The sequence below is a fragment of the Mesorhizobium tamadayense genome, from assembly GCF_003863365.1.
GTDB classification, from domain to species: Bacteria; Pseudomonadota; Alphaproteobacteria; order Rhizobiales; family Rhizobiaceae; genus Mesorhizobium; species Mesorhizobium tamadayense.
In genome coordinates, this window is sequence record NZ_RQXT01000046.1 from 1 (window position 1) to 56,385 (window position 56,385).

General features: G+C 60.8%; 54 protein-coding genes and 6 pseudogenes. 37 read left to right on the forward strand and 23 right to left on the reverse strand.

Annotated features, from left to right (window positions below; translation table 11 throughout):
• Positions 1-55 precede the first annotated feature (55 nt).
• From EH240_RS28055 to EH240_RS28075, 5 genes are all read left to right on the forward strand, one after another.
• Positions 56-1,030, forward strand: a complete 975-nt coding sequence (locus tag EH240_RS28055; RefSeq protein ID WP_125004679.1) for an amino acid ABC transporter permease — start codon at positions 56-58, stop codon at positions 1,028-1,030.
• On the forward strand, positions 1,027-1,770 hold the full coding sequence (locus EH240_RS28060) for an amino acid ABC transporter ATP-binding protein (protein WP_125004681.1): 744 nt from the start codon (positions 1,027-1,029) through the stop codon (positions 1,768-1,770). Before EH240_RS28055 ends, EH240_RS28060 begins: the two co-directional genes overlap by 4 nt.
• Positions 1,771-2,698: 928 nt before the next feature.
• On the forward strand, positions 2,699-3,550 hold the full coding sequence (locus EH240_RS28065; protein ID WP_125004682.1) for a sulfurtransferase: 852 nt from the start codon (positions 2,699-2,701) through the stop codon (positions 3,548-3,550).
• 21 nt (positions 3,551-3,571) lie between these two features.
• Positions 3,572-3,814 carry a hypothetical protein gene (locus tag EH240_RS28070; protein WP_206075339.1) on the forward strand — a complete coding sequence of 81 codons (243 nt, stop codon included), beginning with the start codon at positions 3,572-3,574 and terminating at the stop codon, positions 3,812-3,814.
• Between the two features lie 219 nt (positions 3,815-4,033).
• The gene (locus EH240_RS28075; protein ID WP_125004684.1) at positions 4,034-6,346 is read left to right on the forward strand and encodes an adenylate/guanylate cyclase domain-containing protein; all 2,313 of its coding nucleotides are present in this window, start codon (positions 4,034-4,036) and stop codon (positions 6,344-6,346) included.
• A gap of 138 nt (positions 6,347-6,484) precedes the next feature.
• On the opposite strand, the gene EH240_RS28080 is transcribed toward EH240_RS28075, so the two are convergent.
• Positions 6,485-7,396 carry a LysR family transcriptional regulator gene (locus tag EH240_RS28080; protein ID WP_125004686.1) on the reverse strand — a complete coding sequence of 304 codons (912 nt, stop codon included), beginning with the start codon at positions 7,394-7,396 and terminating at the stop codon, positions 6,485-6,487.
• Between the two features lie 99 nt (positions 7,397-7,495).
• On the opposite strand from EH240_RS28080, the gene EH240_RS28085 reads away from it, so the two are divergent.
• On the forward strand, positions 7,496-8,863 hold the full coding sequence (locus EH240_RS28085; RefSeq protein WP_125004688.1) for an amidohydrolase family protein: 1,368 nt from the start codon (positions 7,496-7,498) through the stop codon (positions 8,861-8,863).
• A 184-nt stretch (positions 8,864-9,047) separates the two neighbouring features.
• Positions 9,048-9,239, forward strand: coding sequence for an IS3 family transposase (locus EH240_RS28090; RefSeq protein WP_125004690.1), 192 nt, complete (start codon positions 9,048-9,050; stop codon positions 9,237-9,239).
• Here the strand turns inward: EH240_RS28090 and EH240_RS40190 are convergent.
• A pseudogene (locus EH240_RS40190) lies at positions 9,194-9,379 on the reverse strand (hypothetical protein); the annotation flags it as partial. The gene EH240_RS28090 and the pseudogene EH240_RS40190 sit on opposite strands and share 46 nt — an antisense overlap.
• A 545-nt stretch (positions 9,380-9,924) precedes the next feature.
• On the opposite strand from EH240_RS40190, the gene EH240_RS28100 reads away from it, so the two are divergent.
• Positions 9,925-10,224 carry a hypothetical protein gene (locus EH240_RS28100; RefSeq protein WP_125004692.1) on the forward strand — a complete coding sequence of 100 codons (300 nt, stop codon included), beginning with the start codon at positions 9,925-9,927 and terminating at the stop codon, positions 10,222-10,224.
• Between the two features lie 103 nt (positions 10,225-10,327).
• Here EH240_RS28100 and EH240_RS28105 read toward each other — a convergent pair whose 3' ends face one another.
• Positions 10,328-10,537: a cold-shock protein gene (locus tag EH240_RS28105; protein ID WP_125004694.1), complete on the reverse strand. Its 210-nt coding sequence runs from the start codon at positions 10,535-10,537 to the stop codon at positions 10,328-10,330.
• A 784-nt stretch (positions 10,538-11,321) separates the two neighbouring features.
• Between EH240_RS28105 and EH240_RS28110 the strand changes: the two genes are divergently transcribed.
• The 6 genes and pseudogenes from EH240_RS28110 to scpB all read left to right on the forward strand — a co-directional run.
• On the forward strand, positions 11,322-11,651 hold the full coding sequence (locus EH240_RS28110) for a hypothetical protein (RefSeq protein WP_125004696.1): 330 nt from the start codon (positions 11,322-11,324) through the stop codon (positions 11,649-11,651).
• 272 nt (positions 11,652-11,923) lie between these two features.
• Positions 11,924-12,142, forward strand: coding sequence for a molybdopterin-binding protein (locus tag EH240_RS28115; RefSeq protein ID WP_245436434.1), 219 nt, complete (start codon positions 11,924-11,926; stop codon positions 12,140-12,142).
• A 656-nt stretch (positions 12,143-12,798) separates the two neighbouring features.
• Positions 12,799-13,095, forward strand: a complete 297-nt coding sequence (locus tag EH240_RS28120) for a hypothetical protein (protein WP_125004698.1) — start codon at positions 12,799-12,801, stop codon at positions 13,093-13,095.
• Positions 13,085-13,678, forward strand: a complete 594-nt coding sequence (locus tag EH240_RS28125) for a type II toxin-antitoxin system VapC family toxin (RefSeq protein WP_125004700.1) — start codon at positions 13,085-13,087, stop codon at positions 13,676-13,678. Before EH240_RS28120 ends, EH240_RS28125 begins: the two co-directional genes overlap by 11 nt.
• A gap of 368 nt (positions 13,679-14,046) precedes the next feature.
• Positions 14,047-14,223, forward strand: a pseudogene (locus EH240_RS38570) (DUF1403 family protein); the annotation flags it as partial.
• Between the two features lie 39 nt (positions 14,224-14,262).
• Positions 14,263-14,743: pseudogene (gene scpB, locus EH240_RS28130) on the forward strand (SMC-Scp complex subunit ScpB); the annotation flags it as partial.
• 41 nt (positions 14,744-14,784) lie between these two features.
• Here the strand turns inward: scpB and EH240_RS39730 are convergent.
• The 3 genes from EH240_RS39730 to EH240_RS28140 are packed head-to-tail and all read right to left on the reverse strand — an operon-like array spanning position 14,785 to position 15,693.
• The gene (locus EH240_RS39730; RefSeq protein ID WP_281035166.1) at positions 14,785-15,009 is read right to left on the reverse strand and encodes an RES family NAD+ phosphorylase; all 225 of its coding nucleotides are present in this window, start codon (positions 15,007-15,009) and stop codon (positions 14,785-14,787) included.
• Positions 15,010-15,019: 10 nt separating this feature from the next.
• Entirely contained in the window at positions 15,020-15,310 is a 291-nt protein-coding gene (locus EH240_RS39735; RefSeq protein WP_281035167.1) for an RES family NAD+ phosphorylase, read from the reverse strand.
• Entirely contained in the window at positions 15,307-15,693 is a 387-nt protein-coding gene (locus tag EH240_RS28140; protein WP_125004702.1) for a hypothetical protein, read from the reverse strand. The genes EH240_RS39735 and EH240_RS28140 overlap by 4 nt, the downstream gene beginning before the upstream one ends.
• Before the next feature lie 215 nt (positions 15,694-15,908).
• On the opposite strand from EH240_RS28140, the pseudogene EH240_RS39270 reads away from it, so the two are divergent.
• Positions 15,909-16,049: pseudogene (locus EH240_RS39270) on the forward strand (LacI family transcriptional regulator); the annotation flags it as partial.
• Between the two features lie 141 nt (positions 16,050-16,190).
• Here EH240_RS39270 and EH240_RS28150 read toward each other — a convergent pair.
• Positions 16,191-17,051: a sugar phosphate isomerase/epimerase family protein gene (locus EH240_RS28150; protein ID WP_206075340.1), complete on the reverse strand. Its 861-nt coding sequence runs from the start codon at positions 17,049-17,051 to the stop codon at positions 16,191-16,193.
• Positions 17,052-17,363: 312 nt separating this feature from the next.
• On the opposite strand from EH240_RS28150, the gene EH240_RS28155 reads away from it, so the two are divergent.
• The 9 genes from EH240_RS28155 to pcaF all read left to right on the forward strand — a co-directional run bounded on the left by EH240_RS28155 (position 17,364) and on the right by pcaF (position 25,745).
• Complete coding sequence (locus EH240_RS28155) at positions 17,364-18,377, forward strand: sugar ABC transporter substrate-binding protein (RefSeq protein ID WP_125004706.1); 1,014 nt, start codon at positions 17,364-17,366, stop codon at positions 18,375-18,377.
• A gap of 2 nt (positions 18,378-18,379) precedes the next feature.
• Positions 18,380-19,933 (forward strand): sugar ABC transporter ATP-binding protein, encoded by a 1,554-nt coding sequence (locus EH240_RS28160; RefSeq protein ID WP_125004708.1) that lies wholly within the window; start codon positions 18,380-18,382, stop codon positions 19,931-19,933.
• Positions 19,930-20,937, forward strand: coding sequence for an ABC transporter permease (locus tag EH240_RS28165; RefSeq protein WP_125004710.1), 1,008 nt, complete (start codon positions 19,930-19,932; stop codon positions 20,935-20,937). Before EH240_RS28160 ends, EH240_RS28165 begins: the two co-directional genes overlap by 4 nt.
• A 33-nt stretch (positions 20,938-20,970) precedes the next feature.
• The gene (locus EH240_RS28170; protein WP_125004712.1) at positions 20,971-21,693 is read left to right on the forward strand and encodes an SDR family NAD(P)-dependent oxidoreductase; all 723 of its coding nucleotides are present in this window, start codon (positions 20,971-20,973) and stop codon (positions 21,691-21,693) included.
• Positions 21,694-21,720: 27 nt separating this feature from the next.
• Positions 21,721-22,008: a YciI family protein gene (locus EH240_RS28175; protein ID WP_125004714.1), complete on the forward strand. Its 288-nt coding sequence runs from the start codon at positions 21,721-21,723 to the stop codon at positions 22,006-22,008.
• Positions 22,009-22,024: 16 nt separating this feature from the next.
• Positions 22,025-23,083, forward strand: a complete 1,059-nt coding sequence (locus EH240_RS28180) for a maleylacetate reductase (protein WP_125004715.1) — start codon at positions 22,025-22,027, stop codon at positions 23,081-23,083.
• 61 nt (positions 23,084-23,144) lie between these two features.
• On the forward strand, positions 23,145-23,879 hold the full coding sequence (locus EH240_RS28185) for a 3-oxoacid CoA-transferase subunit A (protein ID WP_125004717.1): 735 nt from the start codon (positions 23,145-23,147) through the stop codon (positions 23,877-23,879).
• Positions 23,876-24,544 (forward strand): 3-oxoacid CoA-transferase subunit B, encoded by a 669-nt coding sequence (locus tag EH240_RS28190; protein WP_125004719.1) that lies wholly within the window; start codon positions 23,876-23,878, stop codon positions 24,542-24,544. Before EH240_RS28185 ends, EH240_RS28190 begins: the two co-directional genes overlap by 4 nt.
• A gap of 1 nt (position 24,545) precedes the next feature.
• Positions 24,546-25,745, forward strand: coding sequence for a 3-oxoadipyl-CoA thiolase (pcaF, locus tag EH240_RS28195; protein WP_125004722.1), 1,200 nt, complete (start codon positions 24,546-24,548; stop codon positions 25,743-25,745).
• A 29-nt stretch (positions 25,746-25,774) separates the two neighbouring features.
• Here pcaF and EH240_RS28200 read toward each other — a convergent pair whose 3' ends face one another.
• Positions 25,775-26,689: a LysR family transcriptional regulator gene (locus tag EH240_RS28200; RefSeq protein WP_125004724.1), complete on the reverse strand. Its 915-nt coding sequence runs from the start codon at positions 26,687-26,689 to the stop codon at positions 25,775-25,777.
• A gap of 30 nt (positions 26,690-26,719) precedes the next feature.
• On the opposite strand from EH240_RS28200, the gene EH240_RS28205 reads away from it, so the two are divergent.
• The 9 genes from EH240_RS28205 to EH240_RS28240 all read left to right on the forward strand — a co-directional run bounded on the left by EH240_RS28205 (position 26,720) and on the right by EH240_RS28240 (position 34,211).
• Positions 26,720-27,187, forward strand: a complete 468-nt coding sequence (locus EH240_RS28205) for a Dabb family protein (protein ID WP_245436435.1) — start codon at positions 26,720-26,722, stop codon at positions 27,185-27,187.
• 75 nt (positions 27,188-27,262) lie between these two features.
• A complete protein-coding gene (locus tag EH240_RS28210; RefSeq protein WP_125004726.1) occupies positions 27,263-28,045 on the forward strand; it encodes an SDR family NAD(P)-dependent oxidoreductase in 783 nt (260 codons plus the stop codon).
• A 24-nt stretch (positions 28,046-28,069) separates the two neighbouring features.
• On the forward strand, positions 28,070-28,870 hold the full coding sequence (locus tag EH240_RS28215) for an SDR family NAD(P)-dependent oxidoreductase (RefSeq protein WP_125004728.1): 801 nt from the start codon (positions 28,070-28,072) through the stop codon (positions 28,868-28,870).
• A gap of 98 nt (positions 28,871-28,968) precedes the next feature.
• Complete coding sequence (locus EH240_RS39275) at positions 28,969-29,580, forward strand: alcohol dehydrogenase catalytic domain-containing protein (protein WP_245436437.1); 612 nt, start codon at positions 28,969-28,971, stop codon at positions 29,578-29,580.
• Complete coding sequence (locus tag EH240_RS39280; RefSeq protein ID WP_245436439.1) at positions 29,507-30,040, forward strand: zinc-binding dehydrogenase; 534 nt, start codon at positions 29,507-29,509, stop codon at positions 30,038-30,040. Before EH240_RS39275 ends, EH240_RS39280 begins: the two co-directional genes overlap by 74 nt.
• 309 nt (positions 30,041-30,349) lie before the next feature.
• Positions 30,350-31,342: a sugar ABC transporter substrate-binding protein gene (locus EH240_RS28225; RefSeq protein ID WP_245436441.1), complete on the forward strand. Its 993-nt coding sequence runs from the start codon at positions 30,350-30,352 to the stop codon at positions 31,340-31,342.
• Between the two features lie 68 nt (positions 31,343-31,410).
• The gene (locus EH240_RS28230; RefSeq protein WP_125004730.1) at positions 31,411-32,550 is read left to right on the forward strand and encodes an ABC transporter permease; all 1,140 of its coding nucleotides are present in this window, start codon (positions 31,411-31,413) and stop codon (positions 32,548-32,550) included.
• Positions 32,550-33,329 (forward strand): ATP-binding cassette domain-containing protein, encoded by a 780-nt coding sequence (locus EH240_RS28235; protein WP_125004732.1) that lies wholly within the window; start codon positions 32,550-32,552, stop codon positions 33,327-33,329. The genes EH240_RS28230 and EH240_RS28235 overlap by 1 nt, the downstream gene beginning before the upstream one ends.
• Before the next feature lie 42 nt (positions 33,330-33,371).
• Complete coding sequence (locus EH240_RS28240; protein ID WP_125004734.1) at positions 33,372-34,211, forward strand: intradiol ring-cleavage dioxygenase; 840 nt, start codon at positions 33,372-33,374, stop codon at positions 34,209-34,211.
• A 716-nt stretch (positions 34,212-34,927) separates the two neighbouring features.
• Here EH240_RS28240 and EH240_RS28245 read toward each other — a convergent pair.
• Positions 34,928-35,140 carry an RNA-binding protein gene (locus EH240_RS28245; protein WP_167484192.1) on the reverse strand — a complete coding sequence of 71 codons (213 nt, stop codon included), beginning with the start codon at positions 35,138-35,140 and terminating at the stop codon, positions 34,928-34,930.
• A gap of 562 nt (positions 35,141-35,702) precedes the next feature.
• Here EH240_RS28245 and EH240_RS40195 point away from each other — a divergent pair.
• Positions 35,703-35,963, forward strand: a pseudogene (locus EH240_RS40195) (transposase); the annotation flags it as partial.
• Positions 35,964-36,253: 290 nt separating this feature from the next.
• Here the strand turns inward: EH240_RS40195 and EH240_RS28255 are convergent.
• The 14 genes and pseudogenes from EH240_RS28255 to EH240_RS28320 form a co-directional block, all read right to left on the reverse strand.
• Positions 36,254-37,576: an NAD(P)/FAD-dependent oxidoreductase gene (locus tag EH240_RS28255; RefSeq protein ID WP_125004737.1), complete on the reverse strand. Its 1,323-nt coding sequence runs from the start codon at positions 37,574-37,576 to the stop codon at positions 36,254-36,256.
• Positions 37,577-37,587: 11 nt separating this feature from the next.
• Positions 37,588-38,475 carry an ABC transporter permease gene (locus EH240_RS28260; protein ID WP_125004739.1) on the reverse strand — a complete coding sequence of 296 codons (888 nt, stop codon included), beginning with the start codon at positions 38,473-38,475 and terminating at the stop codon, positions 37,588-37,590.
• 11 nt (positions 38,476-38,486) lie between these two features.
• Positions 38,487-39,437 (reverse strand): ABC transporter permease, encoded by a 951-nt coding sequence (locus tag EH240_RS28265; protein ID WP_125004741.1) that lies wholly within the window; start codon positions 39,435-39,437, stop codon positions 38,487-38,489.
• Between the two features lie 108 nt (positions 39,438-39,545).
• Positions 39,546-41,129: a peptide ABC transporter substrate-binding protein gene (locus EH240_RS28270; protein ID WP_425374841.1), complete on the reverse strand. Its 1,584-nt coding sequence runs from the start codon at positions 41,127-41,129 to the stop codon at positions 39,546-39,548.
• Positions 41,130-41,275: 146 nt separating this feature from the next.
• Positions 41,276-42,606 (reverse strand): annotated as a pseudogene (locus EH240_RS28275) (NAD(P)/FAD-dependent oxidoreductase).
• Positions 42,607-42,608: 2 nt separating this feature from the next.
• Complete coding sequence (locus EH240_RS28280; RefSeq protein ID WP_167484193.1) at positions 42,609-43,328, reverse strand: SDR family NAD(P)-dependent oxidoreductase; 720 nt, start codon at positions 43,326-43,328, stop codon at positions 42,609-42,611.
• A complete protein-coding gene (locus tag EH240_RS28285) occupies positions 43,325-43,816 on the reverse strand; it encodes a MarR family winged helix-turn-helix transcriptional regulator (protein ID WP_125004745.1) in 492 nt (163 codons plus the stop codon). Before EH240_RS28285 ends, EH240_RS28280 begins: the two co-directional genes overlap by 4 nt.
• A gap of 258 nt (positions 43,817-44,074) precedes the next feature.
• Positions 44,075-45,721 (reverse strand): ABC transporter ATP-binding protein, encoded by a 1,647-nt coding sequence (locus EH240_RS28290; protein WP_125004747.1) that lies wholly within the window; start codon positions 45,719-45,721, stop codon positions 44,075-44,077.
• 276 nt (positions 45,722-45,997) lie between these two features.
• Entirely contained in the window at positions 45,998-46,726 is a 729-nt protein-coding gene (locus EH240_RS28295) for an SDR family oxidoreductase (protein ID WP_125004749.1), read from the reverse strand.
• Between the two features lie 46 nt (positions 46,727-46,772).
• Positions 46,773-47,903, reverse strand: coding sequence for an ABC transporter ATP-binding protein (locus EH240_RS28300; protein ID WP_125004751.1), 1,131 nt, complete (start codon positions 47,901-47,903; stop codon positions 46,773-46,775).
• A 4-nt stretch (positions 47,904-47,907) separates the two neighbouring features.
• On the reverse strand, positions 47,908-48,744 hold the full coding sequence (locus tag EH240_RS28305) for a carbohydrate ABC transporter permease (protein ID WP_245436442.1): 837 nt from the start codon (positions 48,742-48,744) through the stop codon (positions 47,908-47,910).
• Positions 48,741-49,682 carry a carbohydrate ABC transporter permease gene (locus tag EH240_RS28310; protein ID WP_125004753.1) on the reverse strand — a complete coding sequence of 314 codons (942 nt, stop codon included), beginning with the start codon at positions 49,680-49,682 and terminating at the stop codon, positions 48,741-48,743. Before EH240_RS28310 ends, EH240_RS28305 begins: the two co-directional genes overlap by 4 nt.
• Before the next feature lie 82 nt (positions 49,683-49,764).
• The gene (locus EH240_RS28315) at positions 49,765-51,051 is read right to left on the reverse strand and encodes an ABC transporter substrate-binding protein (protein WP_125004755.1); all 1,287 of its coding nucleotides are present in this window, start codon (positions 51,049-51,051) and stop codon (positions 49,765-49,767) included.
• Between the two features lie 124 nt (positions 51,052-51,175).
• Positions 51,176-52,192, reverse strand: a complete 1,017-nt coding sequence (locus tag EH240_RS28320; protein ID WP_125004756.1) for a hypothetical protein — start codon at positions 52,190-52,192, stop codon at positions 51,176-51,178.
• A 408-nt stretch (positions 52,193-52,600) separates the two neighbouring features.
• On the opposite strand from EH240_RS28320, the gene EH240_RS28325 reads away from it, so the two are divergent.
• From EH240_RS28325 to EH240_RS28335, 3 genes are read left to right on the forward strand one after another with little or no spacing between them, the layout of a single operon-like run.
• The gene (locus tag EH240_RS28325) at positions 52,601-53,890 is read left to right on the forward strand and encodes an ADP-dependent glucokinase/phosphofructokinase (RefSeq protein WP_125004758.1); all 1,290 of its coding nucleotides are present in this window, start codon (positions 52,601-52,603) and stop codon (positions 53,888-53,890) included.
• Entirely contained in the window at positions 53,880-54,653 is a 774-nt protein-coding gene (locus EH240_RS28330; RefSeq protein ID WP_125004760.1) for an SDR family NAD(P)-dependent oxidoreductase, read from the forward strand. The genes EH240_RS28325 and EH240_RS28330 overlap by 11 nt, the downstream gene beginning before the upstream one ends.
• A 50-nt stretch (positions 54,654-54,703) precedes the next feature.
• On the forward strand, positions 54,704-55,537 hold the full coding sequence (locus EH240_RS28335) for a DeoR/GlpR family DNA-binding transcription regulator (protein ID WP_125004762.1): 834 nt from the start codon (positions 54,704-54,706) through the stop codon (positions 55,535-55,537).
• Positions 55,538-56,385 lie beyond the last annotated feature (848 nt).

Here is a 56,385-nt window from a genome sequence, read left to right on the forward strand (position 1 = left end):
TCCCCTTCAACGGCGGCCTGCCACCAGCAGGCCGCCGAACCGCCGGTGCATAAAGATGCTCTATCAAGATACCGTCGAGGCCGAAATCCTCGTTCATAAGCCCTGGTTCGTGGCGACCATGTTCGGCGTCGTCCTGCTGGTCTTCATGGCGTTCAACATGTCGAGCACCGGCTTCGCCGAACTCATGCGGCCGGTGATCGGCGAGCCGTCGACGAGCGGCCTCTACGGCCGCTTTGCCATTGGCTTCGCCATAGCGGTGATCTTCACGCTGAACGTCGTGCTGATCGGCTTCGCGCCGCTGCGGCTGCAGATTGGCATCGTATGGCTGGAGCTGCTGCTCCTGTTCGTCGCCTTCTTCGAGACATTTCATCTCAGCCTGCCTTTCATCCGCGAGAAACTGCCGTTCCTGATCAGCCAGGGCGTCGTCACCACGCTTTATGTCTCGGCGATTTCCATCGTCATCGCTTCGGTCATCGCGGTGGCGGGCGCGGTCGCCAAGCTCTCCAACAATGGCTTCGCCTACGCGATCGCCAGCTTCTACACTTCCTTCTTTCGCGGCCTGCCGCTGCTGATGCAGGTCTATCTGATCTATCTCGGGCTGCCGCAACTCGGCTTCGTCATCAACGCAGTGCCCGCTGGCATCCTGGCGCTGTCGCTCTGCTACGGCGCCTACATGACGGAGATCTTCCGATCCGGCATCCAGAGCATCGATCGCGGTCAGTGGGAGGCTTCGCGCTCCATGGGTTTCGGCTTCGCTTTGACCATGCGCCGCATCATCCTGCCGCAGGCATTGCCGGTCATCATTCCGCCGACCGGCAACCAGTTCATCTCCATGCTGAAGGATTCCTCGCTGGTCTCCGTCATCGGCGTTTGGGAGCTAATGTTCCTGGCGCGCACGCTCGGCCAGAAGACCTTCCAGCACATGGAGATGCTGATCTCGGCAGCCATGATCTATTGGATGCTGTCGATCTGCCTCGAACTGATCCAGTCCCGCATCGAACGGCACTACGCCAGGAGCAAGGTGCGATGAGCACCCAGGCCATCATTGAAGCCAAGGCCGTATCCAAATGGTACGGCCAGTTCCACGCGCTGAAGGACATCAACCTGACGGTGCGCAAGGGCGAACGCATCGTGATCTGCGGCCCATCCGGCTCGGGCAAGTCGACACTGATCCGCTGCTTCAACCGCCTCGAGGCGCACCAGTCCGGCGATATCGTCGTCAACGGCGTTGCCCTACATGGCAAGATGAGCAACGTCGCCGCCGTACGCGCCAACGTCGGCATGGTCTTCCAGCACTTCAACCTGTTTCCACATATGACGGTGCTGATGAACTGCATGGCCGGACCGATGTGGGTCAAGGGTGTTTCGGCCGCCGAGGCGCGCAAGACCGCCCTCCAGTTCCTGGAGCGGGTCCGCATTCCCGAGCAGGCGAACAAGTTCCCCGTCCAGCTTTCCGGCGGCCAGCAGCAGCGCGTGGCGATCGCCCGGAGCCTGTGCATGAAACCCGCTGTCATGTTGTTCGACGAACCGACCTCAGCCCTCGACCCGGAAATGGTCTCGGAGGTGCTGGAGACGATGACCGGGCTGGCCCGCGACGGCATGACCATGGTGTGCGTGACGCATGAGATGGGCTTTGCCCGCGCGGTCGCCGACCGCGTCATCTTCATGGACGCCGGGCAGATCGTCGAGGAGGGCACGCCCGACGCGTTTTTCGGCAACCCGCGCCATGATCGAACGAAGTTGTTCCTCAGCCAGATACTGAAGCATTAGCCCTCCAGGAAAAGGCTGCTTTTCGACTCTGCTTGCGGAAAAACGGACGGTCCGTTTTCGTGAAGAGTTTCGGGCGCCGGCATCATCGCGAGGTGGTGTCTGAAGGAAGCGTGGAGCAAAACCGCGACCTGACGAACAGAAACCGGATATGAGGCATCCCTGGTCGGACGAGCGGGCAACGAGCCGCGAAGTCCATATCCATCAAGGGTCAGGGCTGTAGATCCGGCAGGGGATAGCGACTTCGCCGCATCCACGACCTATGACGGGAGCTGCGCTGCTCGTTTCCGATCGCGAGACCCTGCGGCGGAAACCACCCACCGCAGTCCTCGTTGCGCCAAGCGGATTGAATTCTGAGCTAAAGCTCCAGCCGCATCAGCGGCCGACCTGGCTTGCGCCTTATGGCCGGCCTGAAGCCGGCAGCGCACATCGATCATTGCCGTCGCCCGGCTAGGAAAGCAGGTCCAACCTGCCGCGCCGCCGAGTTGGGGGGTCTCGGACGCCTGCCGTCCCGAGCATTAGGCACCGCCCAGCGGCATGCGTCCAAGATCCCTTGACAACGGCCGCCCTTCATTAATCGCTGGACAAAAGCCGCAAAGCGCGATTCAATAGGTACCTTGTGCGGAGATGCATCGCAGCCCCCTATGCTGGAGTGTTAATCTCCTCTGCTACCAGCTTCTCGCGGAATAGTTTCGCTCCGTGCCAGATGCTGCAACCTTCTCAATCAAAGATTAGGTGGGCTGCTGCTCCTCGACGCAGCCACGCCCGCGGCGGCCGATGGTGCCGAGGAACCGTCCCCGATGGAAGCGCTCGTGGACGCGCTGATGCAAGGGCGGGAGCGCGTGGGCGGTCCATTCGCCGCTGTGATCGACCAAGCCTGCACCCGCCGCACGGAGGCCGACGTCCGTGGAAACGAAAGGGGAGGACTATCATGAGCCCGTACGCTCATCCCGAATTACTGGTTGACACCGCCTGGGTGGTTGCGCACCGGGGCGATCCGAACGTGCGTCTTGTCGAAGTTGACGTTGATACGGATGGTTACGAGCAAGGGCACATTCCGGGTGCGATCGCCTGGAATTGGACGACACAGCTCTGCGACACGCTGCAGCGCGATATTGTCCCGCCCGGTGACTTCCGTCGCCTGATGGAAGAGGCGGGTATTGCGAATGATACGACCGTGATCCTTTACGGCGACAACAACAACTGGTTCGCCGCCTGGGCGCTGTGGCAGATGAAGATATATGACCACGGGGACGTTCGCCTGATGAACGGCGGACGCCGAAAATGGCTTGAGGAAGGGCGCGAGCTAACCATGGACGTGCCGCAAATCGCCCGTGCCAGTTACACCATGCACGGCGAGCCTGATTTGTCGATCCGGGCCTTCCTTGACGATGCTCAAGCAGCCTCGACGCAACGGAACGCCGCGCTGGTGGACGTGCGCAGCCCCGACGAGTTCACAGGGCGGATCATGGCGCCGCCGGGCCTGCCAGAGACGTGCCAGAGGGGCGGACACGTCCCGGGTGCACGAAACATCCCCTGGGGCAAGGTCTGCAACGAGGACGGCACCTTCAAGTCGGTGGACGAACTTCGTGCTCTCTACGAGGGCGAAGGAGTCACCCCAGATCGTCCGGCGATCGCCTACTGCCGTATTGGCGAGCGCTCAAGCCACACTTGGTTCGTGCTCAAGTACCTCCTGGGCTACCCCGACGTGAGGAACTACGACGGCTCGTGGACCGAATGGGGCAACCTAGTCCGGGCACCAATCGAGCGTGCCGCCGTGTGATCCTCGAAGGAGGAAAGCGCCATGCAAAGCGAAAGGATCCTGCGCGCCGAGGACTATCGGCGCCGGCGAGAGCGCCTCGATGGCTGGGACATTGGCATCGCCTCGTACAAGCTCGGCGGTCGGTACTGCTGCGAGGTGGAGACCATTGGCGAGGGAGCACGACTTGCACGCGGCGAAGGGGCCACCCGTGACGAGGCGGAAGCCAAGGCGCTCAACAAGGCAAGAGAGATGTTGGCGCGAACGCGGGTATACCCGGCGCGCTGACATTTTGCGCAGGAATCCCGTTGTTGGCTGTGCTCGATTTGGGCGCGGCTTCAATTTTGTGGCAGCACCGTAGTCAGGCTCTGGCCCTCATCGGATCAAATCCCTAGGAGTTGTTTGGGTCGCGGCAAGTCAAATCTTCGGAAGGCCGCTGATGCACGGTCAAGGATTATCGTGCTACACTAAGAAGCAAATGATCCTCGCCGGATCAGGGAGCGGTGCATGGAATGTCCGAGCTGCCGGGCCGACATTCCGGAGGAGAGCAAGTTTTGCGACGTATGCGGGGCGGCTCTTCCGGGCCGGTGCCCGTCCTGTGGTGCGTCCGTTCGGTCAGGTGCAAAGTTCTGTCCGGCGTGTGGCAAGAGGCTGACGGCGAGTGACCGCGACCTGACTGCCGCCACGCCGATAGTTCCGACTCCGCATATAGTGTCGGCCGGAGCGTCCGCCGAGCGCCGGCAACTCACGGTGATGTTCTGCGATCTCGTCAATTCGACGGCGCTCTCGGCGCGGCTCGACCCGGAAGACATGCGGGATGTGATGCGCGCCTACCATGATGGCTGCGCCAGGGTTGTCGCCCGCTTCGAAGGCTTTGTCGCCAAATATATGGGTGACGGCGTCCTTATCTACTTTGGCTACCCGCACGCCCATGAGGACGACGCCGAGCGCGCGGTCCGCGCCGGCCTTGCCCTTGTGGAAACCATCGACACCATCGCGCTTCCGCCCCTCGGCGACCTCAAGCTGCAAATGCGCGTCGGCATCGCGACGGGTCTGGTGGTAGTCGGCGATCTCATCGGAAGTGGCGCGGCGCAGGAAACAGCGGTGGTCGGCGAAACACCAAACCTCGCAGCGCGGATGCAGGGTTTGGCGGCCCCGAACACGGTCGTTATCGCCGCCGACACCCAGCGCCTGACGGCTGGGCTGTTCGAGTATCGCGACCTCGGCGCCGTGACGCTCAAAGGCTTTGCCGCCCCGGTACGGGCGTGGCAGGTAGTCGGCCTGAGCGACATCGAGAGCCGCTTCGAAGCGCTTCGCGCCTCCAGTGCTAGCGCGCCGCTGATCGGCCGCGACGAAGAACTCGATCTGCTGATGCGCCGTTGGCAGCAGGCCAAGGGCGGCGAAGGCCGGGTCGTCCTGCTGTCCGGCGAGCCGGGTATCGGGAAGTCGAGCGTGACCCAGGCAATAAAGGAGCGGCTGAGCGGCGAACCGCATATTAGGCTGCGCTATTTCTGCTCCCCTCATCACAGGGACACACCGCTTCATCCCATCGTCAGCCAATTGGAACACGCGGCCGGATTTGAGCGAGACGATAACGCCGAACGCAGGCTCGACAAGCTCAGGGCGATGCTCGCCCTATCAACAAAGGACGTGAGGCAGACCACCGCGCTGTTGGCGGATCTGCTATCGATCGGTGGAGATCGCTACCCGCCGCTGGACCTAAATCCGCAGAGGCGCAAAGAGAGAACGTTGGAAGCGCTCCTCGAACAGCTCGCTGGGCTAGCAGCGGTTCGACCAGTGCTAATGGTCTTTGAGGACGTGCATTGGATCGATCCGATTTCGTTGGAACTGCTCGAGCTGACGGTGGAGCGGGTTCCTTCCTTGCCGGTGTTGCTTATGATCACGTTCCGCCCAGAATTCCAGTCGCCATGGACCGGCGACGCCCACGTGACGACATTGGCGCTCAACCGTCTGGACCGCCGACACGGGACCGAATTGGTGAACCACCTTACCGGCAACAAGGAGCTGCCGTCGGTGATCCTTGATCAGATCACCGCCCACGCAGATGGCGTGCCATTGTTCGTCGAGGAACTAACAAAGACCATCCTGGAAAGCGGCCTGCTGAGGGATGCGGGTGGCCGGTACGTTCTAACTGGTCCGGTGCCGCCGATGGCGATCCCAACGACGTTGCATGCCTCGTTGACGGCGCGACTCGATCGGTTGGCGCCCACCCGAGAGGTCGCGCAGATTGGCGCAGCGATCGGCCGCGAGTTTTCATACGAGCTGTTAGCCGCCCTAGTCCCTCTGCCAGAAGGCACGTTACAAGAGGCAGTGGAGCGCCTTGTCCATTCCGAATTGGTGTTCTGTCGCGGTATACCGCCGAGCGCGACTTACACTTTCAAGCATGCCTTGATCCAGGATGCGGCGTACGCGACCTTGCTGCGGAGCCGACGTCAGGAGCTTCACGCGAGGATTGCAAAAGTGCTGGAGGATCGGTTCCCGGAGACGGTGGAGATGCATCCCGAGATTCTCGCCCACCATTGGTCACAGGCGGGCCTGGTTGAGAAAGCGGCCTACTATGAAGAGAGGACTTGGCTGCGCACTGAGGGCTATCAGCGACGGAACGAACGCCTCGGTGGCTGGGAGATTGGGGTGATTTCGTACAAGCTGGGAAACAGATATCGCTGCGAGGTAGACAATATCAGCCCCGGAACACGCCTCGCGCGCGGTGAAGGCGCCACCCGGGCAGAGGCGGAAGCGCAGGCCCTGAAAGGGGCGCGAGAGATGTTGGCCGGAACGCGGGTCCGCCCCCTAAGTTGACGGCAACGCCGATAATCGGAACCGTCGGCCACGTGCACATAGCCAAGCTTACCCCGCCTTATCGGCCGCACGCCTTTGACCCAACCCCGCCCTTCCTGTTTCCCAGGGAGAAAGTCTGGAAAGAGGCGAGTTGCGACGTCACGGCTCGGGCTGACTGAGACTTTCCAGCGTCGAGCTGATGATATGCGCGAAGTCGCGGGTCGCAGGATTAAGTGCCTTGACGTCTCGCGCCGCAACAGACAGCAACTCGAACATGCGCCCACCTGCCAGCGGCCTGAAACAGAGGCTGCCGGAGCGAACCTCGCTGAAAACGTCGGCGGTGGTAAGTATGCTGATACCCGTACCCTGTGCGACCAGCGTCTTCAACATCGTCACCGAATTGGTCGTCACTGTCCTGATCGGAGGCTTTCGCGACCGCTCCAGCATTTCGTCCACGACTGGTCCGATCGTGAGTGAATTGTCGGCTATGATGAAAGGGTAATCGAAGAGATCGTCAATGCGCACCTCCTGCCGGCCCACGAGAGGATGGTCCGGTCGCATGACGGCACCCATTTCAAAGCGCGTCTCATGCATGATCTTGAGGCCCGCGTCGCGAGGCGCATTGAAGGTGACGGCGAGGTCGACTTCGCTGGCCATCAGCTGACGGGCGACCTCGGCGGTCCCGCCGACTGTTGCGTGCAGTGACGCGCCGGGATGACGAAGCTGCAGACTACCGAAGGCGTGGGGCAAGAACTCCGCAGCCAGGCACTCCATCAGGCCAATTTTGATGTGACCTCCGCTACGCCCGTTCAGGTTTCCAACCGAAGCCAGAATGCGCTGGTTCTCCAGCTGCCACGCTCTGACCTGCTCGACGATGATCTTTCCGGCTTCGGTCAGGCGCATGCCGCGGGGCAGCCGCTCGAAAAGCGCGGTGCCAAGTTCAGTCTCGAGGTTCAATATCTGTCGGTTGACGGCCGACGGAGCCGAGTTGACGCGTTCTGCGGCGCGTCGGATCGAGCCATAGCGTGCCACCATTTCAAGCACCCTGGCCGCCTGCGTGATCAAAGGCATCAGGCTGCATCCCGTGTCGAACGACTGTCCTGCTTTTGCGAACACTATGCCCGAATCTATGCGCTTGTCATCAACGGTCGGCCGTATAGCCTTCCCGCCATGACAAAAGAGCTTCTCCTCACCGCCGACACCGTCATCACCATGGACAGCGAAAATCGGGTCATCTCCGATGGAGCTGTCCTTGTTCGCGGCAACAGGATCGCCGCAATTGGTGAAAGGGCATCACTCGAAACGGCAAGTCCAGATGTCGAGGTTCGGCGACTGAAGAACCGGCTCCTGATGCCGGGCCTCATCAACGCGCACTGCCACTCAGGGATTCTGCGCGGGACTGCCGAGGGCCTGCCCGTCTGGGACTGGTTGAGGATGTTCATCGACCCGATGCACCGGGTGTTGAAGCCGCGCGAGGCGGAAGCCGCGTCGTGGCTGTGTTATGCCGAGGCTGTGCTGTCAGGCACCACGACGATCGTCGATATGTGGCGCTATATGGACGGCAGCGCGCGCGCCGCGGCGGCAATCGGCAACCGTTCAGTGCTCGTGCCTTACGTCGGCGAACACCCCGACTACAACTACTTCGAGACGCTGGAGACGAACGAGCGGCTGCTGGAAGAATGGCACGGCAAATGCGATGATCGGATCCACGTCTGGGTCGGCCTTGAGCACGCCTTCTACGCGACCGAGGACAAGTATGCCCGCGTGATCGATCTCGCCAGGAAGTTCGATACGGGCTTCCACACGCACAGCAATGAAGCCGAGATCGAACTGCGTGAAATGAACCGCCGTTACGGGTTGAGGCCCGTCGAAGCGCTTCGACGCTTCGGTCTGTTCGAGCCGAAGAAGGTATTGCTCGCTCATTGCGTCTGGCTCGACGACAGCGAAATTCAGATCATCGCTGAGCATGGCGTAGGGGTCGCCCACAATCCCGTCAGCAACATGAAGTTGGCGAGCGGCATTGCACCCGTCGAAAAGCTCCTGGCTGCCGGCGTCGCGGTCGGCATCGGCACTGACGGCGAGAAGGAGAACAACAATCTCGACATGTTCGACGACATGAAGTGCGCTTCGTTGCTCGCCAAGCTGAACAAGCTGGATGCGGCGGCGCTCGACGCCTGGGACGTGCTGCGCATGGGCACGATCACGGGGGCGCGCAGCATCGGCCTGGAGCATGACATCGGCTCGTTGGAGGTCGGCAAGAAGGCGGACATCATCGCTGTTCGCACGGACACGCCGCGCATGACGCCGCTGATGAGCCGGCGTGATTTCAACCTGCACCACAACCTCGTCCATGCGGTGCGTGGCGGCGACGTCGACATGACGATGGTGGACGGAAAGATCGTGGTCGACGGCGGGAATCTGCTAACCGCCGACATGCGCGAGTTGATCGCCGAGGTTCACGCCGTCGTGCCTGGTTTGTTCGCCCGACGGGCGGAGTATCTCGTGGTCAACACCAAGGGCGCGGTGAGCCCGGTCTGAGGTTCTCACCAATCAAGGAGGAAGCCGGGGGGCGAGACGGATTGCTATCGGAAGATCCGCACGGCCCTGGAAACTGTCGATATTGCGACACCTAGTAGCCGAACGGCTTTCTTCGGGCTGCGAGAAGATGTTCATCCGCGATCACCGGTCCCGAGGTCTCTTCGTCGCCGAAGGATGCCGGCTGATGGGGATCGCGCGTTCGACCTACTACGACCGCCCGCAGAAGACGGCCGACGGCACCGCGATCGTCGAAGCGATCGCAGCCAGGTTCGAGCACTATGGCTGGCGCCGTGTCCGTGCCGCGCTTCGGCAAAAAGGCATGATCATCAATCACAAGAAGATCCGCCGCCTGATGCGCGAGCATGCTTTCTTGTAGGGGCCGCGCACCATTGGCTTCTCGGCTTCTTTTGCCTCAATGGGCGCAACGATGTCGGAAACCTCCCAGAACTTGTCGGTGACGCCAGCGGCCATTGCAGGCGTGACGCGCAGCTTCTGATGGATACGGACGAAGTTGTAAGACCACTACCCGGCCGGGATATTTATCATGGACGAAGAATCGCTCCTCCCGGAGGCGGCGTCCAACGCATTTCATGAATCGATATGGCCGCACCGGTTCATGGCATTCATGAACCGCCATTCCGCCGGGTTTGGTGGGGTCCCGCCCATCTTCTTCGCCATGAGGGCTCTCGAAAAGGTATTGCGTTCGACAACAGCAGACCCGCCCACTGCCTCAAGCGTTAATATTTGCCTTCGTCCCTCAACCGATCTCGCTGCTGGTTCGCTATCATCCGTGCATCTTCACGTGATTTGAAGGGGCCAAGCGGGCGCCTATCACGACCGTCGACGCTCACTTTAATATACCAGCGACCGTCCTTCTCCTCGACGTCGATCGTTGTGCGCTGACGCTTCGGCAATGACATGGCCCCACTTCTGTTTGCTCACCGAAGAAAAGCATTTCGCGGCGCTTCGGGCAAATGCCCGATAGCAATGTTGCAGGCGGTGTTCGGGTGCCGAACGTAGTCCGAAGCGCTCGATCTTATACTTTAGTTGTAATCTCTCGCATGTTTGATATCGTGACGTCGGGAGGAATTCAGATGGCGGTGGAGTGCACATTTGCGCCCCATAGTGGCGTCTTTTCAGCCATTGAACTGGATCTCTTGAGAGGTGTGGTTCGGGAAATTTTGCGGTCCGGCGAAGCGGAGCTTGACAAAGAAGACTCTGAAATGATCGCGCGCGTAGTGATCGCAGCCTATAAGGGCGGCGCCTCGGGTCACGAGGAATTGCTTGAAGCCGCCCGGATTGCCGCCAGGCGCTGCGCTCTCGACCATTTTTACGATCGAGCAGTGGGCTTGTTCGCATAGGATTTGGCATCTGACGCAATGCAGGGCGGAGTTACTCGTTCTTGCGCCGCTGGCAATCCGCGCACCGGGTGCAGAGGCCTGTCAAATTGTGTCAGACCTCCGATCAGAGGGTCCGAAGCTCATCGGCCGATGATTTACCTGACCGATTGTCCTGCACCAGTTCGTAGCTGACCTTCTGACCGTCGTCGAGACCCCGCAGGCCGGCGCGCTCGACAGCGGAAGCATGCACGAATACATCGGTTCCGCCCTGATCAGGTTGAATGCAACCAAAGCCCTTTTGCGAATTGAACCATTTTACCGTTCCCGTAGGCATAGCGAACCCATCTCCTCCTGACAGTATTGACGCTGATCGAATTCGCCATTTCGGCGGAGGATCGTGAGCGTCACGAGCCCCCCATCTTGCCTGAGGGCTATACACTGGCGAGATTTGCCGCCTGATTTGCGAGGAGCGCAGGCGCATGGAGTGGGACGACCCTGATGCCAGTCATCAAGACAGTCATCAAGGCAGGCATAAAGCCAGCCGTGGGTACCAAGCGTTGGATTTTCACCACTAGCGTCCTTTGGGTTCGAATGTGTGAGCCAATCGCGTGTCGGAAAATTCGAATGTTCGCTACGTCAATTATGTTCACAGCGACCACAAGTATCGAATGGCAGGGTAGAGACGCGGAAAGCATCAATCTGTTGCCAAAGGTATAGAAATTTTACCGGAAACTCAAAGGTATGGGACTTCCATAGCCGGTGCGGCCACTGAGCCTTGCCGGTCAGGCCCGGCGCCCTGCTGGCGAGGCTCCCAGCACCCCAATGCCGGTCCCAACACCCGGCATTGCTGATCATGCAATCGCGTGCCAAGGCGTGTTGACCCATTACGGGACGTTCGTGTGCTCCGGCTAAGATTAGTTCAGGAGGAAATGTGCGCGGGCACGCGTGGCACGGTCCTTGCTCCCTTTGCTTCAGACACGCCGGGCGCAAAGACCCTGTTCCACATCGACACCGGCGTGTGAGGTTGGGACAATGATGTCGCGTAAGCTTCTGTTCGGCCTTCCCGCAGTGTTCTTGGCCACGGCCCTCGGAATAGCTCTCTTGTCGTCAGAGACCGCATGGGGATTTCTGACTGCGACCCAATCCGGTTCGATCTTCTGTTCAAGCGGCCCATCACCCGAAAACGCAACGACGTCGGCGTCGCGGACTTTGCCACCATGTCCGCCTGCCGTCACAAGGTCATAGGGAGCGCCTCGATGGCCGCGAGACTGTGGATGTGGTCGCATATCGCATTCCTGAAAGGGAAGAATTGGGTCATGGAACGTTGGGCTTTGATCACTCGGTTGGCATCAAGCTTTCGCGAATTCGTTGCACCGCGCTATCGACCAGAGCTCTACTATATGCGCGGCCCTGGGCCGGCCTCCGCGCGTCGCTTGAGTGCGCGCTGAGCCTGCGTTTCGGCTGGCCGCTGTGCGTCCTACGCCGCCGAAGCTCAGCCGGCAAGAGGAGCTCGGCGCGCCCTCATCGCTGCCGGTGCATCGAGCCTATCCAGTGTCAGCGCACGAGCATGGTCAGGCAAGGCAAAGGCCGCCAGCGCACTTATTTGCAGTCCTCTGTTCTACCCGCCGAATTGGCCGGCGTCGAGTTCATCCCGGAAAATGGCGGCGGCACCGGCGTGAGGCTGAGCAAGGTGTGAATCGGCGTGCAAAATTGACCCCAGATGCCGGCGACCGTGGACGGCACCGAAGAGGCGGAGTTTGCCTGGAAGATGTGGTCTCTGGACTGGCCCAGGCCGTCCGCCGGGGAGCACACCGTCACCTCGCGCGCGATCGATAAGAGCGGCAACATTCAGCCGGCAATGAGCGATCCGTGGATTGCCAAGAAACACACCTATTGGGAGAGCAACGGACAGGTGACCCGCCGTATTCAGGTCAGTTGACGGCTCGGCGCCGCGAGCGGAGCAGCCTGGAAAGCTGTGTGGCGACCGGATTGTGTGCGACCGTTACGCTGTGGGCATAGCCAATGTGCAGCAGGCGGTGCGGTCGCAGAAATGATTGATTAGGTCGATAGAGGTGGCGTACGGAACGCTGCGCACGGTTTTGCGCAGCAAGTGGCCATGGCTCGTTGGCGGCCTAGGCGCGAGTCTAAAGTCGCCGCGGTAGCCTTCGCCCTTGCAAAGCATGTGACATCATCAACGAGGCCTACGTGAAGGCCCGCTATTCGCGCCACTTCGAGATCACCCAGGAGGCCCTCAGCTGGCTCTCAGATCGAGTCGCAGACTTGATCGAGCGGATCGAGAAGGTTTGCCGATCACAGCTCGAGAAGCTGAACGACGTCGATTGCGTCGGTGGACACCATCAAATTACGAGCATTGCCCATCAAGCCTCGTCCATTTTAATGTCGGAGCACTGCGATTCTTGGGCGCCAAGGTGCTGCCAAAGCGCGGAATTGTCCACCGCGAGCTGCGTGACGGAATAGCTGCGAGATTTGCGTCCCGTCGGGTCCCTATCCAGTGATGGCCTCTTAGGGGGTGGTCTCTCCTTGCTTTCATGTTCAACATTCTTTATATTCCGTTCAACAGATGGAGATCCCAAAATGACCATACGTGGCGCAGCGGCAGCCGCAAGCGAGGAGCAGATCGCCCACAACCGCAACCGTCTGGTGCTTGAGCAGGCGAGGGCGGTCGGCCTGCTTGGCGCGGCCAAAAACACACGCCTTTCCGGCAGGGTGCCGTCGGATTTGATCGAGGCGGCAAAGAAGCGCGCCCATGTGACTTCCGACACCGAACTGCTTGAGCTCGCCTTGTCGCGGTTGGCCCTTGAGGATGATTTTGGCGCCCGGCTCGTCGGCCGCAAGGGCAGCATCTCCGCGGACATCGATCTTGGCATTTGACCTCGGGAGCGCACTGCGTTCCCTAAAACCACAGCGGCGTAGCGCGGGGCTGGAACGGCGACCAGATTCCGCCCTGTCCTGGGCAGGTGACCAGCCGCCTGTCGGCGGCGTATTGCTCCTCGACACCAGCGTCTATCTGGATGTCTTGCAGGGACGCACGCCCGAAGCGGTCGATAACCTTCTGACCTATCGGCTCTGTCACCACTCGGCCGTCTGCCTTGCCGAGCTCAGCCACGTGTTCGGCCGGCTCGACCCGGCGCACCCCACGATGAAGTCGGTCCTGAAAGCGGTTGCGGGTACGATCGAGGATATTCCGGCGCACCGGCTGCATGCACCCGACGCCACCGCCTGGGGACGCGCCGGCATGCTGGCCGGCCTGTTGTTCCGGCTGAGCCATCTGCCGAAAGGGGAGGGACACGAACGCCGCTTCCTCAACGATGCGCTGATCTTTCAGCAGGCCGGCCTTTTGGGAGCGACGGTCCTGACGGGCAATGTTGGAGATTTTGATTACCTCAGCCAGCTTGTTCCGTCGGTGCGGGTGATCTTCTACCGGCCCGTGACGGGTTTGCGCCCGCAGGGTTGAAGGCGTCGGTGGGGAGATATGCACCTAAATCGTCACCGTCGTCGCAGGAGAAGCCGTCGTGCTGTGTGACGGCCCGCAGCGACGATCAGCGCAATTTTTGGGCTTCTGCTCGACGAGAGAGCCTTTCCAGGCGGCGTCCGGGGCTTGGGCGCGAACCTGGTCCGCTCAATGCCCGCGAACTCTCGTCGATCTGACGGCGAAAGAGCGCCGTCCGGCGATGAGAAACGAGCCAGAGAGGCCATTTCAGGCACTCCATTTAAAAACGAACGATAAGGCAACATTATCGTTCGTTTTGTAGCTCCGACAGGCTGTGCGTTTCGGCGTGAAAATCACGGTGCAAAGCGCACGCTGGCTTTACCCTCGAAATCATGATTCGCCTCGATCCCGCGACCGCCAATCCCGCCCCGCCACCGACCGTGCCAGCTTGGGCGCTTGCCGCCGGCGGCGCGCCGAGTGGTGCCGACGCCGCTTTCCAGGCCGGCGCCGCCTTGGCTTCGCTCGACACGCTGGCCCGCGCGCAAGCCAGCTGGGCCGGGGCCTGGCGGCAGCGGCTGGCGCTTCGCTGTGCCGCCGCCAGCATGCGCCTCGCCGGCCGCCCCTATGAGCTGGTCTCGGTCGCCGGCGGCTGGCAGCACCGGACCAAAAAGGTTTTTGGCGACGCCATTCACGCAGCCTTCGGCACGGCAGCGGGCGAGGAGCCAAAAGAACTGTCGCAGGCGGAGGCGCTCGTTTTGATGTGCATTGCCTACTTCCAGCCGATTACCCGTGGCGAGCTTTCTTCTTTCTTCGGCAAGGAAGTGTCGCGCGATTTGATCGGCCTGCTGCGCGCAGGAGCTGATCGCCTCCGGACCGCGCAGCCCACAGGCAGGCGCGCCGTACACCTATGTGACGACCAAAAATTTTCTCTCGCGGTTCGGGCTCGACACGCTGCGCTAGCTGCCGGATTTCGAGGCGCTCGAGGACGCAGGGCTGCTGTCGAAGGAAACGCTGCTGGCCGGCGATATTCCAGTCGGTGTGGCGAGCGGGGAGGGCGAGGACGATGTCGTTGAGGACCAAGTGTCGTGAGCGAGCGTTGTCGCGTCGCGACCACAGAGACAGTCGATGACTCAGGACCAGGACGACTGGTCGTGCGGCAGCCGGTCATCGGGATCGTGAACCGCGACATGATCGCCGTCGACAAGATTGGCCGGAAAGATCACCAGATTGGTGCCGCCGGCGTGACGCAGCGACGGGAACAGGATGCCGCGAAGCCCGGCCGTGATGATCAGGTCCGCGAGCTTCCACGATGGCGGGATCTTCTTGTCAATGCGGAGCGACCTGGCGCCAGGCACAATCCCATTCCTACCAAGCGCCGTCCCAGATGTCCGGGTCGAATCCCTGCGAAAGGTCGGCTACCTCGGCGAGCGTGATCTTGTAAGCGGCAAGCGTTGCCGGCGGGACGATGCTGGCGCCCTGCTTGTATTCGTCAAGAGCCGTCTGGGGCGCGCGGGACAGGTAAAGTGCTTCGACGCCGGGCCGATTGAAGCGCCCGCCGTCGATCGCCGCGCCTGCGCCACTTGTGGGCAGGAAAGCCCATTTGGGTGTCAGATAGCGATGGAAGATCTTGTCTGGACCGACGCAGGTGATCCTCACCCACGCGCTCCATTCTCGAGATCCCGGATGAAGGCTAGGACCACCTCGACCTGGCCGTCCGCAACGAGTTCGGCCGCCGTGCGATGGCCATAGTCGGCAATCGGTTCATTGCGGTACCAGTAGATCGCCTTGTCGACGTCGCCGGTGAGTTCCGTCGCGGCCGAAATCACTTTTACCATCTCGCGCATTCGACCCTGCAGTCGCTCCGATGAGGGATTGCGGAGCGTGTTGCGGTGGACGCCGGTCAACTGCGCCAGGTTGGCCACCTTCACGCCGAGCGCCTGCGACAGGCGCTTCGGCGAGATATAGGGCGTGCGCGGCTCCTGCAGGCTGTCGACAAAGCCCGAGACCACTTTCGATTGTGCGAGCTGTGCGTGGGTCATGACAAATCTCCGACCTCTCTCATACGCACAATATATGCACATTCCTAGGCATAGCAAGTGAACGGAGCCTGGAGCCATTCCAGCGCACCGCTTGTCCTTCCTCATTCTCATAGCGGCAGCAATGCGCCCAATTCGGACGCTTGGACAACCGTTCACCGATCCTAAAAGCAGTCATTGGGCGTACCCAGTTGGGTCTCTTCTCATGGAGAAAGCAGGCCTATGTCGGCATGGACAACCGAGCGGCCGGCGAGACTGCGGCCAATCCCCTCGGCGAGTGGCTCGGGGGCGGGCCCGCGCACATCCTCGTCACCATCAGCAGTAGCCGGTTTCGCGGCGAGGAGGAACGCGAGATAGGGACATGCGAAACGCATGCCTGCATGTGATGCGCGCGCATGGATTGCTGCCGAAATCACCGGTCTCGGGCATGGCCATGTCCAGGTCATCACGCCCTTCAACGTGCCGCAGGTGGTGTAGCTTTAGTCCTGCGGGGTGGCGACCTACAGCTTCGCGAATTGTGCCATGGTGCTGTCGAAAACGCGCTTGGCCATTTCATCGAGCCCTAGTTTGCGGTGGCGTGCCGACAAGATTTCCGTTCCGTACACGCTTTTGTAACCAGCGGCTCGAATTTCTCGCAAGAACGCCGGTACATCGAGCTCTCCCTCACCGCAGAGTTCACGATGGTGGATAGTGTCTTCCCAGAGGTCGTCAACCGGCGGCACTTTCAGGGCGTCATCGACCTCTACCGCTTTGATGAAGCGAGTAGGGATCTTGCGGATGTCGCTGAACGGAATTCCGCCGCGTGCCAGGTGCCAGATGTCCACCAGGAGGCCGCCGTTCGGCTGATCGGCTTCGCTGACAATGGCCAGGCCGGTCTCGATCGTGCGAACATTCGACCACGGCATGATCTCCAAAACGATATCCGCGCCATAGACGGAGGCTTCTTGGCAGAGCTTTGCGAACTCAGCCGCCATAAGCGGAACATCCGCGGTCTGTTCATGAAAGCCGGGACCGATCTTGATATCCCGCATACCCAGCTCCGCGGCGACATCGAATAGCTGGCGGCGGAATTTGTCGGATTCCTTGCGCTTCTCGTCGTTGCGATACCAGTTCAGCAAGAACTCGATCTCGAGATATTTCATCCCGTTTGCCTTCAGGATGCGCTTCATTTCCGCAAAGCCAATCTTGCTCTGCGTGGCCATCGTGTCCTCGTAGTGAAGTCCGAAGCCCTTAAAGCCGGCCCGCGCTGCCGCCTCAACCCTGTCCTTGAATGGAAACGGGCTTATCTCGACTGAGCCAAGAGGGTAAACGTCACCTGAAAGGGCGAAATACGAGATCAAGAGTTCGACGTCTTCAGCCACGATCTTTGCTATCCTATCAGTTATCAGCCGCGCGCCCCGGCCAGTCTGACCAAGTCAATATCATGCCACTTGGCGAAAGAAAGTAAGCTGTTTAAGAAACACTTTTGCAGCCACCGCAATAAGGTCGCGCCTTTGGTGTCCCCGAAGAACCCGCGCCCGAAGAACCCGCGCTAAATCCGGCCACGTAGCCCCGAGACACAATCAGCCGCTTCAAGGCTTTTTGCGTCGGATGCAAGACTGTTTCCCTATGGCTCGCCTTTATCCCGTCCGGTGGGAATGGCATGAATCGAGAGCCATCAAGGGAGGTAGATTGTGAATAAGCTACTCAAATCAATGCTCGCCACGACGGTCTTCGTCTCAGCGGCCGCGTTTGCGTCGCAAGGTTATGCGGCCGAGAAAATGAAGCTCGGTCTCTCGATGCCTACGCTGAACACTCCGTTTTTCACCGTTCTGGTGAACGCAGCCACCGATGAGGCCAAAGCGGTCGGCGGAGAGGTCGTGCAAACGACGAACGCAAACAGGGACGCGAGCCAGCAGGTGACGGATTTCCGCAACCTGATCAGTGCTGGCGCAAACGTGATCCTTGCCGGCGTCGTGGATCGCGCGGCTATCAAGCCAGCGCTCGACTACGCAAAGAGCCGCAAGGTTCCGGTGGTCATCGTCGACGACAAGCCTGCCGCCGGCGAGGTCTACGCAGTTGTGCGTGCCGACAATCTCGAGATGGGAGCTCGCGCAGCAGAAGCTCTTACCGCTGCCATGGGCGACAAGAAGGGCACGGTCCTGCAAATCACCGGCGCGTTGACAACCACCAACGGCCGCAATCGCAAGGACGGCTTCGACAAGGCCTTCAAAAAAGACTCAGACGCAAAAATCATTGAACAGACCGCCAACTGGGACGGTCCGACAAGCGCGAACGTTGCGCTCACCGTCATGAGCGGCAATCCTGACGTCGCCGGCATCTATCTGGCGACGGACACTCTCTACTATGATCCGGTCTCTTCGGCATTGAAGTCCCGTAGCCGCCTCGTTCCGGCTGGCCAATCGGGTCACATCGCCATGGTCGCGATCGACGGTGGCTCGGGTGCCCTGAAGGCAATCCGCGAGGGCTTCCTGGACGCCACCATTTCTCAGCCTGTTGTGGACTACGCCAAGCACGGCGTCGACTATCTCAATGCTGCACTCGACGGAGAGTCGATGAAAGAAGGCCCAACCGATCACAGCAGCACGGTGGTGAAGGACGGCGCGTATTTCGTCGACGAACTGCCATCGCCGATTATCACCAAGGCGAATGTCGACGACAAAACCCTCTGGGGAAACGCGAAGTAGTCATGGCCGCTCGCCCCGAATATTCGAAGGCGTTGGCGATGTCCGAGCAGATCGTCAAGATCGACGGCGCCGTCAAACGCTTCGGCGGGACCACCGCTCTCAATGGGTTGTCCATCGAGATTAGACGGGGCGAGTCGCATGGCCTCATCGGCCGCAATGGCGCCGGGAAATCTACGCTCGTGTCAATCCTCACGGGCTTGAGGGCGATCGATTCCGGGACCTTCCTGCTGAACGGCTCAGCGCCGCCGGCGCTGAGCGATCGAAACGCGTGGCGTGAGGCGGTTGCCTGCGTCTATCAGCATCGAACTCTCGTTCCCGACCTCAGCGTCGCCGAAAACCTCTACCTTGGGCAATACCAAGGCAAACGGATGATTTCCTGGCGCGCTTTGAACCAGGAAGCCGCAGCGGCCCTGGAGAGTTGGAACATTCCCATCCTTCCCACTACTCAGGTCAGAGACCTCGGTGTCGGGGAAGCGCAAATGGTGGAGATAGCGCGCGCCCTCAACCAAGGGTCGCGGTTCGTTATCCTCGATGAACCGACTGCTCAGCTTATCGCAAGCGAGATCGATCAATTGATATCGCGGGTCAATGAGCTGCGAGAGCGAGGAGTGACCTTCCTTTTTATCTCGCATCACTTGGATGAGGTGCCGCGAGTGTGTGACGCCGTGACTGTACTCCGTAACGGTCGCGATGTTCTGCATGGAGACGCGCAAAAGCTCTCTACCGCGCAGATCGTGTCTGCCATGGTAGGTGATGAGGCGACAGGCATCGCTCTAACCGCCAGCGAACACGTAGCGCGGCCGGCGCTGGCCCCCGAAACGCCGGTTGTTCTCAAGGCGCGAGTTAAACTGGACGCTTGCCAGGATGCACTGGATTTCTCCCTCCGCGCCGGAGAGGTCGTCGGATTCGCCGGACATTCTGGCTCAGGTTCTCGCCATATGGCGCTCGCACTAGCGGGACACATTTCGAAGTGGTCGGGCGAGATAGTGCTGAACGGCAAAAGCGTGCCCAAGCCTTGGAATCCCAGGACAGCGGTCGAGCGGGGCATGGCGCTTTTGCCAGAGGATCGCATCAAAACCGGTCTCGTGGGGTCAATGTCCATTGAGGACAACATCACTCTACCGTCCCTCAAGGCATTTTCGAAACGCGTTCTTATCGACCGGCGGGCTCGCAGAAAATTTTCGGAAGACAATCGCGCAGATCTCGGAATTGTCTGTCATTCGGTGAAGCAAGGCGTCGGAGAATTGAGTGGTGGTAATCAGCAAAAGGTGTTGCTGGGCTCAGCTCTCAGCAGCAACCCATCCGTCCTTGTCCTCCTTCACCCAACCGCCGGCGTCGATATCGCCTCGAAGGCGACAATCCTCGACATTGTCGAACGACGCCGTCGGGATGGATTGGGCGTCATCCTCGTCAGCGATGAACCTGAGGAACTTGCATTCTGCGATCGTGTCCAAGTCTGGGTTCGCGGGAGGAAAGTTATCGAAAAAAGCGGGATGAGCGAGGAAGAACTCGTGTCCGCGATGGAAGGATTCCATCTATCTCCGGAGTTATCATGACCCACAGCCCAATCACCGCAGGCGCGGTGGCGCCAAAACGGGTTCTGAGCGATCTGCTCCAACCGGAGTGGGCTATCCTACCGGTCCTGGTCGTCGTCATGATCGTCGGCGCCGCGCTGAATTCGGCCTTCCTTTCTTACGACAATTTCTACGGAGTGGTGCAGCAGGCCAGCGAGCTTGGAATTCTCACTATGGGCCTGACCGTGGTTCTCATCGCCGGCAAGTTCGACCTGTCGCTTGAATCCACTTTTGGACTAGCGCCGATGGTCGGAGTCTATTGCCTTCTCGACGCAGGCGGTAGCGGCTTGAACCTCGCAGACTCCCCGTTCTTGGCGCTTGTCGCGATCTTCCTGACGGGCGCACTGATCGGTGCATTCAATGGCATTTTGGTGGTCTATCTCAAATTCAACGCGTTCATCGCCACCTTGGCCACTTTGATCCTGTTGCGCGGCATAAGCCTCGGGTTGACACGTGGCGAGACCCTTTCTGATTTGCCTTCGCTTCTGACCTATCCTGGAGAAGCGACTGTTCTGGGGGCGCCAGTCTCCTTTTTGGTCGCACTCGGCTTGCTGGTCATTCTCACTGTCTTCACGTCCCGCCACAGGATTGGCAGGATGCTCTACGCAGTTGGCGGCAACCCCCAGGCAGCTCGCGTCGCGGGTATCCCGGTGGAGCGGATTCTGATGGGCGTATTCGTGGTAGCCGGCATGCTCGCAGCGCTGGCAGGGTTGCTGCAGGCAGGACGAATTGCGTCAATCCCGTCGTCTCTCGGACAGAACCTGATCTTCAATGCGTTCGCAGCTGCCGTTTTGGGCGGAGTAAGTTTGAACGGTGGGCGCGGCACCATCGCTGGCGCGTGTGGAGGGGTGCTTCTGCTAGTTCTGATCCAGGACGTGTTGGTCCTGTCCCAAGTCCCCGCGTATTGGATCAATGCCACGACAGGCGGGATCATCCTCATTGCGCTCTTCATCAGCAAAATAAGCGGAGCCGACAAGGCAAATTGAAACGGCCAACGGCACGATACGGGAGAAAAGACGATGCGTCTGAGGGATAAGGTGGCACTCATAACCGGCGGAGCACGAGGTATAGGCAAGGCTACCGTGGAGCTGTTTGAGAGGGAAGGCGCGAAGGTCCACGCATGCGATCTCAGCTTCGATGACGAGCTCACCAGCAAGAACGTGGTTCGCCATAAGCTCGACGTCACGGATTTTGAGAATTGGACCGCCGTCGTGGAAGCCATCATCGGTGAGGACGGCAGGATCGATATCCTGTTCAACAATGCGGGGACGGTTCTGTCCTACGATGGGATCGCAGAGATCGCGATTGACGACTGGAACAAAGTCATTGCCATCAATCAGACTGGCCCATTCTACGGAATGAAAGTCGTCATTCCCCACATGAAGACAAATGGCGGCGGGTCAATTGTCAACACGTCGTCGATCTGGGGAATAGCCGGAGCGGCAGGCGTGTCCGCCTATACCGCATCCAAGGCCGCTGTCAGGTATATGAGTAAGAACGCTGCCCTGACCTATGTGGGCGACGGTATTCGCGTCAATTCTATCCACCCAGGGATTATCAGCACGCCGATGATCGACGCCCAGGATTCGAGCATCACGGCGGCCATCGTCAATATCACTCCCATGAAGCGGCTCGGGAGACCGGAAGAAATCGCCTACGGCGCGTTGTTCCTGGCCAGTGACGAATCCAGCTTCATGACTGGCGCCGAGCTCGTCATTGATGGCGGCTACACGGCGCCATAGGGCCGATCGAAAATCGGGAGATACGCGTTGCTTTTTGTCGTTCATTGCCTTGACCGTGCAGATGCACTTCCGCGGCGTCTCGCAAATTACGACGCGCACAAGGCCTACCTTGCAAGCGGTTCCATTGCGACCGTGATCTCTGGACCGCTGGTCGCGGAGGACGGTGTGACCATGATCGGGTCACTTTTCGTTTTCTCGGCCAACACAATCGAGGAGGTAAAGGCCTTCAACGCTGCAGATCCATTCGCCTCCGCCAATGTCTGGCAGAACGTGAACATCCATCCATTCCTGATGCGTGTGGACAATCGCCTCTGACGCGAAAGGAACGACAATGAAGACCTTCGTCTATAACGGCCAACCCGCCCGAGTGATCTTCGGCTCCGGGACGATCTCGACGCTGCCGGAAGAGGTCGAACGGATGGGTTTGCAACGTGTCCTCGTGCTAGCGACGCCGCCGCAGGAGGCCGATGCCTTTCGCCTTGCCAAGTCAATCGGGGAGCGGGCGGCTGGCGTCTATGCAAAGGCGACAATGCATACGCCTGTTTCGGTAACGGAAGACGCGATGCGCGTGGTGGCCGAGCTCAATGTCGACGGGCTGGTTGCAGTTGGAGGCGGTTCAACAACGGGGCTCGCCAAAGCAATCGCGCTGCGGACCGACTTACCGCAGATCGTAGCCCCAACAACCTATGCCGGCTCGGAGATGACGCCGATCCTGGGTGAAACCAAGGACGGCGCGAAGATTACTCAGACGAGCCCGAAGGTTCTGCCCGAGGTTGTCATCTATGACGTGGAACTCACGATGACACTTCCCGCCGCTATGTCCGGAACAAGCGGGATGAACGCGATCGCTCACGCGGTTGAGGCTCTTTATGCGCGGGAAAGCAACCCTGTAGTCAGCTTGATGGCGAAAGAAGCGATTGGTGCTCTTGCCGACTCTTTGCCGGTCATCGCTCTACGGCCGCAGGATCCGGAGGCGCGGTGGAAAGCGCTCTATGGCGCCTGGCTCTGTGGCATATGTCTCGGCTCAGTTGGAATGGCGCTGCATCACAAGCTCTGCCACACTCTGGGAGGCACCTTTGACCTGCCACATGCGGAGACCCACACGATCGTGTTGCCGCATGCGCTAGCCTACAACGCTCCTGCCATTCCGACAGTGATCGACAATTTGCGGGCCGTCCTGAAGGCCGATCCCGCGATGGCGCTCTATGACCTCGCCGGACAGATTGGGGCCAAACGTGCTCTTTCGGACATCGGTATGCCGCAAAGCGGGATCGACATCGCAACAGACCGTGCGCTCGCAAATCCGTATTGGAATCCCCGTGCCCTGGAGCGCGAGCCAATCAGGGAACTGATCGCCCGGGCTTATGCCGGAGAACCACCACAGGCTTGAAAATTGTGGGCGGATACTTCCTCGCCTTCGCGGGAGTAAGGCCGGTCCAAGAGGAGTTGGTATGGACAAGACTATCGCGACTCTTCGCGAAGCGGTGAGTGGTATTGACGACGGCATGACGGTGATGATCGGCGGCTTCGGAGGGTCCGGGGCACCAATCGAGCTGATCCACGCCTTGATCGACCGTTTCGTGCAAACCCGTCATCCGACGAACTTGACGGTTGTGAACAACAACGCTGGCAACGGCCATGTTGGGCTGGCGGCCCTAATCGAGCAGGGAATGGTTTCTAAACTGATCTGCTCGTTCCCGAGGTCGGCCGATCCGCGCGTTTTCACGGACCTCTATTTGGCTGGCAAGATCGAACTCGAACTCGTTCCGCAAGGGACACTCGCGGAACGCATTCGTGCGGGAGGTGCCGGCATCCCCGCATTCTATACGCCGACGGGATACGGAACGGACCTTGCGAAGGGCAAGCCGGTCGAGGAGTTTGAGGGCCGCCCCTATATCAGGGAGCGTTGGCTGAAGGCCGATTTCGCATTGGTAAAAGCGCATCTTGGCGACACGTTTGGCAACCTCACCTTCAACAAAGCCGCGCGCAATTTTAATCCACTGATGTGTATGGCGGCCCAGACGACGATAGTTCAGGTGTCCAGCATTGTTCGTCCGGGAGATATCGATCCGGAGACCGTCGTGACTCCCGGCATCTTTGTGCAAGGCCTCGTGGAGGTCGCGGAGCCGGCGCAAGAAGAGACGCTTAACCGGGCAAATGCCGTCTACCCGGAGGTTGTCCAATGAACAAATTGAACCCCACTCAGATTGCGTGGCGCGCTGCCCAGGACATAGCTGATGGCGCATACGTGAACCTCGGCATAGGGCTCCCTGAGCTCGTCGCTCGCTTCCAGCCGCCCGGACGACAAGCGATCTTTCATACCGAGAACGGAATCCTGGGTTTCGGCGAAGCTCCTGCAGCCGGACAAGAGGACTGGGACTTAATCAATGCTGGTAAGAAAGCCGTGACACTGAACCCAGGGACCGCCTTCTTCCATCATGCCGACAGCTTCGCAATGGTTCGTGGCGGTCATCTGGATGTCGCCATCCTCGGTGCCTACGAAGTGGCTGAAAATGGCGATCTAGCAAATTGGTCGACCGGGCCAAATGGCGTCCCCGCCGTCGGTGGGGCCATGGACCTGGTCCACGGCGCCAAACGGGTAGCAGTGATTACAGACCACATCACGAAGGACGGTAAGGCCAAACTCGTCAAGCGATGCACTCTGCCGCTCACCGGCGTCCAGTGCGTGACACGCATCTACACCAGCCTCGCATTGATCGATATCGTGGACGCGCACTTCGTGCTTCGTGAAAAACTGTCGTCCATTTCACTCGACGAATTGCAAGCGCTGACTGGCGCTGAATTGCACGTTGTCGGCGCGGTTGCCGACCTTATCGTTCCGGATGTTTGACATGAGCGAAGCGTTTATCTGCGACTACGTCCGCACGCCGATCGGCCGCTTCGGCGGCATGCTTTCATCGGTGCGAGCTGACGACCTCGGAGCCGTTCCGCTGAAGGAACTGATGAAGCGGCACGCGTCCCTCGACTGGCAAGCGGTGGATGAGGTGATATTCGGCTGCGCGAACCAAGCTGGCGAAGACAATCGCAACGTCGCCAGAATGTCGTTGCTGTTAGCCGGACTACCTGAAACGGTGCCCGGAACGACGATGAACCGGCTCTGCGGCTCAGGCATGGATGCTGTGATCACCGCGGCCCGCGCTATCAAGGCAAGGGAAGCAGACCTTGTGATCGCAGGGGGCGTCGAATCCATGTCGCGAGCGCCCTTCGTATTGCCCAAAGCAGAAACGGCATTCTCTCGACATGCAGAGGTCCACGACACGACTATCGGTTGGCGCTTCGTCAATCCAGCGATGGCGGCGCGCTACGGTGTCGATTCGATGCCGCAGACTGGCCAGAACGTTGCAGACGATTTCGGGGTCAGTCGGCAGGATCAAGACCTGTTTGCGCTCGCTTCCCAGAACAAGGCGGCAAACGCGCAGTCGAACGGGCGCCTGGCACGGGAAATCACACCTGTTGTCGTTTCTCAGCGCAAGGGCGATCCCCTGATCGTCGACCGTGACGAACATCCTCGCGCTACGACCTTCGAAACGCTTTCCAAGCTGAAGCCGCTCTTCAATGGTGGCAGCGTGACAGCTGGCAACTCGTCAGGAGTAAACGACGGCGCCGCGGCCTTGATCGTCGCAACCGAGACTGCCGCCAAGAAGAATGGTTTGACGCCGATTGCTCGCATCGTCGCCGGCGCTACCGCAGGCGTTGCGCCGCGGATCATGGGCATCGGGCCGGCACCCGCATCTCAGAAGTTGATGAGCCGTTTGGGCTTGGTAGCGGATGATTTCGACGTCATCGAACTCAACGAGGCTTTTGCCTCGCAAGGTCTGGCGACGCTTCGTGAGCTAGGGGTAGCTCTGAATGATGATCGGGTTAACCGCAATGGCGGTGCGATCGCACTGGGTCATCCCTTGGGCATGTCGGGCGCCCGCATTGCCGGCACGGCCGCAATCGAAATGTCTCTGTCGGGCGGCAGGCGTGCGCTCGCCACCATGTGCGTCGGTGTCGGACAAGGAATTGCCGTGGCATTGGAGAGAGCATAACCAGTCGTCACCAATGCCGCCTCGACTGCTCAGCTGGTCCAGATCTTTTCGTATTCGCCGACGCGGAAGCGTTCGACCAGGAAATCTATGAACAAGCGGGTTCGTGTTGGAAGCATGACCTTCGTAGGAAACGCGATATTCATGGTAAGGCGGGGCAAGTCCCAATCATCCAGAACCCTGACGAGCCGCCCGGCGTCAAGATCGGCCTGTATGATGTAGGCTGGCTGGGCCAGAATTCCCAACCCGTTTCGTGCAGCCACACAGATCAACTGGCCATCATTTGCATTGATGATGCCGTCCACGTCGATCCTGACCTGGTCATCGCCCTTGCGGAAATTGAATTGGTTCCAGTTATCGGCGAGTGTGTAGAGAATGAGATCGTGCTCGGCCAAATCACTGGGATGGCGGGGAGTGCCGCGACGCTCCAGGTAGGCTGGAGACGCAGCCAAAAGACGCCGCGTCTCGGCAAGGCGCCTGATTGTAATGGAACTGTCCGCTTCGACACGGCGCGTTCTGATTGCGAGATCGAGGCCATTCTCGACGATGTCATAATATCGGTTTGAGGACACGATATCGATAGTGACGTTGGGGTATCGATCGCGAAACTGTTGCACGACAGGCATCAGATGCAGCAGGGAAAATGAAAGAGAGGCTCCGACCCGCAGTCGACCATTCGGGCTAGCCGCTTTTGCTGACACATTTGCTTCGGCGTCGAGAAGGCTGTGCATGATTTCCCGTGCCTGCCCGTAGAACTGCTCACCTTCGCTCGTGAGACTCAATTGGCGGGTGGATCGGTGCACCAGGCGAACGCCAAGGCGTGTCTCTAAGTTCATCAGGTAGCGGCTTACGCTCGAAATAGACATTCCGAGCGTCTCTCCTGCTCGAGTTAGGCTCGCTTCCTCCGCGATCCTTACGAACACGTCCAATTCGGTCCAGCGATCCATTTTTGCGCCCAGCGGGAAGGTGTTTTCTCGTTGGCAGTCTTTATCGTCTCTACGGCAAATGCAATTCCTGCTGACGATAATCAGTTGTCACACGCCTGCGAGGATCGGATGGGTCTCCCCAGCATTGAAAACCGAACTGTTGGCGACTGTATAAAGCACATCGTCATGTGGAGCGTTGCCGGCGCAAATGAGACCGAGAAAGATCAGGCTGCCGCTGCAATAAAATTGAGGTTCGAGGGCCTCAGGGGCCTCATTCCCGGGCTCCTCCACCTGGAGATCGGTGTGGATTTCAGCCGGGTATCCTACGCGTGCGATGTGGTCCTATATTCCGAGTTCAGCAGCAAGGAAGCACTTGCTGCTTACGCCACACACCCGGCTCATTTGAAAGTCCGAGATGAGTTGGAGGGTATGCGCATCGCGAGGCACCAAGTTGACTACGTCCAGGACGGAGAAGCAGTCGCCTCGTCGTCTGGGCGCGCGCTCTCGAGCGCTGTGTGATCGCATACTGCCGTCGGATAGGCCTGAATTGCGTTGCCTAGTCGATCGCCGTTTAAGATTGGAGGATATACCTAAATGCCAACGGTCACTTTCGGATTGCCCGACATAGTCGTCGTTACTGGCACCGGGTCCGGCCTTGGAAGCGAGATCGCGACTTTGCTGCTGGATTGTGGGTCGAAGGTCGTCGGAGTGGATCTGACGACGTCCGCTTTGTCTGAACGTGAAGGCTATTCTCAGGTTCTAGGTTCTGTTTCCGACCGGAGCACCTGGACAAAGGTGCAAGACGCCATCAATTCCGCCGGCTCCGGGAAGCTGGGTCTAGTTACCTCGGCAGCGATCCTCGACACGGGTTTCATACCGGACACGACCCCAGAGGTCATTGCGCGTGCGATGGACGTGAACGTCACGGGCACTGCGCTTGCAATGGCCACATTGATCCCGCTGATGGAGACGAGAGGGGGCTCAGTCGTGGCGGTGGCATCGGTAAATGCGGGATTGGCCGAGCAGCAATTGGCTGTCTACAACGCAACCAAAGCTGCGGTAAGGCAACTTGCTCGAACTGCAGCCCTGGACCATGCCCGCGCCGGCGTTCGCATCAACGTTCTCAGCCCCGGTCCTATGATGGCTGGACTGTTCAAGCGCCACCTCGAATCCGCCACCGACGGCGACAAATTCCTGGCGACGCGCTCCAACAGGCAGCCGGAGGGGAAGATTCTGGAGGCGGTCGAAGTCGCTCGGGCAGCGCTGTTCCTTTTGTCTGACGGCGCCCACGCAATCTTGGGTGCAGACCTCGTCGCAGACGGCGGCCTGACTGCTGGCTTTGATTTTCGCACGGGAGCCGAAGGGGCTTCAGTCTGAGCGGAACTACAGGGAGAAAGAGCAATGGAAACTGGTCTCAAAGGTAAAGTCGCCTTTATCACTGGCGGTGCGAACGGAATTGGTCGGTCCACGGCTATAGCGTTCGCGAAGGAGGGTGCGCACGTCGGCATCCTGGATATCGATGAGGCCGAAATGCAGAAGGTAGCCGAGGCTGCCAAGGCTCTCGGGGTCACGGTGCACACCGCGGCTGGAGACCTCTCGACCGCGCGCGGCGTATCCGACGGCATGGACAAGTTACTCGCCGCCTTTGGCAATCGCATCGATATTCTGGTGAACAATGTCGGGTCGGGCGCGATCCGCTCCTTCGACGACGTCGATGATGCCGCCTGGGATGCCACCTTGGCCCTGAATTTCATGAGCTACGTGCGCGCCATCCGCAAAGTGTTGCCAATCCTTCGCGAGAAGGGCGGTGTGATCGTCAACAACGCATCGGATCTTGCCCGGCAACCCGAACCTGTGCCGATCGACTATTCGGTGTCGAAGGCTGCGGTGCTTTCCCTGACCAAAGCGCTTGCTCGCGCCGAAGGCCCCAAGATCCGCGTTAACGCGGTGGCGCCCGGTCCCATCTGGACGCCGTTTTGGACGAAGCCAGGCGGGTTCGCCGAGACAATGGGCAAGTATCACACGATGGAGCCGCAAGCCGCCGTGGAGCATGAGATGAAGCTTCGCCAGCTGCCACTCCAGCGCCTTGGCGAGCCCGACGAGGTCGCCAACGTCCTCGTCTTCCTCGCTTCCGACCTTGCAAGCTTCGTGACTTCGGCAGTCTGGGGCGTCGATGGAGGATCGATCCGGTCAATTGTTTGACGTGTTTGACGGATGTAGCCGGGAGCGTTCCACGCGCAGCCAAGTTACTTGAACGAAGGCTCCGCACCTCGGGCGAACTCAGTGAAGGACAGTCTGATATGAAAGCAGCCCGGTTTCACGCGAAGGGCGATGTTCGCGTCGAGGAAGTAGAATTGCCGTCGGAGCTCGCTCCCGACGAGGTTCTCGTTCGAAACCAACTCTGTGGAATCTGCGGGACCGACCTTCATGAGTTCGCTGCCGGTCCGATATTCATCTCGCCTCAACCGAATGCATTCTCAGGCGCCTCTATTCCGCAAATCCTGGGACACGAGTTCAGCGCGGTCGTCGAGAGGGTGGGCGGTGAAATCACGCACCTGAAACCCGGCGATCGCGTTTCCATCCAGCCCCATATGGGACCGCTTGACGGCTATTTTGGCGTTCGCGGATTGCATTTCCTGGGAACGCGCGGGGCGGCCACCGGGCTGACCTGGCCTTGGGGCGGCTTCGCGCAATACGCGGTGATGAAGGGTTACGCCACCGTGAAAATGCCCGACAATTTGACGTTTCGCCAGGGTGCCTTGGTCGAACCCGCCGCTGTAGCGGTGACTGCGATTGATCGCAGTGGACTGGTGCCCGGCGGATCGGTTCTGATCACGGGTGGCGGGCCTATCGGGAGCGCTGACGGTTCTGGCGGCCCACGCCGCCGGAGCAGCGAAGATCTTCCTGAGTGAACCAAATGCCGCAAGGCGCCGCCGCATCGAGAAGCTCGGCGTTCCGGTAACGACGATCGACCCGACGCAATCCTCTCTGGCGTCGTCGATCACCAGAGAAACGTTCGAAGGTCTCGGTTGCGACGCCGCTATTGAATGCGCTGGGAATCCGCGCGCAATCTCAGACTGTCTATCGGCGGTCCGACCGCAGGGCACAGTGGTGTTGATCGGCCTCACAAACAGCAAGGTGGAGATCTCGCCTTTCGACCTCATTGTGCGCGATATCCGGCTGCAAGGCTCCCTTTGCTACCCGACCTCGCTCTGGCCAAGAGTGTTCTCGATGATAGAAAGCGGGCGGCTGCCGGTCGACCAGCTCGTTGACGCGGTCATCTCCCTCGATGAACTCGTCGACAAGGGGTTCGAACCACTGCTAGACCCGAGTGGCACGAAAATGAAGATCCTCGTAGATCTTAACGCCTGATCTAAGGCGCGTCGTTTTCGTTAACTGCACCAGGCGCTTTGTCGAGCTCACATTCATAGCAAACGGTGCAAAAGCCGTCGATCGCGGTCGTGCTCGGCGCGTCCTTCTTGCGCAACTCGCGCTCTTCACAGCTACCGCACAAATACGGGTCTTCGATTGCGCGCCGAAAGCTTTTTGCAGGTAGCGCAAGACTGTTTCCTTGATAGCCCCGTTTATCCCGATTGCCGCTATCTGCATAAATGAACGCACGTTGGACCGCATCCAGCCAAGCTGGCCCGGACAACGGGGAGGTCGCCTCAAGTCACCGTTTTGGGAGAGCGACAGCAAGTTTCCACCAGGGAGGATCCAATGAAATCTTCATTCAAGAACGCACTGCTTTCGGCCGTATTCACCGTTGCCGCCACCGTCGGTTGGAACGTATCGGCTTATGCGGATGGCGAGAAATACGTTCTCATCGAGCATTCCCCCGATAGCGAGACCTTCTGGAATACCGTGAAGAACGGCGCAAGCTTGGCGGCCAAGGAAGTGGGAGCTGAGGTTACGTTCCGCAATCCGCCGACCGGCGATCTTGCCGACATGGTTCGCATCATTCAGCAGACCACTGCAGAAGCGCCGAGCGGTATCATCGTAACGATCCCCGACGCCGACCTCGTCGGCGGCCCGATTGCTGACGCGGTCGCCAAGGGCATCCCGGTGGTGACAATGAACACCGGAACGGCGGAGCAGTCGAAGAAGCTCGGAGCGCTTCTGCACGTCGGGCAACCGGAGTTCGACGCGGGCGAAGGCGCCGGTGAACGGGCCAAGGCCGCTGGCATCAAATCGTTCCTTTGCGTGAACAGCCTGTTTCCGAACGTCGCCGGCGAGCAGCGCTGCCAGGGCTTCGCGAAGGGTCTTGGCGTAGAGCTCGGCAAGCAGATGATTGACTCTGGCACCGATGCAGCGGAAATCGCCAACAGGGTGAAGGCCTATCTCTCTGCCAATCCCGATACCGGCGCCGTCCTCACGCTCGGCCCGATGACCGCGATACCGACCATTCAGGCTCTCAAAGACAACGGCATGGCGGGCAACATCTTTTTCGCGACTTTCGACCTGAACCCCGACATCTCGAAGGCGATCAAGGATGGCGTCATCAACTTCGCCATTGACCAGCAGCCCTTCCTGCAAGGCTACCTGCCGGTGATCACTCTCACCAACTACCTCCGCTACGGCGTCGTCCCTGCGAACTCAGTCCTCTCCGGACCCGGCTTCGTCACCAAGGACAACATCAAGTTGGTTGAATCCTTGGCGGGGCAATACCGCTGAGGCAATCACCATCGGCTACGGCGGAGGCTTGCGCCTCCGCCGTAGCCTTACGGCAGGAGTTGGAAATCATGGCGAACGTGCAGACCAACGAGGCCCCACGGCCCACGCTCCCCAAAGACGAACGCGTTAAAGAGCTGCATCGCCTCCACAAGGCGCTCATCCGCCCGGAACTCGGGGCCACCTGTGGCACGATCGCGGTTTTCGTATTCTTCATGGTCCTTGCTGGCGGCACGCAAATGTTCGCCCTCGAGGGAGTGATGAATTGGAGCACGGTTTCGGCTCAGTTCGTTGTGCTTGCAGTAGGGGTATGCCTTTTGATGATTGCGGGTGAATTCGACCTTTCACTAGGCTCGATGGTCGGCTTCTCTGGCATGATATTTGCGCTTCTCGTCATGAAGCTCGGCATTCCTGTATGGGCAGGAATCCTGCTGACGATGATGCTCTGCGCAAGCCTAGGCATGATCAACGGCTGGCTTGTCATCCGCACCGGGCTGCCGTCGTTCATCGTCACACTCGCATTTCTTTTCATTCTTCGCGGCGCCACGATCTGGAGCGCCATTACATTCAACCGTCAGCCCGTTGTTTCGGGCGTTGGCGAAGTCGCGGCCGGAGATCCGATCGCCTGGCTGTTCGGCGGTGAGGCTTTCACAGGCCTATTCCAATGGCTTGGTCAGCAAGGCATCATCGCAACCTTCACAAAGGGCACGCGTATGGGGCAGCCTGTCGTGAGCGGCATACCCATGTTGATAATTTGGGCGATCGTTTTCGTGCTTGTCGGGCAATGGGTTCTCACCCGGACTCGCTTCGGAAACTGGATTTTTGCTGCGGGCGGTGATCCGGAAGCTGCCCGATACGTCGGTGTTCCGGTTGCCCGCGTGAAGATACTTATGTTCATGGTTGCGGCCCTTTGCGCCGCGTTCCTGGGCATCGAGCAAGTCATCGAGTTCGGGTCGGCAGCCTCCGACCGGGGAATAATGAAGGAGTTCGAGGCCATCATCTGCGTGGTGATCGGCGGAGCACTGCTAACCGGTGGTTACGGCTCTGTGGTCGGCGCCGCGCTGGGCGCGATTATCTTCGGTGTCGTCCAGCAAGGCCTGTTTTTCACCAACGTTGAAAGCTCGCTTTTCCGAGTGTTCCTAGGGAGCATTCTGCTCGCCGCAGTCCTGGCCAATACCTATGTCCGCCGTATGATCACGGGAGAGAAGTGATGGCTGCCCGGATCCTCGAAATGGTCGACATTCGCAAGCAGTTTGGCCACATCATAGCCTTGTCTGGAGTGTCTTTCGACGTGCAGGCCGGCGAGTGCCATTGCCTCCTTGGCGACAACGGCGCAGGCAAGTCGACTTTGATCAAAACTATGTCTGGCGTGCATGTGCCTTCCCAGGGCGAGATAAGAGTCGGTGGGCAAGCCGCCCACTTCACAACTCCTCGAGACGCAATGGCGGCGGGCATCGCAACGGTCTATCAGGACCTCGCGATGATCCCCCTGATGAGCGTTGCGCGAAACTTCTGGATGGGCAGAGAGCCCCAGAAGGGTATCTGGCCTTTCCGCCGTTTCGATCTCGAGACGGCCGACGCCATCACCATGCAGGAAATGCGGCACATGGGCATCAACCTGCGCGAGCCCAGCCAGGCAGTGGGGACCCTTTCGGGCGGCGAGCGCCAAACTGTTGCCATCGCGCGCGCGGTCTACTTCGGTGCGAAGGTTCTCATATTGGACGAGCCCACATCAGCCCTTGGGGTCCGGCAGACGGCCAATGTCCTCACGACCATCGACTATGTCCGAAAAAAGGGCATCGGTGTCGTGTTCATCACGCATAATGTCCGGCACGCGCTAGCAGTCGGTGACCGCTTCACGGTTCTCAATCGGGGCAAGACCCTGGGGACAGCGGACCGCGGTCATATCAGTGCCGAGGAGCTGCAAAATTTGATGGCAGGCGGACAAGAGCTTGCGCAGTTGGAAGCATCATTGGGGGGAACTGTCTGACTTGGTGGACCGACGAGCAAGCGCAAATGGGAAGAGTGAAACATGGCGAAGTATCTAAACGAACACAACTCGGCCGAAACGGTCAACGCGCGCATGGGCAACAACACCAACCCGCGCCTGCGCCAGGTTATGGGGTCCCTCGTTGCGCATCTGCATGCCTTCATCAAAGACGTCGAACCAACGGAACAGGAATGGGGCGTCGCCATCGAATTCCTCACCCGGACCGGTCAGATCTGCAGTCAGTCGCGGCAAGAGTTCATCCTGCTATCCGATGTGCTCGGGGTTTCAATGCTGGTTGACGCGATCAATCACCGGAGGCCGAGCGGCGCGACGGAGAGCACTGTATACGGCCCATTCCATGTCGATGGCGCGCCCGAAAGGCAGATGGGCGACAGCATCAACTTAGATGGTCTGGGAGAGCTTTGCTTGTATGAAGGGCGTGTTCTCGACCTGGACGGAAAGCCCATTGCCGACGCTTACATCGATGTATGGTCTGACAATGAAGAGGGGTTTTACGATGTCCAGCAACCGGACATCCAACCACCTTTTAACAATCGTGGCATCTTTCGAACGGGAGCGGATGGTCGCTACTTCTTCCGCGGCATCAAACCTGTCTCCTATCCGATCCCCGACGACGGACCAGTTGGCCAGATGCTGGAGAAGTTAGGCCGCCATCCTTACAGGCCGGCGCACATGCACTTCCTATGTGGCGCTCCTGGGTATGATCGCGTCTGCACGCATATCTTCGTCACGGGCGACCGCTATATCGAGTCCGATGCCGTGTTCGGTGTTAAGGACTCCCTTATCGTCGATTTTGTTCCGGTTCAGGATGGCGACGTAAAATGGAAGGCGGAATTTGATTTCGTCCTGGACAAAGTGTGACCCGGTCCATTTCGGCCGGTGGCTCGACAGGAAGGCCTTTCCCGCGGTATGGCATCGCAATGCATGACGCTGGCGCGCGACCTTGGGAGATCAACCTCGTCGCGCTGATCGAAGCGATGATGGGCGGTCCAAACAAAAGATCGCCTAAGCTTGTCCGGCTGTTCGGTTTCCAGCGCCTCCCTCAGTTCCTCCAAGCTATTCGCGCCATTCCTAAATGCTGACATGACTGGCCAAGCGGCGTTCGTCGCGATCCTGCTCATCCGAGATGCCGTGGGTGAGGCAATACTCCTTCACAGCTTGGCAGAGAATGCTAAGCTGTTCCGGGTCAGCGATTCCTGTGAATGGCGTTTGTGCCAACTCCCTCTTTGCGTTAGGGCGAAAGCAATCGACGCTCTTTCAATCGCCCCTGTGCCGTTCGAAAGCAGGCGACGGTTGATTGTATGAGATCGCACAGAAGAGTCCATTCCGAAGTTAGGTGGAACCCTTCCGGGGTGATAGCGTTACCGCCGGACGAAAGAGTTTTCCCCCTATGGCCGACGAACCCGACAAGCCCAGAGCGATGGACGGCCCGGTAGTGCAACGCTTGGTTAAAGAAACGGGCGTTACCTACGAACAGGCTCGCGACCTTGTGAGTCTTTTGGGCAGTGTCGATTGGGCGTCGCTCTTGCGAGAAGCCAGGTTGCTGATCCGAGGCCGCTAAACAAACCGCGGTGAGCCTAAACCTTGCGACGCTTCGAAAGCGCCTGCCATAGCTCCGCTTCGTTCATCGCCCCGTCCTGGAAGACGACGACGACTTCCTCGGCGAGGGCTTGCCTCTGTTCCCGGTCTTTCTGGGATAGGCGGCGCTCTTTGCACAGTTGGTCGAACACCCGCTGGAGCAAGTCCAGATCGGCGGGCTCGAATATTCCGCTGTAGCGGGTCAGAGGCATAAGGGCCGCCCTCAATTCGTCCCTGGCCTGTTATTCTGCCATTCGACCTTTTCGCCTGCTGGCATTATCTCAAGTTCAATTGCCTGCTGGCATTTCGGATTTGAAGGCAGCATCGCGCCAGCCGCAGAGAAAGGCAAGCTTCGCCCCGGGCGCGCTTGACGAATTCAGCGGGAGGCAGCTGGGGTCGGACAGTAAAAACGACGATGCTGCAATTTGCGGTATGCTTAATCCTATGCGAGATCTTGCTACAATCCCTCCATGGCCGTCCGAATAGCGGTTGTCCTGGCGCTTCTTTTCGCCTTCGCCTACGGATTTGCAAAACTCGTGGAACGTTATGGCGGCGTAGGCGATCGGCCGTCTTCGTGTGAGCAATTGTCAAACCTTGATTGCCCAGACCCGAACGCGCCGCCTGCAGAGCCTAAGCCTAAGCCTTCCTCAATCTCACCCCGGCGCCGCCGTACTTGCGCAGACTTCACAACCCTTCGTCCTTATCCATCCCGGCCCAGCTGAAAATGAACATCGCTACGGTCGCGCCTGCCATGATCGCGGTGACGGCCCATCCGAGAACGCGCTGAGCTTCTATCGGCTGCCGCTTGCCCACCACAAGCATATGAAGTCGACGGACATGCTGGAGCGGCTGAACCAGGAGATCAAGCGGCGCACCCTGGTCGTGCGCATCTTCCCCAATCCGCAGAGCTGTCTGCGGCTGGTGCGGGCGCTGGCGGTGGAGATCCACGAGAACTGGCTCGAGGCGACCCGCTACCTCAACATGGAGCATCTGCGCGAGCACAAGAAGGAGAGCTTGAGGGCATTGGCCGCCTGAGCGCGGCCCGGTGCGATGCCGACGAACCCAATGTCGGCATCGATGTCGGCGCCAAAAGGGAAGTTTATCAATTCATGAAGGGACTGGCGGAGGCGGCGGCAATCTAGCCAGCGTGAAATGCCGCGTCTGGGGCCCAATCGGTCATCGCAGCGGCGGTATCTCTTCTTGGAAGCGGGTTTTCAGCCGAACTCATGATGTGTTCGTGCGTTGCATGTCAGCCGTGACGAAGTCGGTTCCCGGTCCGGAACATGTCGGCGCTCGTCCGCCGGAACAAGGTCGATCGATCGACGCTAGGCGTGAGGTGGGAGCTGAGCCCCGCTCGTCTTTGCCCGCAGCCAGTCAGAGACCCGATAGTATCGCAACATTGCGGCCGGAGCGAATGACATGAAGAAGGGTGCTCGCCGGAGTGGTTCGAGCTTCAGCGACAGATCTTTTTCAGGCACGCCCTTCGCCCATTCGCCGAGTATGCCGCCAAGCATGCTTCCGGTCGGCACTCCGCGACCGGACAGGCCCGTCAGCGCGACGACGCCCGGCGCAAGTCGATAGAATCGCGGGATGGTGCGCTTCTGCATGTCCAGCTCTCCGAACCAGAAATACTCCCATTTCAAGTCGCTGCTCATTTGCGGATGGAGCCAGCGCAGGCGATCGGACATGAGGCGGTGTGTGAACGCCATGTCCCTGCCGCGACGGCCCATCGGAAACATCGAGGCGACGATGCGTCCCTCGGCGTTGTATTTGTAGACGAAGATGTCGCCGCGGCCGTCATGCATCGTCGTGTTGCGCGGCAGGATGGTTTGGCGTTCGCTGGCGGTCAGTGGCTGGGTAGCGGCGACGAAGACCCTCTGGATCTTGTAGGTCCGGTCGAGACCAGGCCATCCGTCGACGGTGTACGCACCGGTCGCAAAGATGACCTTGTCGGCGACGACGGTTCCTTCGCCAGCGTGAACTGCCCAGGCACCACCCTGTCGCGCCACATCGCAGACCGGCGACCCTGTGTGGATCGTACCACCTTCTTCGATGACGGCACGGGCCAGGCCTCTTGCGTATCCCAATGGATTGAGGTGACCAGCCTCGGAATGAAACCAGCCGCCATGATATCGCGGGCTGCCGGTGATTTCCTCAGTCGCCTGTCTGTCGAGCACCCGCGTCTTGGCGCCAACGGCATTATACTGCTTCGCCTTTTCCTCAAGCTTGGCGACGGAGCCGGGCGTCAGTGCGCCCATGACGTAGCCGTTCTGCTGCCATTCGCAATCGATACCGTAACGCTCGATCATCCCTGCGACTTGTCTGTTGGCCCCTGTCTGCCGGGCGATCAGCCTTTCGGCCCACGGTTCGCCCATCATGGCGCGCAGTTCGGGCAGGCTGTAATGGGTGAAGGTTGGCGTACAGTGGCCGGCATTGCGGCCTGAGCCGCCGAACCCGATCTCCTGGGCTTCGAGCAGAACCACGTCTATGCCGTCGCGGGCGAGGTCGAGTGCGGTGGTCAACCCGGTGTAGCCGCCGCCGACAATGCAGACGTCAGCCTGCCTGCGTCCTTGCAGCAGGCTGGTTTTTGGCGACGGCGCCGCGGTCGCATACCAGAGCGAGACTTCAAACGGCGAAAACCTTGCCATGCCGGGCGACCTCACAGCATGTCGCTTCGTGCGTCGAGCGCATCGCGCAACCCGTCGCCAATGAAGTTGAAACTGGTGACCGCCAGGGTGATGGCGGCGCCGGGAACGATTGCCAGCCACGGCGCGCTGTCGAGATATTGCTGGGCGCCGTTCAGCATGTTTCCCCAGCTCGGCAGCGGGGGCTGGATGCCGTAGCCGAGGAAACTGACATAAGCTTCCAGAAGGATGGCGCGGGCAACGGTAAGCGTGGCCGCGACGATGATCGGGCCGATCGCATTGGGCAGCAGCTCGCGAAACATGATGTGGCTGTTGCTGAGCCCGAGCATGCGGGCGGCGACGACGAAGTCGCGTTCGCGCAGCGAACGCACTTCCGCCTCGACGATGCGCGCGATCTCCATCCAGCTCGTTGCCGCGATGATCAATGTGATCATGATCGGGCTCGGCTTGATGAAAGCTGCCATCGCCAGCAGCAGGAAGATATTGGGAAAGGACAGCATCGCGTCGACGAAACGCATCAGTACCGTGCCGATGCGGCCGCCGAAGAAGCCGGCGGCGATCCCGAGCACGGTTCCGAAGACGGTGCTGATGACCATCGCAGCGAAGCCGACCAGCAGCGAAATGCGGCCGGCCATGAACAGGCGCGCCGCGATGTCACGTCCAAGCGGATCGGTGCCGAAGAAATGATAGCCCGTGAACGGCGGCGAGAACCGGCCACGCAGGTCGATATAGAGATCATCGAAGGGCAGCAGCATGGGCCCGAAGACGCAGGCGAGCACCAGAACGATGATCATCACCAGGCCGAACATCGCCAGTCGATGACGGGCAAATCGGCGCACGCTGCGGCTGTGCCACCAGCGTTGCTTGGCGTGGGCGGGGATGAGGAAGTCCGACTGGGTCATCGCTTCGTTCCTCAGCTCAATCGAATGCGCGGATCAACGAATGCGACGGTGAGGTCCGCGGCCAGATTGCCGACCAGGACGAGGACAGCGGACATCATCAGCAAACCCATCACGACGGGGTAGTCGCTGTAGCCGAGACTATCGAGGAACAGCCGTCCCATGCCGGGCCAGGTAAAGACCGTTTCTGTCACCAACGCGCCACCCAGTATTGTCGGCAGCTGCAGTCCCAGCAGGGTGATCATCGGGAGCAGGGCGTTTCCGAGGATGTGGCGAAGCAACACACGTCGGGAACTCAGCCCCTTGGCCCGGGCCGTTCGGACGAAATCCTGGCTGATGACGTCGAGCGTCGCGGTGCGCATATAGCGGCTCCACACGGCGATATTGACCAGCGCAAGCACGATGCTCGGCATGATCAGATGGGTCGCGTAATCGCCGAGCGAGCCATCGCCGATCGTGTACATGTTGCCGGCCGGCAGCCATCTGAGCCGCAGCGAGAAGATGTAGATCGCGATCAGCCCGAACCAGAAGGTCGGGATCGACAGCGCCACCATCGCGCCGACGGTCGCGGCGTAGTCGAAGATCGAATATCGTTTGAGCGCGCCCAGTACTCCGATCCAGGTGCCGACAAGGATGGCGATCGCGGTCGACACGCCCATCAGCAGCAATGTCGCGACAAGGTGCTCCCAGATGATGTCGAGCACAGGCCTGCCGTCCCGGTAGGAACGCCCCCAGTCACCGCGAAGCAGATGTGCCAGCCAGTCGATGTACTGGACAGGAAGGGGTCGATCGAGCCCCATTTGCGAGGCGATGCGATCGAGATCGGCCTGTGTCATCCCTGGCGTCAGAGTGAATTGAGAGAGCGGTCCGCCCGGAGCCAGGTTCAGGACGGCAAAGCCGATCACCGAAACCAGCAGGAGCAGGACGAGACTTTGCCAGAAGCGTCCCAGCAGATAGCGAAGCATGCCGGTTGTCTCCGTTTTGGATGTCCGTCGGATACAGTCGAGCCAGAGGCGTCCCTGTCGGCCACGCAGGCCGAGCCGGTCATTGCCGACCCGGCCTCATTTGTGCGTCTATGCCCAGTACCAGGTGGCCACGTCCCAGGAGTCGATGCGGACATTGATGTTCGGCACGACGCCTTCGACACCGGACTTGTGTCCGCGGACCGTCGCGTATTGGAACATCGGCAGGAATGGCAGGTCGTTGCGCACGGTCTCCTGGATTTTCAGGTAGGCCTGCTTGCGTTTCTCCGGCACGAATTCGACACCGCCGGTTTCAAGCAGCTTGTCCACCTCCGGGCTGGCATACTGCCAGGTATTCTGGCCGGAGCCGCCCTTGGCCGGAATCGACTTCGAGCTGAGGTAGTCCGAAGTGTCGGGATCGGAGCCCGTCAGGAAGTTGATGCCGACGACCACGGAATCAAATTCCGACTTCATCCAGTAGTCGCCCCACATCACGGCCGGCGGCAGGTTGGAGATTACCACCTCGACGCCGATGTCGCGATACGATTGCTGAATGAACTGCTGTGCCTGTTCGCGGATATGATTACCCGCCGTGGTCGAGTTCTTGAACGAGAGGCGAACACCGTTCTTGACGCGGATGCCGTCCCCGCCAGGGACCCAGCCGGCGTCGTCCAGCAGTTTCTTTGCCTTGTCCAGATCGTATTCCTGCTTCGGCAAATCGGGATTGTAGTAGAAGGACTGCTGCGGCATGTACGTTTCGGTCGGGGCCGGCAGGCCGTAGTAGAGGGCGTCGATGATCGTCTTCTTATCCAGCGCATGGTACAGCGCCTGACGAACGGCGAGTTCCTTGAACTGCGGGCGCTCCATGTTGAAGCTGAGCGATTCGATCGTGGCGGCGGGAATAACGGCGACCGCGGTTCCGCTCAGCGTCTTGGCTTCCTCATAGTGGTCGGCCGTGATCCACTGCAATCCGATAACGTCGATGTCGCCGGTCTTGAACTGGGTATAGAGCACGGTCAGATCCGGAATGTACTTGTAGATCAGGCTCTTCAGGTAGGGACCGTCGGCGAAGTAGTCGGTATTGGCAGCCAGTTCGATGTGGTCGCCGGCCGTGCGTTCCACCCATTTGAACGGGCCGGTGCCGATCGGGGCATTGTTGAACGGTGCGGTGTTCTTGTCCTCCGCTGCACCGAGCAAATGTTTGGGAACGATGAAGGTCGCCGCCAGGATCGACGGGTAGGGCGCGTAAGGCTCCTTCATCTTCCACTTGATCTCGGTTGGCGAGACGACAGTCAGGTCCTGGACAAGTTCGTGGCCGGCGCGTCGCCAGCTGCGAAACTTCGGGTCGACCAGCAGTTCGAGCGTAAACTTGACGTCCTCGGCGGTGAACGGCTGTCCGTCATGCCACTTCACGTCGTCGCGCAACTTGACGTGCCACTCGAGCCCGTCGGCCGAGATGCCGCCGTTTTCGACGGTCGGCACTTCCTTGGCGAGCGCGGGGAAGAAATTGCCCCTGGGATCGACACCAAACAGCGGATCGAAGACGCTGAAATGAATACCTTCGTCGACCTCGATATGCGGCAGATGCGGGTTGAATACGGTGGGCTCCTGCGAAAAGCCGACGATCACCTGCCCCTTGGGTTCGCTCGGCGGGGTTGCCGCTAGGGCGCTGCCTGCTCCCGTCAGGTTGGGCATGGTGAGCCCGGCGGCACCGGCGATCGCCATTCCAAGCGCCTGACGACGCGTCGGTCGAAAGATTATGCTGCTACTCTTGTCTGACATTGGAGGCTCCTTTTCATAGTGTTCCACTTTCGCTGCGTCACGCTCTCTTGTCGGAGCGCTTATAATCCGGTGATCGGTGCGACCTTCGATCCGTCTGAAAACCGCGACCACCGGAAATCCTTAGGATCGACGATCGGCGGCCGTCCGGTCACGATGTCCGCCATCAGCCTGCCTGCCGCGGGCCCGATGCCGAAACCATGGCCTGAGAAACCGGTCGCCACATGAAAGCCGGGAACCTCGTCAACGGCGCAAATGACGGGAACGGCGTCCGGCGTGACGTCGATATAGCCGGCCCAGCGCTGCGCCACCTCTGCCTTTGCCAGAACGGGAAATGCCTTGCGGGCATTTGCAAGAACGCGCTCCGAGCTTTTTTTGGAAGGCTTGGGATCGAGCACGCGGCAGTATTCGAAGGGGCTCGCCTCATCCATCGCCCAGCGGGTCGGCATCCCTGCCTCGTGAAGGAAACGACCACCCAGTCGGAATTGCAGCGATCGCCACTCTGTCTCCAGGCCGGAAGAAAATCGCGCGCATAGCGAAAGGAGTTGGGCACGATGTCGACGAGATTGCTCATGCTGGAGGCGACGGTGTAGCCACCGTCCTGGCGCTTGCGTATGGCGAAGTTGTTTGCCCACACGGCCTGGTCCGGCCCGTTCTCGACCGGGGTCGTGCGAAGAACCGTGTTCATGACCTTCAGCTGCGGCAGGTCGAGCCCAAGCGTTCCGCAAAACAGGTTCGACCAGGCCCCTCCGGCAAGAACGACCGCCTTGCAGGCGATGAATCCACGTTCGGTCACGACGCCCGAAACGGCGCCGCTCGTCGTTTCGACGCCGCGCACGGCGCATTCCGTCAGTATGGCGGCGCCACGGTCGCGTGCGGCTTCGGCAATTGCGGGCGCCGCCTTCTGCGGCTCGGCGCGACCGTCGGCTGGCGTGTAGAGCGCTCCTTTGACATCGAGATTGGAGCCGGGGAGGAGGTCACGCAATTCGCCAGCACTGATCATTCGCGACTCGAGCTGATAGCCTTGGAGATGGCGTCCCCAGCGCTCGTGCTGTTCGTATTCCTTGTCGTCCGCGCAGGTGAAGACAATTCCGGCCCGGGCGTAGCCGGTGTCTCGCCCCGTCCGTTCGGAGAGCCTCGCCCATATCCGCAGGGCTTCCGCCATCAGCGGAACCTCGCGTGGATCCCGCCGGGAAATGCGGACCCAGCCCCAGTTGCGGCTGGACTGTTCCTGTCCGATGCCCCCCTTCTCGCACAGGGCCACCCGCAAGCCTCTCTCGGCCAGCTCCAGCGCCGTCGACGTGCCGATGATGCCGCCGCCGATGACGACGCAGTCCACCTCCTTAGGCAACTCAGTGTCTCCATGAACGGGGACGACGAACGGTCCGGGCATGCTCAGTAGGACTCCTCAAGCTGGCAATTGATGGAGAACTCGGCGACGCTCGCATGGTCGGGCAGATCAAGTAGCAGCCCGATGATCCGGGCGAGGTCGTCCGGGTCGGTCATCAGCGCATCGGCGCGATCGGTGATGCCGCGAGCCATGTCCGTGGCGACGAAACCGGGACAGACGGCCGTGGCCCGAATTCCGAGATCCCACCCCGCCTGCCGAATACCGTGGGACAGCGCGACGGCGGCAAATTTGGAGATCGAGTAGGAGCCTGCTGTCACGGACTTGACCCGCTTGCCCGACAACGAGGCGAGAATGATCACCCGGCCTGTGTGGCTCGCCGCAAGCGATGCCCATGACGCGCGTACCAGACGGCGCGGCGCCTTGACGTTGATCTCGAACATGAGATCGAGATCCGCGTCGTCGACGTCGATGACCGACTTCGGAATCATGATGCCGGCGCTGGCGACAACTGCGTCGATCCGACCGAAGGCATCGACGGTCCCGTTGACCCATGCCCGCTCGCAGCCGGCTTGCGCGGCATCGTAGGGGAACACACGGACGCGCTCGCCATCGGTCCAGTCGGGTTGCAGCGGTTCGCGCATGCCCAGCGACAGTGTCCAGCCCGTTTCGAACAGGTGCCGCGCGCAAGCCGCACCGATGCCGCGGCTGGCGCCGGACACGAGCGCCACACGCTGGCCGGCTCGGCTTCCTGCCGGTTCCCTCATTGGTCGAGTCCCGCGGTGCGGCGGTAGACGCGCCGCAATATGTCCAGCAGACGCTTCTGGTCTTTCTCGGGCACACCCGCGAAGAAATCGCTGGATTGCTTGGTGGCGATCTTGCGCACCTTGCGAGCGAGGTCTGCCCCCTTTTCGGTGATGTGAAGCTCCTGTGCGCGTCCGTCGTCCGGCGCGTTCCGGCGCGTTATCAGGTCATGATCGATCATCTGGTCGACCAGCCTGCCCATGGCGGAGCGATCTCTCATGATGAGCTGCGCGATGACCGAGGGCCGTATTCCCGGGTGGCTATCGACAAGGAGCAAGGTCGTGATCTTGCCGGTTCCCCGAGCGACGTCGAGACCTTCCAGGCGGTCATCGAGATCGCGCGAAAGCGCAATGTTGATGCTGCGGATATAGAAGCTCAACGTGTCTTCGAGGACATCCAGCCCGACCGTCTCGACGGGATAAGGCGGACCTTTCTTCTTCTTTACCGGCATCGAACACTCTCCAGAGACTGGCGTGGACAGCCTTCATCAAGATCGCCGCAGCCCCATCCGGATCTTCCAGTCCATGATTGAGCTGGTAGTGGATAAATGCAACTACTTTTAGTGGACAAACGCAACTATTCTGCTCGACAGCAGACTTGGACGAGCGCGCGTCGGCGATTCGATCGAAGAACAGGCTTGCAGCCGCGCCTTTGCCGGCACGAATTCATGGCTCAGCGAAGGTCAGGGATCTTCAGTGTCGCCTTCGACTCAGGCGGCGGGGACCCATTTCTTGCCGGGAATGGCGGAGATCAGTTGCCTTGTATAGGGATGACGGGGCGACCGGAATATCTGCGAAGGCGGACCACACTCCACGACCTCGCCGCGGTTCATCACCAGGATCTCGTCGCAGATGCGGCTAGCTACCCTCAGATCGTGAGTGATGAAGATCATGGCGATCTTCATTTCCTTCTGGATGCTCGCCAGCAGATCGAGGATCTGCGCCTGGATGGAGACATCGAGAGCTGAGACCGCTTCGTCGGCGACCAGAACTTTGGGATCCATCATCAGGGCTCGTGCGATGCCGATCCGTTGACGCTGGCCGCCCGAGAATTCGTGCGGAAAGCGGCCATAGGCACCCTCGTCGAGCCCGACCAGACGCAGCAGATGCAGCGCCTTCGCGCGCGCTTCCCGGGCGGACAGCCCGTGCGCAATTGGACCGACGGTGAGGATCTTGGCGATCGTCTGCCGTGGATTGAGCGAGGCGAACGGATCCTGGAAGATCATCTGGATGTGCGGCCGCATCGGACGGAAATCGGAGTCTGAAAGCGCTGCTATATCCTTGCCGTCGAACAGGATGCTGCCCCCGTCGCTGTCGAGGAGCTTCAGCAGGACGCGGCCCAGCGACGATTTTCCCGAGCCGGACTCGCCAACGATGCCGAGCGTTCTGCCCTGGCGAACCTCGAAGCTGACCTGTTTGACGGCGTGCACGGTGCGGGCCCGCGAGAAGAAGCCGATGCCCGGCCGGTAGGTCTTGTCGAGTTTCTGCACCTCCAGCACGATCGGAGCATCGTCACGAGCCTTCGTTTCGCTCTCGATCATGTGCGGGACGGCGGCGATCAGCCGCCTGGTGTAGGGATGGCTTGGATTACCAAGCACATCGGCGGCGGCGCCTTGTTCGACCACCGCGCCTTTTTCCATAACGATGACGCGATCGGCGATTTCCGCGACGACGCCAAAGTCGTGCGTGATGAACATGACGCTCATGTTCTTTTCGCGCTGCAGCCGCCGGATCAGGGCAAGGATCTGCGCCTGGGTGGTGACGTCGAGAGCCGTGGTAGGCTCGTCGGCAATCAACAGATCAGGCTCGAGTGCCAACGCCATGGCGATCATTACGCGCTGGCGTTGCCCCCCGGAGAGCTGGAACGGATACTGGTGCCGCAGAACCTCCGGCTCCGGCAGGCCGACTTCGCCAAGCAGGTCGACAACCGCCTTGACGCGGGTCGCCGAGGTGCCGGACCGGTGTGCTTCCATGACCTCCGCCACCTGCTGGCCGACAGTCATCAGCGGATTGAGTGCTGAAAGCGGATCCTGGAAGATGATGGAGACCGAACAGCCGCGCAGGCTCCGCATCACACCTTCCCCGGCGTTGGCGAGATCGTGGCCCTTGAATCGGATGCCTCCCCGCGCAATCCGCACTGAAGACGGCAACAGACCCATGATCGCGTTTGCGGTGACCGACTTGCCGGAGCCCGACTCGCCGACGATGCAGAGCATCTCACCCTTCCTCATATCGAAGGATATGTTTTCGACTGCGTTTTCCCGCTCCATGTTTTTGGGCAGGCGGACGGTCAGATTTTGAACAGAGAGAACAGTTTGCTCGCTCGGCTCGCGGGATGTCGTTTCGCTCGGCGGCATTGCTTGGCCTTTCAAAGTCCAATGATCTGACATCGCATAGTAGCCGCACGTCATACGGTCAACGCAAGCCCCGACGACTATTTCATTCGTCGGCGCCGACGAGTCATTGGCGTTTGAAGTCGCGCAATATGCGGTCTCGAACTGGCAGAGGGAAAGTGCCCTCAAGACCCATTCGAACCTGAACGTCCGCAAGGCGCATTGTGAGTTTCAGCACCGTGGGTCCAGCCAGAGCGCGTTCCTGCCGCAAGTTTCTTGGGAGTGTGCCTGCCAAGGGCCTCATCGGCAGGTATAGCCGCCGTCGATGGGCAGCGAAACGCCGGTGATCATCGAGGCCGCGTCGCTGAGCAGGAAGACGATCGGGCCGGCGACTTCGTCCTCCGTCGCCCAGCGGCCGAGCGGCATCTGCTTGAGAAAAGGTTCGGCGACATGCGGCTGGCTCCAGTGGCCGGAAGAGATCGGCGTCATCACCACGGTCGGGTTGACGCTGTTGACGCGGATTCCGTATTTGCCCAGCTCTAAGGCTGAACAGCGCGTGATGTTTTCGAGCGCCGCCTTCGAAGAGCCGTAGGAGATGTGGCCCTCGAGCGCGACCAGCGCCGCCTGGCTGGAGACGTTGACGATCGCACCACCTTTGCCGATGCGGACCATTTGCTGCGTCGCATACTTGGTCACCAGCAGCGCGCCGCGCGCGTTGATGGTGATGACCTTGTCGAAGATGGCGATGTCGGTATCCATCGGCGTCGCGATCTCGCCACCGAAACCGCCGCTGTTGACCACGCCCCAGAGGTCGAGGCCCTCCAGGGCATCGCGGATCTCGCCTTCCGAGGCGAGATCGAAGGTCACGGTGCGGCAGCCCGTCTCCCTGGCGATCGCATCGAGCGCTTCGCGCGAGCGTCCGGCTGCGATGACGTCCGCATTCGCCCGCACCAGGTGCCGCACGGTGGCGCCGCCGATACCGCCGCTGCCGCCCGTCACCAGAATCTTTCTACCCTGAAAATCCGTCATGGTTCCCTCCCTGCTCAAAGCAATTGTCGCGGCAATCCGCCTCGGGTCAGTTGACGCGTCCCCTGGATGACACCGGTTCCGCATGCGCCTCGCTGGCATCGGAAATCCGGTCTCCGGCGCCGTTGAAGAGATGGCAGGCGCGCGCCGGCAATGCGACCCCGATGCGGTCGCCCGCGCGCACGATCCGGCCGCGGCTGTCGCGAATGACCAGGCTTTCGCCGCCTTCATTGGCATGGATGAACGTGTCGCTTCCAAGAAGCTCGACGATTGCGGCCTTGAGGACATGGCTATTGGGCTGTCCTTCGCCCGCCAGTTCGACGTGCTCCGGCCGAATGCCGAGGGTGACGCTATCGCCGGGCTCAACATGTCGCTCGACCGGAATGTCCATCGTCGGTCCCATCGAAAGGGCGACGGTCGCGACCGTGCCTCGACTAGCAACCACCTTGCCGTTCAAGAAGTTCATGGCCGGCGAACCAATGAAGCCGGCAACGAACAAATTGGCCGGCCGGTGGTAGAGTTCGAGCGGCGTGCCGACCTGCTCGATGCGGCCGCCATTCATGACCACGATGCGGTCGGCCAGCGTCATCGCTTCGACCTGGTCATGCGTGACATAGACCATGGTCGACGCGAGTTCGGCCTTCAGCCGCGCGATCTCTATTCGCATGCCGACGCGCAGCGCCGCGTCGAGGTTGGAGAGCGGTTCGTCGAGCAGGAAGAGTTTCGGCTTGCGCGTCATCGCGCGGCCGATCGCGACGCGCTGGCGCTGCCCGCCGGAAAGCTCCCGCGGCTTGCGTTTCAGGTAGGAGCCGAGGCGCAGTTTCTCGGCGGCGCGGCTTACCCGTTCGACGATCTCGGCGGCCGGCGTGCGGGCAATCTTCAAGCCGAAGCCGATGTTGCGATCGACATCCATATGCGGATAAAGCGCGTAGGACTGGAACACCATGGCGACGCCGCGTTCTGGTGGCTCGGCGCCACTCATATCGACACCGTCGACCAGGATGCGGCCTGAACTGATGGGCTCGAGCCCAGCGATGATCCGCAGCAGTGTGGACTTGCCGCAGCCGGACGGCCCGACCAGCACGCAGAACTCGCCGTCCTCGATGGTCAGCGACAATTCCGGGATGACCGTGGTGTGTCCGAAGGCCTTGGTGATCTTGTCGATCGAGAGCGTTGCCATTGGCCTAGCCTTTCACCGCGCCGGCGAGCAGGCCGCGCACGAAGGCGCGCTGCACCAGTACATAGAGCAGGATGAGCGGAAGCGCGATCAGGGTCAGGATCGCGAAGAGCGCACCGGGATTGGCCATGTAGAGGCCGGAATACTGCATCGGCACGATGGTGAGTGTCTTCATCTCGCTTCTGGTGAGAACGATGAGAGCGAGGAAGAACTCGTTCCACGTAACGATGAACTGCCAGATGGTGACGAAGACCAGGGCCGGCCGCACCAGCGGCAGGGCCACATGCCAGTAGGTCTGCCAGGCATTGCAGCCGTCGACCCGCGCCGCTTCGAACAGCTCGCGCGGCGCGTCCTCCATGAAGGCTTTGAGGATGACCATGGCAAACGGCACACCGAGCGCCGCATAGGGCAGGATGAGGCCGATATAGGTGTTCACCCAGCCGAAGTTCTTGAGCAGGATGGCCAAAGGCAGGACCATCGAGGCGAGCGGCACCATCAGCGTGGTCAGGAGGGTCGTGTAGAGCAGCATCGAGCCCTTCAGCCTCAGGATCGCGCAGGCGAAGGCGAAGAGCGAGGAAACCGCGACCACGATCGCCACTGTGGCTGCGGTGATGATCAGGCTGTTGAGGAAAATGCCGCCCAGCGGATTGTCGCGGATCACGGTGACGAAGTTGTCGAAGGTCACCGGCCAGGTGAACAGTGCGGCATCGAAGGCCTGCGCCGGCGTGCGCAGCCCGATCGAGAGCATGTAGACCTGTGGGATCATCCAGAAGCCGAGCACGACGAAGAGAACCGCATGAATGACGACGCCGCGGATGCGGTTGCGGGTGAGCGGCGCCATCATGGCTGCTCCTTTCCAGCCGGCGACAGCCGGGCGCCGAGCAGCGCGATCTGGACCAGCGACAGCACGAGCGCGGTGACAAGCACGATCACGGAAAGCGCCGCGCCGCTGGCGGTATCGCCCAGCACAAAACTCTGCTTGAAGATGAAGGTGCCGAACACCTCGCTCGCCCGGTTCGGGCCGCCGCCAGTCATCAGGTGCACGATCGGAAAGGTCTGCAGCGTGCCGATGACGCCGAGCAGCAGCAGCGACTTCGTCGCCGGCGAAAGCATCGGCACGATGACATGCACGGCAAGCCGCCAGCCTCTGGCGCCGTCGATGCGCGCAGCGTCGAGCACTTCGCTCGGCAGGTTGGCCATGCCGGCGATGTACATCAGCATCGAGAAGCCGGTCCATTGCCAGATGTTGACGATGATCAGCGCGTAGATTGCCGTCTTCGGGTCGCCGATCGGCGACGTCGTCATGATGATGCCGACATGCTTCAGATATTCCTGTGCGATGCCGTAATAGGGCGCGTAGATCTGCACCCAGACCAAGCTGATGACCGAGACGGAGGTCACCACCGGCAGGAAGAACATGGTTCGGAAGAAGCCGCGCAAGGCGTGCGTGTGGCGCTCGATGAAATAGGCGAGCAGCCCGCCGATCAGCATCTGCACCGGAATGGTGATGACGCCCCATAGCACCATGTTGCGCACCACGATCCAGAAGGTCGGATCGCCGAGAATGGTCTTGTAGTTGGCAAAGCCGGCAAAGATGGCTCGGCCGTCCGTCGTGCCGGAATAGAGGCTCTGCCCGGCGACCCAGAGGATCGGATAGGCAATGAAGACAACGAAGAGCAGCGTCGCCGGCAGGGCGAAAAGGTAGAGCGTTGAAGCTCTCGATGCTGATCGCCGTTTCACCGCCGCGATGGCGGCTCCGGCTCGCATGGCCTCTGCGCTCATGATGCTCGCCATCTTACACTGAAAAAGGGCTGGCATTGAAAAAGAGCCGGGCGCGTCTCCGCGCCCGGCAGTTCGTCTTGGGCTATTTCGCTGCGAGAGCTTTCTCGCTAGCCGCCTGGACGGCGGCCAAAGCTGCTTCCGGCTCGGTGCTGCCGGCAGCCACGCCGGCGAGCGCATTGTCGAGCGCCTCGGCGACCGCTGGCGAGGCAAAACGCTGGTTTTCCGCCTTGGGCAGGTCGGCCATGAAACGCGCCGACATCTCCTTCACATGGTCGGTGATGTCGCCCTTGGGGGAATTGCCCTCGAAGGCCGGGAGGTCGTTGAGGTCGTTCAGGGCTTCCTGCAGGCCGACGCCGTTGGTGAGTTCTGCAAGGAAGGTCCAGGCTTCGGGATTCTTGCCGCCATTCTTGGTCAAGCCGTAGCCGATGTCGATGCCGCCGACCGGCGGGCTGGCGGAATTGCCGTCCTTGACCGGAGGCAGATAGAAGAAATCGAAGCCGTCCATGTTCTGCACGAATTCCGACAGCGGCGGCGGGAACTTGCTTTCCTGCATCCACCAGGAGCCAAGCGCCATCATGCCGACCTTGCCCTGCGCGAAGAGCTGCGCGCCGGTCGGATAGGCATGAGCGCCGAGCGCGCCCTGCTGGAAGATGCCGTCGTCGAAGAGGCCTTTCCAGGCCTTCATGGCCGCGACAAGTTCCGGTGCCGTCCATGGCGTCTCGCCGGCCTGCGCCTTGTCGACGATGCCGGCTGAGAACTGGTTGGCGAGCATCAGGAAGACGTTCTCGTTCTGCCAGCCGTCGGCCGCGCCCTGGAACATCGGGATATAGCCGTTGTCGGTCAGTGCCTTCGCCGCCGCCTTCAGGTCGGCGTAGGTCTTGGGAACGGAAAGATTGAGCTTTTCGAAGATCTTGCGGTTGTACCAGATGCACAGGACCTGGGATTCCTGCGGGATGATGTAATAGTTCTCATCGCCCTTCGGGTTGCCCATCAGCATCTGCTTGCGGTTGACGGGGAAAACCTTCTCCGCCCATTTGTCGCCCCACTCTTTGGCGGCGCGCTCGTTCACTGCTTCGAGATTTTCACGATATTGCTGGGTGAGCGAACCTGGCTGCAGGCCGATCACGTCGGGCAGGCTGCCCGAGGCGGCTGCTGCCTTCAGCGCGGTGATGTATTCGGGCGAGTAGTTGTAATAGGTGTATTTGACCTTGATATCGGGATGCGCCTTCTCGAAGGCCGCGATCGATTTTTCCATCGTGCTCTGCACGAACCAGGACCAGACGGTCACCTCTTTCTGCTCGGCATTGGCGGACGCGGAATAAAGTGCCGCGGCGAGGATCGTCGTCGCAAGAAACAGCATTTTTCTCATCATATTCCTCCCTTTTCTAGCTCCCAGATCAAGCGTGCCGCGAGCCTCCATCTCGCGGGCGCCGCAACCCGTTGCCGGGTCACATTCAGGCGCGACGGCTATTGCCGCCGCCAGCGCGCGGGCATCAGGCCGCCTTGGCGGCGGCGGCCGTCAGCGCCTCTTCCGTGATCGCGCGGTCGTCGGCGAGGGGTCGGTTCGGCGTCAGCCCGAGCTTCTGCAACTCACCATGATAGGCGCGCACCGCCTCCTCCGGGGCGATCGTGCCGTCGGCAACGGCGCGCATCAAAACGATGAGCTGCAGCGGCGCCTCGGCGAGGTTGATCTTGCGGCCGAAGAGGGCGAGGCGGGCGCCGTAGCGCTCCGACTGGGCGACGAGCTCGAAGGTGTCACGCGTCGTGCCGGCGCCGCCGCCGAGCACGCCGACGATCAGCTCGGAATCGAAGCTGGCGAGCTCGTCCAGCGCCTTCGGGCCGTTGTAGGCGGTCTTTAGGAACAGCGGACGCTCGGCCTTCGGCACGCTCGCCAGCGACTTGATGATGTTGTCGTTGACGAACTCGCCGGTCTGCTGGCGGTCGAGGCCGATATCGACGCTCGGATTGAAGACCTCGTAGAAATATTTGAAGTTGACCCGGGCCGCCTCGGCGCGGAATTCGGCGAAGGCGTTCAACGTGCGGCAATCGAGATCGACATCGTTGCTGAAGGAAACCGAATAGAGGGCGAGGTCGGTGCCACGCGTCGGATAATTGGCGATGGCGCGCGCAAGATTGGTGTCGCGGAAGGGGACGGACGGCGTCTGCGTGTAGGTGCCGTGGCGCACGGCGCCCCAGCACATCGTCTCCAGATTGCCGCGGATGGCGGGCTTCACCTCGCTGCCGAAGAAGGCGCCGCGCTCGTCGAGGAGATCGAGGTTGGACTGCGACACCAGCATGATGTCGACGATGTCCTGTTTGATGATCTCCTCAATCTGGGCGATGAATTCCTGGCGGCTGCGGCGGCGCGGCGGCCTGGCCGAATAGTCGAAACCCGTGGCGGTCACGCCGGCGCCAACGTCGCTGTCCTTGGCGTCGGCAATGACGAAATCCGCCCGAGTGTAACGGCCAGCGCGGATATTCGCCAGCTTTCTGTCCAGTCTCGTGACCATAATGCTCCTCAGTGAACCTTGTTGTGCGGCTCCGCCGCCGCGCTATCCCTTCGCCGCCATGGGCATATCGGGACTATGCGGATAATTCTCATAATCTGTCAATAGTTATCTAAATCTCTCTAATTTTGAGCGTCGACGGCACTTGGCGGCTCTGCGGCATACCGGGCGAGGGGCCTCGGAAGGGCCGCGAAGTTTCAACTACTTGATCAAAAACAGAAAATTTAGAATATGCGGCGGAGCGATGCACGGGTCGCCGGGCGCGGGCTTGTGCTGCAGAGGCCCCGCGCGCAGCCAAAACCGGGAGCTGTCGAGCAATTCGATGCGCGAAAAGCAAAAAAATCGGATTGACGCTTTGGAAGATAATGATAGCAATTGACAGCGCGAACAGGCGAGGAGGAAGCCCCGGGCATGAGTGATGTTTTCACCGGATCGTTCGCGGATCGCTATGCGGCGCTGATCGATCCACGGTCGGGTCCGCTCGGCACTGAGGCGCTTTCGGCCGCGGGCCTTTTCCTGTGCGGTATCAGCGCTTGCGTCGATGCGCGCGTCGAAATGCGCGATATCCAGCCCCTGCTGGACGCACCGTCCGATACGCCGGCGGGGCGCCTTGCCAGTCTTCTTCTTTCGCGCGCCGCCCGCGGGGTGGGCGGCGAGGTGCGCTTCGACTGGCCGGAAGGCCCGGCATGGCTGCGCGACCGCCTGTGTCCGCGCTATGCGCTGGGCGGTACCGGTCCACAGGCTGCCTGGGTCCTCGGCGAGCTTGGCGTCCGCTCGCTCATCGCCCTCGAGGATCGCTATGCGGCGATGCTGAGGCAGATACCGGCCGGCGTTCTTCTGGCGGAAAAAGATACGCTGAAAGGCGCGGATCTGGTGCAGGCCTCGGGCCCGCACCTTCCCGAGATTTTCATTTTCGAGTTCACCGCCGGCCGCGCCATCGGCGCCATCGTTCCGCCCCGGTCGTCGCGGGTCATCGTCCGCTTCGGCGACCGCGGCATTCAACGCGACAGGGATTTCGAGAGCCTGTCGCGGCGGCTGGCGCCGTCGGCCGCTGCTGGGCTTCTTGCCGGGCTGAACGACGAGGCGGCGGACAATGTCGGCGCCGCCAGCCGGCACGTCTTCGCGCTCAGCCGGGACTGGAAGGCAGCCGGGCTCGCGACGATCCATTTCGAACTGGCGGGTTATGCATCGCAGCAGGCCGTGAAGGAGCTTCTTGGGCACGCTCGTGGCGCGATCACCTCGCTCGGCATGAGCTATTCCGAACTGCTCGAGATGAACCCGTTCGCGCAACATCCGATGGAGGCTCTCATCGCGGTCGGCGAACAACTCGGTCTGCGGCGGGTGTGCGTGCATGCCGATACATGGGCCGTTGCCGTGACGCTCAACGATCCGCAAGAGGAAGAGCTGGCACTGATGGCAGGCTGCGCGATCGCCAGCGCCAGGGCGGCAAATGGCGCGCCGGCGCGCACGATCGCCATCGCGCCGGAGGCCGATTTCCATCCGCTTCCCTTCGAAACGCCGGTACACAAGGGACGCTGGACATTCGTAGCCTGCGCGTCGCCCTATCTGGGCAAGCCCGCGACGACGCTCGGTCTTGGCGACAGTTTTACCGCCGGCTGCCTGCTCATCCTGGGACGAACAGGCCGTGCCGAGACCGGCCTAACCTGCAAAATGCCTGAAGGATGCTCCGATGTTTCTTGAACGATTCCGCCTTGACGGGAAGACGGCCTTCATCACCGGCGGCGGCCGCGGCATCGGCCTGTCGACGGCCGAAGCGCTTGCCGAGGCCGGCGCGAAGGTCATCATCTCGGACCTCGACCGCCAAGTGCTCTCCGCCGGGCGTGATGAGCTGAAGCAGAAAGGTTATGACGTCGAGGCAGTGGAGCTCGACGTGACGAATTCCAAGGCCGTTGCCGTGGCCGCGCGGGCCGCCAACGAGCGCCATGGCGCGGTCGATATCCTGATCGCCAATGCTGGCATCGCCTGGCCTGACACGGGTGGCGAAGAGATGAGTGACGAGGTCTGGCTGAAGGTGGTCGATGTCGACTTGAACGGCGCCTATTGGTCCTGCCGGGAGTTCGCCAGACCCATGTTGGAGCGCGGCCGCGGCTCGATCGTCACCCTCGGCTCGATGTCCGGACTGATCTCCAACAAGCCGCAGCGTCAGGCGCATTATAATGCGGCGAAGGCCGCCGTCCATCACATGACCCGCTCCCTGGCCGGCGAATGGGCTGAGCGCGGCGTCAGGGTGAACTGTGTCGCGCCGACCTATGTCGATACCGTCATGTCGCGCGGCGGCTTCACAGACGAGAGGCTGATGCCGATCTGGATGGACATGACGCCGATGAAGCGTGTCGCCGGCCCGGACGAGATCGCGGCGCCTATTCTCTTTCTTGCCTCGGACGCCGCCAGCGCCATGACCGGCGCGGTGGTGGTTGTGGATTGCGGCTATACGATTTGGTAGGGATTGCCGATTCGGCGCGCCGGATATTCCTGCGCCAGGCGGGTTGAAGCATGGATACTCCGAGCAAACGCGTCGATATGGTTCCCGCCAAGCGGCAGGCTCTCATCCTGGAGCATCTGCGCGTCAACGGCGCGGCCTCGATCCAGGAGCTTGCCGACACGATCGGCGGCTCGCAGTCGACGGTGCGGCGCGACCTTGAGCACCTCGTGGAGAAGGGCTATCTCGAACGCACCCATGGCGGCGCGCATCTTTTGCAGCCAATGCGTGCGACCTTCGAGCGCGAGACAACCGTCAACGCCGAGCTGCAGCATGCCGAGAAGGTCGCGATCGGCCGCGAGGCGGCCGGGCGGCTCAGCGCCCGCGACAGCGTCATTTTCGACAGCTCCTCGACCGTGATGGAGGCGGTGCGCGCCGCGGCCGAACGGGACCTGCCGCTGACCGTGGTGACGAACAGCCTGGAGATCGCCGATTTCGCCGCCAACATCAAATCCTGGCGCATCATCCTGCCGGGCGGCACCGTCCGTCCCGGCTACCGTCATCTGGCCGGCGAGCCTGGCGAGAGCTTCATCAAGACGCTGCATGCCGATCTCTGCATGACCGGCGCCTCGGCCGTCACCGGCACGCTTTTGACCGAGACGTCGCTGGAAGTGGCTTCGCTCAAGCGCGCCATGATCGGCTCCGCCCGCAAGACCATCCTGCTCGTCGACAGCTCTAAATTCACCGCACCCGGTTTCTGCACGCTTTCGGACATTTCCGAAATCGACGAGGTGATCACTGACGAGGGCATCTCCCAGGATGCACTTTCGTCCTTGCGCTCCGCCGAGCGAAAAGTGACGGTAGTTCGCGTCAGCGCCTGGCCGGCTTCAGGTCGTTCCAAATTGTGATGCCGCCATGCGCCGACGTAACCCAGGTTACGAGCAAGCTATAACGACGAGCGGGTTGATCGGCGTGCCGGATGGGGGTGCGGTAGCAGGTGCGATCTGGATGCACGCGTGATCGTACAGCTTTCACCGGCATATGCTACTGCACTCTAGTATCCTGGACGCTCGCGGGTTTCGGCCTCGGACGCAAGGTCCGCCGCTCCGATGACCCCGTCATGTCGACGCAACTTTGCCGCGACGATTACCACCTGCAAAAGGCTCGGCCCAGTCGCGCACCCCCGGACAAGATCCAAAGCCCCGAGCAAGGCCGCCGCCGATGACGATGCGATCGACATCGAGCATCAGCTTGATTTCGAGGCAGAGGCCCCGATGTGGCGTGCGGCTTCGCAGACAATCGCCTTGGCCCAGGATCAGGAGACTTCCTAAACGCGGCCAGCACGATTCTGATTGGAGCAGCCAGGCCCGCTGGGTGGGGTCTATCTTGCAGCCGGATCTTTCGCCGGACTGCTCTCAGCACAGCGAGTGACCCGTTGCCGATCCGATGCTTAATGCGCCCTGTCGAGCGAGATAACGCCGAGTCGTCGTTATTCGGCACCGGCGGTTCTTTGGGGACATTTTCGACCGGCTGCGGCTCTAAAACTTTCATCAGGAAAAAGTAAATATTTCTCAATATTGTTAAGTTTTCATCGCACTTACCGCGGGTCCTATCTGTGCTTATCAGAGAGGCAGCCGATTAGGTTGCAGCAGTAACGGCAACTGAAATTCCGGTTCGATAGATGATTACTTAATTTCAAGTTGGCACACAAGCGTTTGGCGAAAAACAGCCCCGCCAGTGCGCGTTCTTCGCCGCC

Excerpts from the sequence above, each read along its gene's own strand:
- EH240_RS28055 (WP_125004679.1), top strand. The coding sequence starts at position 56 with ATGCTCTATCAAGATACCGTCGAGGCCGAAATCCTCGTTCATAAGCCC.
- EH240_RS28060 (WP_125004681.1), top strand. The coding sequence starts at position 1,027 with ATGAGCACCCAGGCCATCATTGAAGCCAAGGCCGTATCCAAATGGTAC.
- EH240_RS28065 (WP_125004682.1), top strand. The coding sequence starts at position 2,699 with ATGAGCCCGTACGCTCATCCCGAATTACTGGTTGACACCGCCTGGGTG.
- EH240_RS28070 (WP_206075339.1), top strand. The coding sequence starts at position 3,572 with ATGCAAAGCGAAAGGATCCTGCGCGCCGAGGACTATCGGCGCCGGCGA.
- EH240_RS28075 (WP_125004684.1), top strand. The coding sequence starts at position 4,034 with ATGGAATGTCCGAGCTGCCGGGCCGACATTCCGGAGGAGAGCAAGTTT.
- EH240_RS28080 (WP_125004686.1), bottom strand. The coding sequence starts at position 7,396 with ATGCCTTTGATCACGCAGGCGGCCAGGGTGCTTGAAATGGTGGCACGC.
- EH240_RS28085 (WP_125004688.1), top strand. The coding sequence starts at position 7,496 with ATGACAAAAGAGCTTCTCCTCACCGCCGACACCGTCATCACCATGGAC.
- EH240_RS28090 (WP_125004690.1), top strand. The coding sequence starts at position 9,048 with ATGGGGATCGCGCGTTCGACCTACTACGACCGCCCGCAGAAGACGGCC.
- EH240_RS28100 (WP_125004692.1), top strand. The coding sequence starts at position 9,925 with ATGTTTGATATCGTGACGTCGGGAGGAATTCAGATGGCGGTGGAGTGC.
- EH240_RS28105 (WP_125004694.1), bottom strand. The coding sequence starts at position 10,537 with ATGCCTACGGGAACGGTAAAATGGTTCAATTCGCAAAAGGGCTTTGGT.
- EH240_RS28110 (WP_125004696.1), top strand. The coding sequence starts at position 11,322 with ATGGGGATTTCTGACTGCGACCCAATCCGGTTCGATCTTCTGTTCAAG.
- EH240_RS28115 (WP_245436434.1), top strand. The coding sequence starts at position 11,924 with ATGCCGGCGACCGTGGACGGCACCGAAGAGGCGGAGTTTGCCTGGAAG.
- EH240_RS28120 (WP_125004698.1), top strand. The coding sequence starts at position 12,799 with ATGACCATACGTGGCGCAGCGGCAGCCGCAAGCGAGGAGCAGATCGCC.
- EH240_RS28140 (WP_125004702.1), bottom strand. The coding sequence starts at position 15,693 with ATGACCCACGCACAGCTCGCACAATCGAAAGTGGTCTCGGGCTTTGTC.
- EH240_RS28160 (WP_125004708.1), top strand. The coding sequence starts at position 18,380 with ATGGCCGCTCGCCCCGAATATTCGAAGGCGTTGGCGATGTCCGAGCAG.
- EH240_RS28165 (WP_125004710.1), top strand. The coding sequence starts at position 19,930 with ATGACCCACAGCCCAATCACCGCAGGCGCGGTGGCGCCAAAACGGGTT.
- EH240_RS28170 (WP_125004712.1), top strand. The coding sequence starts at position 20,971 with ATGCGTCTGAGGGATAAGGTGGCACTCATAACCGGCGGAGCACGAGGT.
- EH240_RS28180 (WP_125004715.1), top strand. The coding sequence starts at position 22,025 with ATGAAGACCTTCGTCTATAACGGCCAACCCGCCCGAGTGATCTTCGGC.
- EH240_RS28185 (WP_125004717.1), top strand. The coding sequence starts at position 23,145 with ATGGACAAGACTATCGCGACTCTTCGCGAAGCGGTGAGTGGTATTGAC.
- EH240_RS28190 (WP_125004719.1), top strand. The coding sequence starts at position 23,876 with ATGAACAAATTGAACCCCACTCAGATTGCGTGGCGCGCTGCCCAGGAC.
- pcaF (WP_125004722.1), top strand. The coding sequence starts at position 24,546 with ATGAGCGAAGCGTTTATCTGCGACTACGTCCGCACGCCGATCGGCCGC.
- EH240_RS28200 (WP_125004724.1), bottom strand. The coding sequence starts at position 26,689 with ATGGATCGCTGGACCGAATTGGACGTGTTCGTAAGGATCGCGGAGGAA.
- EH240_RS28210 (WP_125004726.1), top strand. The coding sequence starts at position 27,263 with ATGCCAACGGTCACTTTCGGATTGCCCGACATAGTCGTCGTTACTGGC.
- EH240_RS28215 (WP_125004728.1), top strand. The coding sequence starts at position 28,070 with ATGGAAACTGGTCTCAAAGGTAAAGTCGCCTTTATCACTGGCGGTGCG.
- EH240_RS39275 (WP_245436437.1), top strand. The coding sequence starts at position 28,969 with ATGAAAGCAGCCCGGTTTCACGCGAAGGGCGATGTTCGCGTCGAGGAA.
- EH240_RS28230 (WP_125004730.1), top strand. The coding sequence starts at position 31,411 with ATGGCGAACGTGCAGACCAACGAGGCCCCACGGCCCACGCTCCCCAAA.
- EH240_RS28235 (WP_125004732.1), top strand. The coding sequence starts at position 32,550 with ATGGCTGCCCGGATCCTCGAAATGGTCGACATTCGCAAGCAGTTTGGC.
- EH240_RS28240 (WP_125004734.1), top strand. The coding sequence starts at position 33,372 with ATGGCGAAGTATCTAAACGAACACAACTCGGCCGAAACGGTCAACGCG.
- EH240_RS28245 (WP_167484192.1), bottom strand. The coding sequence starts at position 35,140 with ATGCCTCTGACCCGCTACAGCGGAATATTCGAGCCCGCCGATCTGGAC.
- EH240_RS28255 (WP_125004737.1), bottom strand. The coding sequence starts at position 37,576 with ATGGCAAGGTTTTCGCCGTTTGAAGTCTCGCTCTGGTATGCGACCGCG.
- EH240_RS28260 (WP_125004739.1), bottom strand. The coding sequence starts at position 38,475 with ATGACCCAGTCGGACTTCCTCATCCCCGCCCACGCCAAGCAACGCTGG.
- EH240_RS28265 (WP_125004741.1), bottom strand. The coding sequence starts at position 39,437 with ATGCTTCGCTATCTGCTGGGACGCTTCTGGCAAAGTCTCGTCCTGCTC.
- EH240_RS28270 (WP_425374841.1), bottom strand. The coding sequence starts at position 41,129 with ATGCCCAACCTGACGGGAGCAGGCAGCGCCCTAGCGGCAACCCCGCCG.
- EH240_RS28280 (WP_167484193.1), bottom strand. The coding sequence starts at position 43,328 with ATGAGGGAACCGGCAGGAAGCCGAGCCGGCCAGCGTGTGGCGCTCGTG.
- EH240_RS28285 (WP_125004745.1), bottom strand. The coding sequence starts at position 43,816 with ATGCCGGTAAAGAAGAAGAAAGGTCCGCCTTATCCCGTCGAGACGGTC.
- EH240_RS28290 (WP_125004747.1), bottom strand. The coding sequence starts at position 45,721 with ATGCCGCCGAGCGAAACGACATCCCGCGAGCCGAGCGAGCAAACTGTT.
- EH240_RS28295 (WP_125004749.1), bottom strand. The coding sequence starts at position 46,726 with ATGACGGATTTTCAGGGTAGAAAGATTCTGGTGACGGGCGGCAGCGGC.
- EH240_RS28300 (WP_125004751.1), bottom strand. The coding sequence starts at position 47,903 with ATGGCAACGCTCTCGATCGACAAGATCACCAAGGCCTTCGGACACACC.
- EH240_RS28305 (WP_245436442.1), bottom strand. The coding sequence starts at position 48,744 with ATGATGGCGCCGCTCACCCGCAACCGCATCCGCGGCGTCGTCATTCAT.
- EH240_RS28310 (WP_125004753.1), bottom strand. The coding sequence starts at position 49,682 with ATGAGCGCAGAGGCCATGCGAGCCGGAGCCGCCATCGCGGCGGTGAAA.
- EH240_RS28315 (WP_125004755.1), bottom strand. The coding sequence starts at position 51,051 with ATGAGAAAAATGCTGTTTCTTGCGACGACGATCCTCGCCGCGGCACTT.
- EH240_RS28320 (WP_125004756.1), bottom strand. The coding sequence starts at position 52,192 with ATGGTCACGAGACTGGACAGAAAGCTGGCGAATATCCGCGCTGGCCGT.
- EH240_RS28325 (WP_125004758.1), top strand. The coding sequence starts at position 52,601 with ATGAGTGATGTTTTCACCGGATCGTTCGCGGATCGCTATGCGGCGCTG.
- EH240_RS28330 (WP_125004760.1), top strand. The coding sequence starts at position 53,880 with ATGTTTCTTGAACGATTCCGCCTTGACGGGAAGACGGCCTTCATCACC.
- EH240_RS28335 (WP_125004762.1), top strand. The coding sequence starts at position 54,704 with ATGGATACTCCGAGCAAACGCGTCGATATGGTTCCCGCCAAGCGGCAG.